Origin of the sequence: Flavobacterium bizetiae (assembly GCF_902804475.1) — a bacterium.
GTDB classification, from domain to species: Bacteria; Bacteroidota; Bacteroidia; order Flavobacteriales; family Flavobacteriaceae; genus Flavobacterium; species Flavobacterium bizetiae.
In genome coordinates this window covers 1-41,101 of the sequence record NZ_CADCSU010000140.1, presented here as the reverse complement: position 1 = coordinate 41,101, position 41,101 = coordinate 1, and the positions used below count along the sequence as shown (strand labels likewise).

The 41,101-nt window shown below is 33.2% G+C and carries 28 protein-coding genes, 1 tRNA gene and 1 pseudogene; 13 read left to right on the top strand and 17 right to left on the bottom strand.

The features are described 5' to 3' along the window. Positions 1–99 precede the first annotated feature (99 nt). Positions 100–483 (top strand): group III truncated hemoglobin, encoded by a 384-nt coding sequence (locus FLACOL7796_RS19280; RefSeq protein WP_173972429.1) that lies wholly within the window; start codon positions 100–102, stop codon positions 481–483. Between the two features lie 384 nt (positions 484–867). Beyond that, on the top strand, positions 868–2,625 hold the full coding sequence (locus tag FLACOL7796_RS19275) for an aromatic amino acid hydroxylase (RefSeq protein WP_173972428.1): 1,758 nt from the start codon (positions 868–870) through the stop codon (positions 2,623–2,625). Between the two features lie 302 nt (positions 2,626–2,927). Here FLACOL7796_RS19275 and FLACOL7796_RS19270 read toward each other — a convergent pair whose 3' ends face one another. The 6 genes from FLACOL7796_RS19270 to FLACOL7796_RS19245 form a co-directional block, all read right to left on the bottom strand. Beyond that, positions 2,928–3,557 (bottom strand): DUF4230 domain-containing protein, encoded by a 630-nt coding sequence (locus FLACOL7796_RS19270; RefSeq protein WP_173972427.1) that lies wholly within the window; start codon positions 3,555–3,557, stop codon positions 2,928–2,930. Between the two features lie 212 nt (positions 3,558–3,769). Further along, positions 3,770–6,088 (bottom strand): translocation and assembly module lipoprotein TamL, encoded by a 2,319-nt coding sequence (gene tamL / locus FLACOL7796_RS19265; RefSeq protein WP_173972426.1) that lies wholly within the window; start codon positions 6,086–6,088, stop codon positions 3,770–3,772. Continuing rightward, positions 6,072–11,162: a translocation/assembly module TamB domain-containing protein gene (locus FLACOL7796_RS19260; RefSeq protein WP_173972425.1), complete on the bottom strand. Its 5,091-nt coding sequence runs from the start codon at positions 11,160–11,162 to the stop codon at positions 6,072–6,074. The genes tamL and FLACOL7796_RS19260 overlap by 17 nt, the downstream gene beginning before the upstream one ends. Positions 11,163–11,380: 218 nt before the next feature. Then, the gene (locus FLACOL7796_RS19255; protein WP_173972424.1) at positions 11,381–12,337 is read right to left on the bottom strand and encodes a GSCFA domain-containing protein; all 957 of its coding nucleotides are present in this window, start codon (positions 12,335–12,337) and stop codon (positions 11,381–11,383) included. Positions 12,338–12,434: 97 nt separating this feature from the next. Further along, positions 12,435–13,205: a hypothetical protein gene (locus FLACOL7796_RS19250; protein WP_173972423.1), complete on the bottom strand. Its 771-nt coding sequence runs from the start codon at positions 13,203–13,205 to the stop codon at positions 12,435–12,437. A gap of 165 nt (positions 13,206–13,370) precedes the next feature. Beyond that, on the bottom strand, positions 13,371–14,165 hold the full coding sequence (locus tag FLACOL7796_RS19245; protein ID WP_173972422.1) for a hypothetical protein: 795 nt from the start codon (positions 14,163–14,165) through the stop codon (positions 13,371–13,373). Positions 14,166–14,313: 148 nt separating this feature from the next. Between FLACOL7796_RS19245 and FLACOL7796_RS19240 the strand changes: the two genes are divergently transcribed. Then, on the top strand, positions 14,314–16,059 hold the full coding sequence (locus FLACOL7796_RS19240) for an ABC transporter ATP-binding protein (protein ID WP_173972421.1): 1,746 nt from the start codon (positions 14,314–14,316) through the stop codon (positions 16,057–16,059). A gap of 183 nt (positions 16,060–16,242) precedes the next feature. On the opposite strand, the gene FLACOL7796_RS19235 is transcribed toward FLACOL7796_RS19240, so the two are convergent. After that, complete coding sequence (locus FLACOL7796_RS19235) at positions 16,243–16,620, bottom strand: GxxExxY protein (RefSeq protein ID WP_173972420.1); 378 nt, start codon at positions 16,618–16,620, stop codon at positions 16,243–16,245. Between the two features lie 133 nt (positions 16,621–16,753). Then, on the bottom strand, positions 16,754–19,390 hold the full coding sequence (alaS, locus tag FLACOL7796_RS19230; protein ID WP_173972419.1) for an alanine--tRNA ligase: 2,637 nt from the start codon (positions 19,388–19,390) through the stop codon (positions 16,754–16,756). Between the two features lie 257 nt (positions 19,391–19,647). On the opposite strand from alaS, the gene FLACOL7796_RS19225 reads away from it, so the two are divergent. From FLACOL7796_RS19225 to FLACOL7796_RS19190, 8 genes are all read left to right on the top strand, one after another. Next, a complete protein-coding gene (locus FLACOL7796_RS19225; protein WP_173972418.1) occupies positions 19,648–20,625 on the top strand; it encodes a peptidoglycan DD-metalloendopeptidase family protein in 978 nt (325 codons plus the stop codon). 47 nt (positions 20,626–20,672) lie between these two features. Beyond that, positions 20,673–21,005, top strand: coding sequence for a MerR family transcriptional regulator (locus tag FLACOL7796_RS19220; RefSeq protein ID WP_055094707.1), 333 nt, complete (start codon positions 20,673–20,675; stop codon positions 21,003–21,005). A gap of 44 nt (positions 21,006–21,049) precedes the next feature. Beyond that, positions 21,050–21,631 (top strand): LemA family protein, encoded by a 582-nt coding sequence (locus FLACOL7796_RS19215; protein ID WP_074659903.1) that lies wholly within the window; start codon positions 21,050–21,052, stop codon positions 21,629–21,631. 86 nt (positions 21,632–21,717) lie between these two features. After that, positions 21,718–22,155 (top strand): TPM domain-containing protein, encoded by a 438-nt coding sequence (locus FLACOL7796_RS19210; RefSeq protein WP_173972417.1) that lies wholly within the window; start codon positions 21,718–21,720, stop codon positions 22,153–22,155. Positions 22,156–22,158: 3 nt separating this feature from the next. Further along, positions 22,159–22,983, top strand: a complete 825-nt coding sequence (locus tag FLACOL7796_RS19205; RefSeq protein ID WP_173972416.1) for a TPM domain-containing protein — start codon at positions 22,159–22,161, stop codon at positions 22,981–22,983. 74 nt (positions 22,984–23,057) lie between these two features. Further along, the gene (locus tag FLACOL7796_RS19200) at positions 23,058–23,471 is read left to right on the top strand and encodes an RrF2 family transcriptional regulator (RefSeq protein ID WP_041517419.1); all 414 of its coding nucleotides are present in this window, start codon (positions 23,058–23,060) and stop codon (positions 23,469–23,471) included. A gap of 250 nt (positions 23,472–23,721) precedes the next feature. Further along, positions 23,722–26,268 (top strand): TonB-dependent receptor, encoded by a 2,547-nt coding sequence (locus FLACOL7796_RS19195; protein WP_173972415.1) that lies wholly within the window; start codon positions 23,722–23,724, stop codon positions 26,266–26,268. A gap of 160 nt (positions 26,269–26,428) precedes the next feature. Continuing rightward, positions 26,429–27,172: a DUF2490 domain-containing protein gene (locus tag FLACOL7796_RS19190; RefSeq protein WP_173972414.1), complete on the top strand. Its 744-nt coding sequence runs from the start codon at positions 26,429–26,431 to the stop codon at positions 27,170–27,172. 185 nt (positions 27,173–27,357) lie between these two features. Here FLACOL7796_RS19190 and FLACOL7796_RS19185 read toward each other — a convergent pair whose 3' ends face one another. The 4 genes from FLACOL7796_RS19185 to era form a co-directional block, all read right to left on the bottom strand. Further along, on the bottom strand, positions 27,358–30,111 hold the full coding sequence (locus tag FLACOL7796_RS19185) for an outer membrane beta-barrel protein (protein WP_173972413.1): 2,754 nt from the start codon (positions 30,109–30,111) through the stop codon (positions 27,358–27,360). A gap of 156 nt (positions 30,112–30,267) precedes the next feature. Beyond that, complete coding sequence (gene der / locus FLACOL7796_RS19180) at positions 30,268–31,575, bottom strand: ribosome biogenesis GTPase Der (RefSeq protein WP_173972412.1); 1,308 nt, start codon at positions 31,573–31,575, stop codon at positions 30,268–30,270. A gap of 389 nt (positions 31,576–31,964) precedes the next feature. After that, on the bottom strand, positions 31,965–32,963 hold the full coding sequence (locus tag FLACOL7796_RS19175) for a hypothetical protein (protein ID WP_173972411.1): 999 nt from the start codon (positions 32,961–32,963) through the stop codon (positions 31,965–31,967). Positions 32,964–32,991: 28 nt separating this feature from the next. Beyond that, the gene (gene era, locus FLACOL7796_RS19170) at positions 32,992–33,873 is read right to left on the bottom strand and encodes a GTPase Era (RefSeq protein ID WP_041517423.1); all 882 of its coding nucleotides are present in this window, start codon (positions 33,871–33,873) and stop codon (positions 32,992–32,994) included. Between the two features lie 116 nt (positions 33,874–33,989). Between era and FLACOL7796_RS19165 the strand changes: the two genes are divergently transcribed. Then, positions 33,990–34,062: transfer RNA gene (locus FLACOL7796_RS19165), tRNA-Met, on the top strand. A 62-nt stretch (positions 34,063–34,124) separates the two neighbouring features. Further along, positions 34,125–34,379, top strand: a complete 255-nt coding sequence (locus tag FLACOL7796_RS19160; protein WP_173972410.1) for a GIY-YIG nuclease family protein — start codon at positions 34,125–34,127, stop codon at positions 34,377–34,379. A 466-nt stretch (positions 34,380–34,845) separates the two neighbouring features. Here the strand turns inward: FLACOL7796_RS19160 and tnpC are convergent, their stop codons facing one another. The 5 genes and pseudogenes from tnpC to FLACOL7796_RS19135 form a co-directional block, all read right to left on the bottom strand. Further along, on the bottom strand, positions 34,846–37,494 hold the full coding sequence (gene tnpC, locus FLACOL7796_RS19155; protein ID WP_173972409.1) for an IS66 family transposase: 2,649 nt from the start codon (positions 37,492–37,494) through the stop codon (positions 34,846–34,848). Positions 37,495–37,823: 329 nt separating this feature from the next. After that, a pseudogene (locus FLACOL7796_RS19150) lies at positions 37,824–38,522 on the bottom strand (nucleotidyl transferase AbiEii/AbiGii toxin family protein); the annotation flags it as partial. A 79-nt stretch (positions 38,523–38,601) separates the two neighbouring features. After that, a complete protein-coding gene (locus tag FLACOL7796_RS19145; protein ID WP_173972407.1) occupies positions 38,602–38,895 on the bottom strand; it encodes a DUF6922 domain-containing protein in 294 nt (97 codons plus the stop codon). 727 nt (positions 38,896–39,622) lie between these two features. Further along, complete coding sequence (locus tag FLACOL7796_RS19140; protein WP_173972406.1) at positions 39,623–40,582, bottom strand: WD40 repeat domain-containing protein; 960 nt, start codon at positions 40,580–40,582, stop codon at positions 39,623–39,625. Positions 40,583–40,620: 38 nt separating this feature from the next. Continuing rightward, positions 40,621–41,034 carry a DoxX family protein gene (locus FLACOL7796_RS19135; protein WP_173972405.1) on the bottom strand — a complete coding sequence of 138 codons (414 nt, stop codon included), beginning with the start codon at positions 41,032–41,034 and terminating at the stop codon, positions 40,621–40,623. Between the last annotated feature and the right edge of the window lie 67 nt (positions 41,035–41,101).

Genomic DNA, 41,101 nt, shown 5'->3' with positions numbered 1-41,101 from the left:
TGCTTACTTTGTATTAAATGAAGAATTTGAAAATGATAAATATCAATAAATAAAAAGGGCTTTAAGTTGTATTTTTGTAATTGATTTAATACTTAAAAAATGGCACTTCAGGATGTTTCTAACCTCGATGATATTAAACTTTTAGTAAATACTTTTTATGATAAAGTTCAAAAAGACGATTTGATTGGTCCAATCTTCAACGAAAAAATGTTAGGAAGATGGCCGGAGCATTTAGAAAAAATGTATCGATTTTGGCAAACTCTTCTTTTAGAAGAACATACGTATTCCGGAAGTCCTTTTCCGCCACACAAACATTTACCGGTAAATCAATTGCATTTTGATCGCTGGATGGAAATTTTTACTACAGTTGTTGATAGTTTGTTTGTGGGGAAATTAGCTGAAGAAGCTAAGGTTCGCGCTGCTAATATGGCGTATATGTTTAATTATAAGATTGAATATTTTAGAAATCCTGAGAATCATTAATTTTTTTCGCCACCACCCGAGCAATAGCGAACAGGCGAAGCAATTTCACTAATTACACTAATTTTCTGGAATGAATAAATTTGAATTTATAAATTATCACGAATTGTTCTTTAACAAAAATTCGTGAATTCGTGGCTAAAAAAACTTTATTTTAAAAACTGATGCCCTAGCCCTGATAGAAGCGGCATCCTTTTTCTGGCTTCTTTAGCCAGGAAAAGTTATAGCGGATAACAGGAAACAGCTCCTAATACTTAAACAAGCCCTCAAGACAAACTTCACGAAAAACGCAATAAAAATTCATTTCGAACAAAAAAATTATAAGGAATAGCAAAAAATAGCGGTCTTAATTCGTAATTTTACATTCTAATCTACAACGTTTTCGAAATGAATACAAGTATTGAAACAAACCCGTTATTAGAGCGATTGCCTAAACATTTAAAGCATTTTATTAAACCTCAGGATTATAGCGATTACACTCCTATAAATCAAGCGGTTTGGCGTTATGTCATGCGTAAAAATGTAGATTATTTATCGAAAGTTGCTCATAGTTCATATTTAGAAGGGTTGCGCAAAACAGGAATCGAAATTGATGCTATCCCGAGCATGTACGGAATGAATCGTATTCTAACTGAAATTGGCTGGGCTGCGGTTGCGGTTGACGGGTTTATTCCGCCAAATGCGTTTATGGAATTTCAGGCGTATAATGTTTTGGTTATCGCATCAGACATTCGCCAGTTAGAACATATTGAATATACGCCTGCTCCGGATATTATCCACGAAGGTGCCGGCCACGCTCCTATTATTGCGAATCCGGAATATGCGGAATATTTGCGTCGTTTTGGAGAAATTGGCTGCAAAGCGATTTCTTCTCATAAAGATTATCAGATGTATGAAGCGATTCGTCTGCTTTCGATTTTAAAGGAAGCCGAAGATACGCCTCAGGAAAAAATAGATGAAGCCGAAAAAGCGGTTGCAGATTTACAAAATAATATGGGGGAATTGTCTGAAATGGCCCAGATTCGAAACCTGCATTGGTGGACAGTTGAATACGGCTTGATTGGAACGGTTGAAAATCCTAAAATATATGGTGCCGGATTACTTTCGTCGATTGGTGAAAGTGCGTGGTGTATGACGGATAACGTGAAGAAAATTCCTTATGATATCTCGGCTGCCAACCAAAATTTTGATATTACACAATTACAACCTCAACTCTATGTTACGCCAAATTTCTCTTATTTAAGTTTGATTCTGGAGGAGTTTGCTAATAAAATGGCTTTACGTACAGGAGGACTTTCGGGGATTCAGAAACTGATTCATTCGAATGCTTTAGGAACAATTGAGTTGAGTACAGGTTTACAAATTTCGGGCGTTTTCACGAATGTTATCGAAGAAGAAGGAAAACCTGTTTACATACAAACCACAGGAAAAACGGCTTTATCGTACCGTGAAAAAGAATTGGTGGGTCACGGAACTTTGACTCATCCGGAAGGATTTGGAAGTCCGATTGGAAAACTGAAAGGCTTTAATTTAGCGATTGAAGACATGAGTCCGAAGGATTTACAGGCTTACAGCATTGTTGAAAATGAAACTGTAAAACTGGAGTTTGAAGGCAATATTATTGTAGAAGGTGAAATTATTACGGGATCCAGAAATTTGCACGGAGAAATTATCCTGATAAGTTTTAGAAATTGTACGGTAACGCATGGCGAAACGATTTTGTTTCAGCCAGAATGGGGAAATTATGATATGGCAATTGGTAAAAAAGTAGTTTCTGCTTTTTCCGGTCCAGCCGATGTCAATAGTTTTGACCTGATTAATAATGTTCCGAAAACCACTACTATAAAAGCTAAACATACCGACGAACGTGATGATCTTGAGGTTCTTTATCAGACGGTTCGTATGATTAGAGAAAACAAAGATTCGAAAGCTGAACTAAAATCTGTATTTGAAAAACTTCAAAAAAATCATGCTAATGACTGGTTGCTTTCTGTTGAAATTGCAGAGCTTTTGAAGGATTCGAATGAGGAGCAACTTTTGCAGGAAGTTTTGGTTTATCTTGATCAATTGAAAGTAAAACGTCCTGAAGTGGCGCATTTAATTGCCGGTGGTTTGGATTTGATTTTTGATAAGAAAGCTGTTTAAAGTATTGCCCGCGGATTTTACGGATTTAAACTGGTGAACGCGGGTTTTTTTTTAATCTCGTGAAGATTCACATCATTTTTGTCATTTCGACCGAAGGGAGAAATCACATTAGAAACTCCGCAAAGAAAGTCTTCAATCTTTGTCGATTTACGAGTGTGATTTCTCCCTTCGATCGAAATGACAAGATTATGGAAATCTTTATCAGATTATTTTTCAAATCCAAATTATAAAATCTTTTTAATCCTTTAATCTGTGGCAAAAAACCTTTGAACCTTTGCCACTATGAACCTTTGAACCTTTAATTACAATTTCAAATCCTCATTAAAATCCTTATCAGATTCGATTGTTTTTCCTTCGTATTGTAATTTCCAGCCCATTGAATTGGTTAGGATTAAAATCTTAGATAATTCGCTAATTAAACGGTTTTGTGCGTTGGTTTTTAGGGTCGATTTTTCGATTTTCTTGGCCAGATTGGCTTTTACCGATTTGTTGATTTTATTGTAATCATCACCCGTAAACGGATTCAGTTTGCTTTGTTCTACATCGTAAAACTGAATATCAGGATTGATTGTGATTTCTTCTTTTGGGATATTTAGAATGGTGATGGTTTTGTTTTTTTCATCGATGTCGTATTTCATTTTGTGCAAATCGTAGGCAACGGTAACATTTGCATTTACAACAACAAGGGCTTTCTTTTCAAAAGAAACCATATCCATTAGGTATTTCTGTTGGTTTTTATACGTAATGACTTCGGAGAAATGTCCTTCGGTTACCACCAATTTCCCAACGTTAAGGATTTGTTGCTGAATTAAATTGGTGTTATATTGAATATCTGACTCGCCTTCTTTCTTAAACTCACAATATTTGAAAGCCAGAACTATCACGAGTACAAGCGCAGCTAAAACTATTATTCTCTTTATTAAATTTTGCATTCTATTATTTTATTAGACCAATTTACTTCTTTTTTCAAGAGGTTAAAAGTTTTTTCGCTACGAATTATTTTTTTTCTGCCACGAATTTCACTAATTACACTAATCTCTACTTTGTGCTTTTTAACAATTTCACGAATTAAAAATTCGAAAAATAAAATTCAGACATTTCAAAAAATTGGTGTAATTCGTGTAATTCGTGGCAAAAAAACTTTTTAAAACGGATATCCAATCGCGATATTTAATATCAGATTATCTTTTCGCCATGATCCGCTTCCGAAATTAATATCATCAATTACCCAGCGTTGTCCATCGGGAAGAGATGGATTTCTAAGCGGGAAAGCAAAATCGGTTCTTAAAACTAAAAATGACAAATCGAAACGTAAACCTGCTCCGGCGCCTATTGCAATTTCTTTCATAAAATCTTTTGAAATTTCGGCTCCGGGTTTATCAGGATCGGCATGTAAAAGCCAAATATTTCCGGCATCTACAAACACGGCTCCTCTTACAATACTAAATAGTTTTGCTCTGTATTCTGTATTAAATTCCAATTTTAAATCTGCTGATTGATCAGGCGTATAATTGTTGTTTACTGTTGGCGGAATGACATAACTTCCGGGACCTAGAGTTCGGGCTCTAAAAGCCCGGATACTATTGGTTCCTCCTACTACGAATTGTTTCGATGTTGGCAGCGTTCTTGAATTTCCGTAAGCCAATCCTGCTCCTACAATTAATCTGCTGGCCAATTCGCTTTCTTTACCGAGTTTTAAATAATGCCTGAAATCAGATCTAATTTTTACATATTGACTAAACGGAACATCGAATATCGTTTTTACATCGTCTTTCTTATAACTTGCACCTGTAACCAATCCTGTAATATTTCCCGCCAAATCTAATTCACCATTAAAATAGAAAGTATTTTTTCGGCGTTTTTGCATCGTATTCGTATAAGTATAGCTATACGTTGGACCAAAAATCAGCTGTTTTTCAATTACTTTTCCCAGCGCAGGATCTTCTTCAATGTCTGCTAAATATTCCGGCGTAACATGATTTGGACTCACATACGTAACATCAATTACATTTAACTGATGTTCTTTCCTGATATTTTCTTTCCACAAATATCCAAAAGAGGTATTAAAGGAATTAAGCGCATACAATTGTGTTCTTTTTTGATACTCGTATCGCAAAGCTACTTTGGTTCTTGGCACGTACTCGCTATTTCCTTCAATATTAAACGGCGTTACAAATCTCGGCCAGGTTAAACTTGTTTCTGCTCCTAGTTTATAAATATTTTTTCCTTTATTAACACCGCCAAGCTGGAAATCGGCACCGCCAAAAACAGACACAGTAAATAATTCTGCGCCTTTTAGTAAGTTTCGATTATTCCAATTTAAGTTCAATTCTGTTCCAGTATAACTGGCTGAATTTGTTTTTCCCAGAACCTCAACCCTAATAAACTTTTTAGGTAAAAGCGTAAGATAGTAATACGAATCTAAAGTCTTCGGAATACTATCCGACGGTTTAAATTCATTTTTCACAAAACTAAAAGTCCCCAGATTTACGAAACGATTTAAGGTTAAGTTATGGTCTTTCCTGTTATACAAATCTCCTTTCTTAAAATAGATCGTTCGATCGTAAACTCTTGGTTTAAACGTCTCTGTTGTATCTATAATCGTGAAATCTTTGTATTGTGTTATATTTTTTTGCCTGTAAACGGCACTATCATTCGAAAGAGAATAATTAGGATAAACAAAAATTTTATTAATCTTATAGGCTGTAAGCGCTTTTGGCGGTGTATCTGGTTTTATTACCAACCTGATTTTTACTTCATGATCGCCTTTACTGCTGTCTACCTGAGCCAAAAGATAATCCGGATTAAAGTAGAAATAACCTTTCTCTTTCAGTCTTGCATCAATTCGTTCTCTTTCGGCTTTTATAACATCCAGATCATACGGTTTTCCAACTTTCAATAAACTTCTTCGGCTTGATCTTCCAATGATTCTGGACATGGCCAATGAATCATCAGGAAAAGTCACGCTTTTAATGATGTATTGTTTTTTGGGTATAACGGTATATTCTGCTGTAACTCGTTTATTTCGAACAGTAGAATCAGCACTGACACGGGTTTTAAAGTAACCTCGATTTTCGGTAAAATTGCGCAGTACAGAAGCATTATAATCTAAATCGACTTTACTAAAAAGTACTGGCGGTTCACCTACTTTATTACGAAGCCAATATCTTGTTCCTTTTTGTTTTTTAGGTTCGCCGGCCAAATTGTAAATCCATAATTTAGGACGTAATCCTAAAATTTGTTTGTTGGGTTTTGGGCGTAATAAGCCTTCTAATTCTGTTTCGAGTGCTTTTCTTTCTTTTTTCTTTATCAAAGAATCTTTCACTGTTACAGAACCTCCTGTGTAAAGCAAATCGCCTTCCGGCAAGTACTTCGTATTACTGCAGCCTAAAACAAAAAACAAGCAAAACAGTACAAAATACTTTATATACCAATTTTCTATATACTTATGTTTTTTGTTCATTGCCTTCAATTTGATTCTTTTTTAATTCTTTTTCTTCTTTCTCTTTTTGCTTTCTTTTTTCTTTACGGATTTTTTCTTCTCTTATCATTTCCTTTTCCTGCTCTGAACGATGAAAAAGCTCTCTGAATTTATTGTAACTCATGGTAATAATAAAAGCAACACCCGTTTCTACCACCTGACCTTCAACTGCTACCTGATATTGATTTTTTCTGTAGGCACGAACCATATAACGGCCGTCTTTTGTAAGCTGATAATCCAGCGCTACGTCTCCGGCAATATTGGTGCTTTCTTCGTTGGCGCGTTCTGCTCCTTCAACGCCAAAGCTGCTTCCTACGGTTACTTTCAATCTGTCATCAAGCAGTTTTTTAGAAACAGCAACATTCAAATCGGTTCTGTTTTGCATGGTTCCGGAAGTGTAATCTTCTGTAGATTCTAAATCAAAATTGACTTCAAATCCGGTGATTAATTCTCCTGCAAGATTGTTTAATTGCTGCGAAAGAATTTTACTCACACTTTGTCTGGCGATAGATTCTGCATTTGTACCGCCGCTTTCACTCGCAAACGGATTCTCGCCTACAAATCGGTTTAATAATAAAAGGGCAAAAACCTGTTTGTTTAATTCTGCCGGATCTTGTTCTAATTGTTTTAGTTTCGTTTGTGTTAAAGTCACAACATCCGAAGAAACATCGTAGTTACCATCGGGAAGTACAATGCCGAACGAAATATCCGGTTTCATTAATTCTCCGTTCATTTTCAATAAAGTCTGAAACGGAAGTTTTTGTTTGTATGTATTTCGTACAGCTGAATTGTCGCTTGGAAGCTGATTCCCCAATAAATCAATTGGCGCAGCATTTACTTTATAAATTGCTGTAATATTTAAATTTGCCATTGTTGGTTCGCCATTCCAGGTAATAAAACTTCCTTTCTGGATATCGAATTTTCTTTTGATTCCGTTAAAGTTCATCTCATAAGCACCATCAGAAAACTCATATTTACCTGTTAAAGTTGTTTTTCCTGATTTATCGATTCCTCCAACCAATTCAGCTTCACCTTTTAATTTTAAATAATCACCGTTTCCTTTGTCAATAATCAAAGTCAACTCAGCTTCTTTATCAATCGAAATGGCCACATTTACATCCATTCCTTTTACTTCAGACTGATCGAGTTTATTCTGTAAATCAACAGTTTGTTTCAAATACATATTATCTTCGTCGACAAACTCTACAATACCCTCACGATCTGCAATCGAAGGATCTGACTGTGGTAATACAACCGTAAATTTGGTTTCTTTATTTATTTTAATAGTTCCGTCGACAACCGGGCTATCCAGATTTCCTTTGATATTTAGTTTTGTATCCAGGAACATATCGCCATAGAATAAGTCATTATCGACTTCTTTAGAATGTATGGCTCTAAAATCATCAGCTGTAATTACTAAACCAAAATTATAGGCTTTGAAATCCGGAGATTGAATAGTTCCGTCAACCGATAATTCGTTGTCGTTTTCGTCATGAAGCGTAAACTTATCAAATGTGATTACATCATTATTAAAAGTGATTTTTTCCTGATCTGTTTTAAAAAATGAATTCAGTTGCGTGATTCTAAATCCTGTATCATTAAAATTTAATTCGCCTGAAACTTTTGGACTTGACGCATTGCCTACAATTTTGAAATTTCCGGATAAATACCCCGTTCCGTCTGTCACGTTCCCCATTGTAAAACCTTGGATACTTTTGACATACAGCTTACTTAAATCTAAATTGAAATCAAGATTTCCATCATCAATTTTATAATTTCCGGTCAGGTTTACTTCGTTTCCTTCTCCGGTCAATGCCACATTTGCATTCAGTAAATTATCGGTTTTATTATCAACTTTTATTTCTATATCTCCTACCGCTTGTCCCTGAAAAGCAAATTGCTCTATTTTTAAATCAGAAGTAAAAGTAGGTTTCGTCATTACATTTTCTGCAACCGCATTTCCGTTAATCAAACCTTGCATCAAAAGCTGGTCTTTTTTAACGATGTTCATAATCGTCTCGATTTTGAAGTTGACAAAATCAACTCGTAATGGCGCATTATCCTGATTTCCTTGTGACTGAATTTTTAATTCGTTTCCGGAATTGGCCAAATAAAATTTATTGATGTACAATCTTTTTCCTCCAAATTCGATTGCATTTTCAGGATCAATATCCCATTTATCATAATTCAGCACAAAGTTTTCTGCATCGATTTTAAAGATGTTTTTAGAATCTTCTGTTTTAAATTCTCCGGCAATAAAATATTGTTGTTTGTCTTTTACATCTTTCACTTCAAGTGCATACGTCAAAAGATTATTCTCGACTTTTCCGGATAGACTCGTAAACGGAATTTTTAAAGAACCGCTTTCAATCGTTGCCACAGAAACACTATATTCTAAAGCATTTTCTTTTCCTTCGATATTGATTTTTCCGTCAGAAATAGTATTCTCAGCGTAAACGATTCGCGGAATTGTTCCTTTTATTTCTAAAGAATCTGCGACGTTATTGTATTTTCCGGTAATATTAATAGGCTCTAAACCGGTTAATTTTGGAACCAATTTAAAAAGTATCGGGTCATTGTCGATCTTTAATGTAAAAGCCAAACGTTGTTCGTCTGATTCTCCATTTACTTTCGTATTTTTCAGATCGATATATTTTGATAATGATTTTTTAATCGCTGCAGTTAAGGTTGTTAGTTTGTATTTTCCGTCAACTTCTGCTTTTAAAAACTGAGACGAAATTTTGATATTATTTCGGTTATTATCCGCGAAAGCGATAACTCTTACCGAATCTAAAACGATTGGTTCTGCCGCTTGCAAAACCTGAATATTCGAAAGAAATACTTTTCCATTTAAAAAATCAGGATTACTATTGGCAACATCTGCATCGATATTTCCGCGTAATTTCATTGGCCCGGCGTGAAGATTCAGTTTTTCTAAATCGGCAATATCCAGGTTTAATTTTAATTTTATAGACGGATACTTTTCTTGTGTATTCCCGCTGGCCACCAAATCAAAATTTAAATTAGGATCGTTCATTCCTGATTTGACATCGAATGAACCGTTTGCGATATTTCCTTTTAAAGCTAAATCTTTATAGGTATATCGATTAAAAACGGCTTTCTGAACCAATCCGTCAAATTGAGCGCGAGCTGTTTTTGGGTCTAAACCATTTCCTTTTACTTTCGCTTTAAGCGTAATTTTTCCGATTGAATCGTTTTTGATTAATCGACCTAAATCAAAATCAAGCAAATAAACGGTTGCATCGTATTTCTCTTTTTTCTTAACGCGCTGATCGAATAAACCATCGACTTTGGCATTTCCGAAACTACTGTTTAAAGCCAGATTAGTTTTGAAATTCTGAACAGAACCTTTAAATTTTCCTTGCAAATTTAATTGAGAAGGCAACTGAATATTTTTTGGGATTGTTCCTGTTGGTACAAACGAATATATATCTTTTGATGTGCTCGAAACTTTCTTAATATCAAGATCATAATAAGCTTTTTGAGCATCCGGCAAACCGGTAATTTTCCCCGAAAGGGAAACTTTTGTAGTTCCTATTCCGCTCATTTCGAATTGCGGAATGTTAAGATCTTTTATTTTTCCGCTCAAGCGCGTATTCACATACAAAATCGCATTTGGATTGCTTTTAAAAGGATTTGTTTTTTGTAAATCGGGAACAAAAAGCAAAATATCTTTAAAACCAATTTTTGACTGATTTAGATTTGCATCTAAAGAAAGGTTTCCTAATTCTTTAGAAATTGTTGCGATCGAATTGTAGCTTACTTTTACTTTGTTTTGCAATAAAGTTTGCGGTGTTTTTAAATACAAATCGTTCAGATAGGCATTTTTTGGTCCGTAAAAGAAATTGGTTTTTAAAGACCGAATCTCTAATCCACTTTTTTCGTTTGCGATTAATGTTTTTATGTTTCCTGAAATCGTATCGTTTCCGTAATATAGTTGCTCTGCCTTAAAATTGAATTTATCCAAATCAAGATGACTGTAATCAATTCCTTTTAAAACGGGTTTCGATTGCATATCATCAAATTTGAAAGCGACATCTTGTATATCGACATCGTTTAGTTTTACTTTCCAACCTGCTTGTTTAATTGCGGTTGAATCTAAATTAGGCGTTTTAATTTCTTTGTCTTTTGCGCCTAATCGTAAATTTCCGCTTAGATTTTTTAGTTCGAAAGAATCGAAATCCAACAACTGATTGTTCAGATCTATTTTGTTTACCGATAAATTAAGATTGCCTAATTTAATTCCTGAATCAAGTTTGGAATCTTTATTATCATAAGCAATATCAATTTTAGACAAACTGATTTTGCCTAAGTTCAAGTTGAAATCATTTCTTTTCGAAATGGTATCAACAGTTTTTACAGATACTTCGGCAATTTTCTCGACAACATCCTGATCTAAAACTAATTTCAATCCATTTAGATTGATATTTGGAATGTCGAATTTCATTTTATCCAAATCGAATTCTTTGAATTTGGTATCGAAATGCGTAAGGTTTACTTTGATGTCATTCTTAGAAAAATCGTCTTTGAAGTTGAATTTGATATTATCCAGATTTACTTTTACAACTGAAATTGTAAATGGTTTCGCATTTGGATCTTCAACTTTTGGTTCTTTTGATTCGAAGGCTTTTATGATATAATCAAAATTGAATGCGCCGTTTTTATTTCTGGAAATATTTGCCGTAACATTTTCCAGCGAAACTGAATTGATTTCTAATTCGCTGCTTACTAATTTAAACAAGTCTACATCGACTTCTAATCGTTTACCTGCCAGTAAAGTATCTTTTTTTTGATCTTCAAAATAGAAACCTTCCAGCACTACATCTTTAGGAAATTTGATCGAAATATGATCTAATGAAACTTTGGTTTTTATTTTCCCCTGCAGGTAAGTAATGGCTTTGTCCTTGGCAAAATTCTGAATAGAGGGAACCTGAATTAAAACAATTAAAAGCAATAAAAGTGCAATGATAGAAACCACGCACCATAGTAGTATACGTAGTGTTTTTTTAAGAAAATGAATGGGCTTCTTATTCATAAGTCAATAAAACACGATTAGATTAAAGTTGCGTTATTATAAAGCTGTATTTATACAGTTTACAAAATTGGGAATTTTAAACTTTAACAATTTACATAATTACGCGCAATTATTCTAGAATTTTACTGAGAAATAATTATTTTCTTACTTTTAATTTACTGTGAAGGCATAAAGACACTCAGTTTTTCAATTTCTGAACTCTGTATTAAACAATGTAACTAAAATTTAATGTGCGTCCACTTTTCTTGTATCGCACTTATTTTTTGCTGAAGTTTAGCTAAGAATTTCTGATGTTGGTCTGATTCAGGATTAAAGCTTCTATGACGCAGGCTTTTTTGAATTTCTGAAACTTCCTGAAGAGTTGAAACACTTTCTTCTGAAATATAGTTTTCACTGAATTTGTGCCAGATATAATCAATCGCTACCTGATTGGGATGCAACATATCTTCGGCATAAAAACGATAATCGCGAAGTTCGTCCATCATGATTTCATACGAAGGGAAATATTCTAATTTTAAATTGTTGATATTAGATTTTAGATTGAAATGAACCGCTGCAAATAAATGCGATTTACTCAATTGATTTTCTGCAAAACCATCTTTGATATGGCGTACGGGAGAAACGGTAAAAATAAAGTTGATGTCCGGATTTAAAACCTGAATTAACTCAATAGTATTTTGAATACTTTTCTGGATTACTTCAATGGGCAATAGTTCTTTTGAAAATTGTTTTTGAGGTACTTTATGGCAATTGGCCACGATCTCATCACTTTCTAAATTTCGGTAAATCCAGGAAGTTCCGTAAGTAATAATAATGTGTGTGGCTTCTTTTAATTTTTTATTGGTTTCTGAAATGGCTTTATTCAAAGTTTCCAGTAATTCCTGCCGATCTGAATTGCTTAAATCAGAGTGTACTTCATAACTGTGCCAACGTTCGTTATAAAAGAAAACATCTTTCTCTGTATAAAATTCCTCCCTAACTATTCGGTTAATTATTTTCTCGATAGAAACGGGATTAAAAATAATCCCAAACGGATTGGTAACATTCTGAAATTTAAAATAATCAAATTTCTCTGCCATATTTTCGGCAAAACAAGAACCAAGAGAAATCACTTTCGAATTATAATCGATCGGATTATTCGATTTAGAAATTGGTATTTGGGTTCTGAATTGCATGGCTTTTTATTTTAAATACGAATTTCACCAATTTTCACCAATAAAAAAACCAAATACAGAAGTATTTGGTTTTTGGTGAAGTTTAAACTTATAACGCTTAATAAGTGTATTCTGTTATTTCATCACTTTCAGAATCATCTGTTTGGGTTTGTTTTGTTGGGTATGCTTTATCATTGTATTCATAAACACTATTAAAAATATTAGTTGTAACATTCCCCTCGCGAGTATAAACAGTAGTTAGTTTTGTTACATTATTTAAACTAGCACTTGTTTCATGGTCAATAAGTAAATTAAATCCTAAAATATTTTTGAAAGGATTGTTTTTAGCATCATATTCATATGTTTTAGTGTAGCTATACGATTCAAAATTTTCTACTTTACTTGTAAGGTTACCATTTACATAGGTCAAAATTCCTTCAGACCTTTTTGTTTCTACTTTTGTAGTCGGATCAACAGAATAATTTATAAAAGATATTGTTCCGTTTGCATTGTACGTATAAACTCTTTTAGAAATATAGGTTACAGTAGGCGCTATTTCTGTCAATACATCTATTTTTAATTTCCCGTTTTCATAGGTAATTTCATTTCTGGAACTAATATTCCCTTCTTCTGCAAAATCTTCGATTTTTGTTATAAAATTTCCAGTATAGGTGTATATTTCTTTATCACTCTCTGTATAGGCGGCACTTACTATTTTATTTCCGTCATAGGTCATGGTTGCAAAATCATTATCTCCCGGAGAGTCAGAATATTTATAACTAACAGTTTTAGGCAGAACGGCATTTGCTTCGTTTTCAGAACTCCCTTCACTAGAACAAGAAGCAAGTGTAAAAGCAGCAACTACAAAAAGGAATAATTGTTTTTTCATTTTTTAGAGGTTAAGTATTAATAATTGAAGGCAAATATAATGGATAGTATATTTAAATTGATAAGAATTTTCAACAAAATAAATGATAGTGAATTTGATATTTTGCCCATAAAAAAAACCAAATACAGAAGCATTTGGTTTTATATTGTTATTTGAATTTTAAAACTAGTACGTATATTCTATTTCGTATTCTATTGATTTACCTCCTCCATCGAATGAAGTCCTTCTTAAAGGATAACCATTCTCATTGTAAGTATAGCTTGTTAAATACGTCGCCACTTTTGTATCCTCAGAAGATGTTACGGTTGTTTTTAAAATATTATTTTTTCCAAAATAGCTCACTTCATTGAATAGCAGATCGAAACCTAAAATACTTTTAAGGGGATTATTTTTAGTGTCATATTCAAAAACCAATGTAGTTGTTACTGATTTAAATGTTTGCTCCTCTTTTACCAGATTACCATCTTTATAAGTCAGAGTACCTACGCTGGTTTGAATTTCTAATTCCGTTTTAGCATTAATCGAATAGTTTATATATGAAATTTGTCCATTCGAATTATGTGTATAGACCGTTTTTATAATATATTCTCCATTAGGATATTCTTTACTAAAAAGTATTCTATGAATTCGGGTTTTTAATTTTCCATTTTCATAACTATATTCAACTACTTTATCCGGAGTTTTATTTCCCTTTTCATCTATATCAAACACTTCTTGTTTTGTTATGATGTTACCGTTGTAGGTAAATATTGTTTTTGAATCAGAGTCGGTTATATCTACAATTTTCTTACCATCCAACTTAAGCGTGCTGGTAGTATTGGTTCCTAAAGATGGATTAGGATACAGGTATGAAACTGTTTTAGGAAAAACAAGATTCTCCTCTGAAGGAGTATCATCATCACTCGAACAGGATATTAATAAGAAAGTAAAGGCTCCAAAAAGAAGTAAAAGTTTTTTCATGCGGGTGTTTTTTTGTGGTGGCAAATTTAGATTAAAATAAAAAACAAAAAGTTTAAAATAATTAACATTTTTAATAACATAAATCAACTTCACAAACTCAAACTATTCACTACTTTTGCATCTTCTATTTTTTTAACATTCTCTCTATATGAAATTATTATATTCTTATATAATCAAACACAAATTGCTATTGCTTTTTGCGTTGATTATGGCCTCTATAAACATTTGTTTCAGTTTATCAGACTCTATTATTACCGGTAAATTAATGCAGGATTGCGGTGTTGGCCTACACAAATACGAAGGAAATGAAATTGGTTTTATAAAATCTTTATCCTTCTGGCTTGGTCTTTCTCTTGGTGCTGCAATGATTTCCAGAATTACCAAAAACTTTCAGGATTATTTTACTAATGTGGTAATTCAGCGAACCGGAGCTCAGATGTATACTGACGGAATCAAAAAATCTCTTGATTTACCTTATGCAGAATTCGAAGATCAACGAAGTGGTGAAACTTTAAGTAAATTAACCAAAGTTCGATCTGATTCTGAAAAACTGATTACGCTTTCGATCTCTTTGATTTTTCAAACTATCATCGGATTTATATTTGTAATTGTGTACGTGGCCCGAATCGATTATCGTATTTCGATTATCTTTTTGATTACGGCTCCAATTATCGCATTAATCAGTTCGTATTTAGGAAAAAAAATAAAGATTGTTTCCCGAAAAATTGTGAATCAGACCAATGCTTTGGCAGGTTCTACAACCGAAAGTTTGAGAAATATCGAATTGGTAAAAAGTCTTGGATTAACGTATCAGGAAGAAAAACGTCTGAACTTAAATACGTTTAAAATCCTTCAACTTGAACTGGAAAAAATCCGTTTTATCAGAAGTTTGAGTTTTATTCAGGGAACAACGGTTCACTTTTTAAGAACTTGCGTGGTCTTTACTTTATACTATTTCTTGTTTGGAAATAAAATTATTGTAGGCGATCTGTTAACGATGGTTTTCTTTACTTTCTTCATTTTTGGACCTTTGCAGGAATTAGGAAATTTTATCATTGCCTTAAATGAAACTAAGGTTTCTATGGAGAATTTCAAAACTTTATTAAGTGCTCCAAAAGAATTTCGTCCGAAGAATCCAAAACATGTTGGAGCCATTCAGTCTTTATTATTTTCGAATGTGAGTTTTCAGCATAAAACGGCTAAATTTAAAGCCGTTGAAAATATTAATTTTGAAATTAAACAAGGTGAAACCGTTGCTTTTGTTGGCCCGTCAGGATCCGGAAAAACAACTTTGGTTAAATTATTAGTAGGATTATATACTCCCGCCGAAGGTCAGGTACTTTATAATGAAATTGATTCTACCGAAATTGATTTACTTGATCTAAGAAAACAATTAGGATTCGTTACTCAAGATGCTCAATTATTCTCCGGAACCATTCGTGAAAACTTATTGTTCGTGCGACCTAATGCAACCGATGAAGATTTATATGATGCATTAAAACGTGCCAGCTGTGAAAAATTGCTACAACGTGCCGAAGATGGTTTAAACACTACAATTGGTGAAGGCGGAATTAAAGTTTCGGGTGGAGAGAAACAGCGTTTATCTATCGCTCGTGCTATTTTAAGAAATCCAAATTTATTGATTTTTGATGAAGCAACTTCTGCCTTGGATTCGATTACCGAAGAAGAAATTAATGCTACAATAAGAAACATATCCGACCAAAACAGAATCACGGTTTTAATCGCACACAGATTATCTACCGTAATGCATGCTGATAAAATATTTGTACTTGAACAGGGTAAAATTATTGAATCAGGTAAACATGACGATTTGATTGTCGAGAAAGGTTTGTATTACGCTATGTGGCGTCAGCAAATTGGGGAAAGAAAGTGATTTTTTTAATCGCGCAAAGACGCAGAGCCGCAAAGTTTTTTTTTAAGCTTTGCGGCTTTTCTTTTTTTATTGAATAAACTTTTATCTCAATCTAAATGTGAAGAAAAAATTACGCAAAGCCTCAGAGTCGCAAAGTTTTTGTCTCAACTCCAAGATCTTGTGCTAGTTTTTTTATTGATTAATCTAAAGATTATTGACAATTCTTGTAATACCGAACTTAATCAAAGGAACATTAAAATTTATCAACAAACCTAATTTCATTTTTGTAATTTTCAAATATGTCATAATTTGTTTTGCATGAACTTCTGTTATTTTTTCAATTGATTTAATTTCTAAAATCAATTTATTCTCGATTATTAAATCAGTTCGAAAACCAATATCAAGTTTAATTTCATCCCAAATAACTGGAATTGCTTTTTGTCTTTCTACAAATAATCCTTTTTTAGTTAATTCGTGATATAAAATTGATTCATAAACCGATTCTAACAAGCCAGGCCCAAGTTTTACATGCATTTTGTAACAGATATCGACTACGATACCTGAAATTTCGTTTTCAGTCATACTTAAAAATAAAGTATAAACTTACAAATTTAATTTCTCTAAAATAAAAAAGTCGCAAAGTCTTTAAAAAAACTTTGCGACTCTGCGTCTTTGCGCGAAATATAAAATAACGTTTTACAAATTTCTTAAACCGTTACTTTACAAAATCAACTGCGTGTGCTAAAGCCTCAGCGATTCCAGCAGCATTTTTACCTTTTCCGGATGCGAAGAAAGGTTGCCCTCCTCCGTTTCCTTCAATATATTTTCCTAATTCTTTAATAACTGCATTTGCATTTAAGCTTTTGCTTGCTACTAATTCTTTAGCGATATAACAGTGAATATTTGGTAAACCATCTTCTACAGAAGCTAAAAACACAAACGAATCTGGTTTCGAACTTCCTAAAGCAGAAGCCAGCTCTTTTGTTGATGCCATGCTTAAATCTACTTGTTTTGCAAGGAAATTTACTCCGTTTACTTCCTGAAAATCTTTCTCTAATTCAGATTTTAAAGCGTTTACTTTTTCTTTTAGTAATTGTTCGATTTGCTTTTTCAATTTAGCATTATCATCTTGAAGTGAAGCCACAGATTTTAAAATATCCTGAGGATTTTTTAATGTTTCTTTGATTTCAGATAAAGTATTCTCCTGATTTTTATAAAAATCCTTTACTGCATCACCTGTAATTGCTTCAATACGACGAATTCCAGCTGCTACTGCACCTTCAGAAATGATTTTAAAATGCCAGATTTCTGCTGTGTTTTTCACGTGAATTCCACCACAAAGTTCTTTACTATCACCAAATTCAATCATACGAACATTATCTCCGTATTTCTCTCCAAATAAAGCCATTGCACCTTTATCTAATGCTTCTTTAATCGGGATATTTCTGTGTTCTACTAATTGTAGTTGTGCTTCGATTTGTGCATTTACACTTGCTTCAACCTGACGTAATTCTTCCTCTGAAACTTTAGAAAAATGCGAAAAGTCAAAACGTAAATAATTTGGATTTACCAATGAACCTTTTTGCTCTACGTGAGTTCCAAGAAGGTTTCTTAAAGCCAGATGCATTAAATGCGTAGCAGAGTGATTTTTTGAAGTTGCACCTCTTAAATCTGTATTTACTTTTGCTACAAAACCAGCTTCAATATTTTCCGGCAATTGTTTTGCAAAATGCAAAATCAAATTATTTTCTTTCTTTGTATCAATAATTTCGATTGTTTCGTTTGCCGAAACTAAAGTTCCTTTATCTCCAACTTGTCCTCCACCTTCCGGATAAAATGGTGTATTATCTAAAACGATTTGGTATAAGATTCCGTCTTTCTTAGAATCAACTTTACGAATTCTGGTAATTTTTACCTCATTCTCTACCTGATCGTAACCAACGAAAGTTTCTACGTTTCCAGGAATCAAAACTGACCAGTCTTCTGTTGAAACTTCTGATGCTGCACGTGAACGATTTTTTTGTTCCTGCATCGACGCATCAAATTCAGCTTCGTTAAAAGACATTCCTTTTTCTTTTAAAATTAAAGCAGTTAAATCTTTCGGGAAACCAAAAGTATCGTACAATTCGAATGCTTTTGCTCCGGAAACTTCTAAACCTTTAGTTTGTGCAATTACATTGTCTAACAATTGTAATCCCTGATCAAGAGTTCTTAAAAAAGAAGCTTCTTCTTCGCGAATTACATTCGTAACCAATTGTTGTTGCGATTTGATTTCCGGGAAAAATTCCCCCATTTGATTCGCTAAAACTTCAACCAATTTATTGATAAAAGGTTCTTTTGTACCTAAGAAAGTAAATCCGTAACGAATTGCACGACGTAAAATTCTACGAATTACATAACCAGCTCCCGTATTTGATGGTAATTGTCCGTCGGCAATTGCAAAAGCAACAGCACGTACGTGATCTACTACAACGCGAATCGCAATATTGGTTTTATTTTGTTCTTCTGAGATATTTTTTACTTCGTCAGATGTATATTTTAAACCTGTAATTTGTTCTACTTTCTCGATAAGCGGCGTAAAAACATCCGTATCATAATTAGATGTTTTTCCTTGCAAAGCCATACACAAACGCTCAAATCCCATTCCGGTATCTACGTGTTGTGCAGGAAGTTTTTCTAAAGATCCATCTGCTTTACGGTTGAATTCCATGAATACATTATTCCAGATTTCAACTACTTGCGGGTGATCATTATTTACTAAACTTTTTCCTGAAACTAATGCTTTTTCTTCTTCTGAACGTAAATCAACGTGAATTTCAGAACAAGGTCCGCATGGTCCCTGATCTCCCATTTCCCAGAAATTATCTTTTTTATTTCCAAGAATAATTCGGTCTTCATCGATTAATGTTTTCCAGATATCCCAAGCTTCCTGATCAAAAGGAACATTATCTTCTTTGCTTCCTTCAAAAACAGAAACATATAGATTTTCTTTTGGAATTTTATAAACTTCTGTCAATAAAGTCCAAGCCCAGTTGATAGCTTCTTTTTTGAAATAATCGCCAAAAGACCAGTTACCTAACATTTCGAACATGGTATGGTGATACGTATCAAAACCTACATCTTCAAGATCATTATGTTTTCCTGAAACACGAAGACATTTTTGCGTATCGGCTATTCTTTTGCTTTTTGGTGTTCCGTTTCCTAAAAAATATTCTTTAAACTGGGCCATTCCCGAGTTGTTGAACATTAAGGTTGGATCATCTTTAAGTACAATAGGAGCCGACGGAACGATTAAGTGCCCGTTGCTTTTAAAAAAATCTAAAAATTGTTTACGTACGTCTTGTGATTTCATGTTTATTAATGAGATAATTTGAAAATGTGTCAATAAATAAATGTGCCAATTTGATAATGTGACAATTAGATAATTTTAAACTCAAAATTCATAGCTCAAAACAATAAACTACCCAATTAATACATTATCTAATTATCAAATTGACTCAATTATCTAATTATTTTATTCTTGAAAAAAAGCTTCGAACAACTGAAACATTTATTAAATTTGTTCGACTAACTTATTTTACAAGCTGCAAAAATAGGGTATTTTAAAATATGGCGAAAGTAAAATATTATTACGACTCAGAAAATCTGGCTTATACGAAAATAAAAACCAGAAAAAGAATCAAAATCGGTTACGCATTACTGTTTTTGCTGGCTTCGGCATTATTTGTTTTTTTAGTTTTTGTACTATTAATTAACACTCCTTATTTCGAAACCCCAAAAGATCGCTTACAAGCACGTGAGATTGAAAATTTGAAATTGCAATATGCCATTTTAAACAAAAAAATGGATGAAATTGATGATGTAACCGAGGCATTAGAAAACAGGGACAACAATATATACAGGGTTTATTTTAATAAAACTGAAATTCCGGATTCGATCAGAAAAGCAGGTTTTAGAGATCCTAAACGCTATAAAGATTTAGAAGGTTACAACAATTCGCAATTGGTATTAAACACCACAAAACGAATTGACAGATTATCGAAAGAATTGGCTATTCAGTCTAAATCATTAGATGAAATTTTGAAACTGGCGAGTACAAAAGGAAATTTGTTACTGGCAATTCCTGCCATTCAGCCTGTCAGGAATGAAAATTTAAAACGAATGGCTTCGGGTTTCGGATATAGAACTGACCCTTTCACGAAAGTGCGAAAAATGCATAACGGAATGGATTTCACGGCCAATACAGGTTCTCCGGTTTATGCCACAGGCGATGGTGTTGTAGAAAGAGCTGATGCCTCTGCCTCGGGATTTGGAAATCATGTTGTGATCAGGCATGGTTTTGGATACGAAAGTTTGTATGCGCATTTAAGCAAATACAATTGCAGAGCCGGACAACACGTAAAACGAGGAGATGTTATTGGATACGTAGGAAGCACAGGAAGATCTGAAGGGCCACATTGTCATTATGAAGTACATAAAGACGGAAAAGTCGTGAATCCTTTGAATTTTTATTACGGGAATATTTCGGCTGCAGAATACGTTGCTATTTCGCAAATGGCCAACCAGGAAAACCAGTCATTAGATTAATCCTCCAAAAAGTAGTATTTTTGGATAAAATAGAAAATTAAAAAAACATGCATATTGAGCTTTCAAAAGATAAAAGGTATTATAGCATTGGCGAAGTTGCCAAAGCTTTTAATGTCAATGCATCATTGATTCGGTTTTGGGATAGCGAATTTGACATTTTGAAACCTAAAAAAAATGCCAAGGGCAACAGAATGTTTACGCCCGAGGATATCACCAATCTGCAATTAATATATCATTTAGTTAAAGAAAGAGGTTTTACTCTTGATGGCGCAAGAACCCATTTGAAAGAGGGTCAGAAGAAAACATTAGATAAATTCGAAATAATACGTAAATTAGAGACCATAAAAACGCAATTGAACGAAATTAAAAACGAATTATAGTATATTTATTAAAAAATTAGAAACAAACTTAAATTAAAACGGATATGAAAAAATGGTTAATCCCTGTAGGAATCATAGTAGTATTAATCGCTATTATTGCTTTTTGGTCAATTGGAATTAAAAATACTGGTTTGCAAAAAAATCAGGCTGTTAATAAAGAATGGGGAAATGTGAGTACTACTTACCAAAGAAGAAATGACCTTATTGGAAACTTAGTAAATACTGTAAAAGGTGCTGCAGATTTCGAAAAATCAACATTAACCGCTGTAATTGAAGCTCGTGCAAAAGCTACTTCAGTAACTATTGATCCAAGTAATGTAACTCCTGAGCAATTAGCGCAATACAACCAGGCACAAAGTGGTGTATCTTCATCTTTGTCTAGATTGTTAGTTTCTGTTGAACAATATCCAACATTAAAAGCAAACGAAAATTTCTTGAAATTACAAGACGAACTGGCTAGTACAGAAAACCAAATTTTAACAGCAAGAACTCGTTTTAACGAAGCTGTACAAGATTATAATGGTTACGTTCTTGCAATTCCAAATAGCTGGTTTTTAAGCTACAAAGAAAAACCATATTTTGAAGCTGTTGCAGGTGCCGATAAACCAGTTGAAGTAAAATTCTAAAGATTTAATATTTTTGATTAACGATTTTAGATTTCAGATTTAATCTGCAATCTAAAATCTACAATCTAAACTCTAAAATAATTTCGATGTCAAAAGTAGAAGAATTTTTATCCAAAGAAGAAGAACAAGATATTGTTGAAGCTATTCGCGTGGCCGAAAAAAATACTTCTGGCGAAATTAGAGTACATATAGAACAAACTACTTCTAAAGTTCCTTTTGACAGGGCTTTAGAAGTTTTTCATGAATTAAAAATGAATGAAACCCAGCAAAAAAACGGGGTTTTATTTTACTTCGCCGTAGCAGACAAAACTTTTGCAATTTGCGGAGACAAGGGTATCAATGATCTTGTTGCATCAGATTTTTGGGATTGTACCAAAGAGGCCATGATTACCCAATTTAAGTCAGGAAACTTTAAACAAGGTATTGTTGACGGCATTTTGAATGCGGGTGAACAATTAAAAAAATACTTTCCGTGGTTTGAAGGTGACACTAACGAATTATCAAACGAAATCTCAAAAGGATAAACAATGAAAATTTCCAAAAACAAAACATCTTATTCAAAAGGACTTTTTCAGTTTACCTTTTTACTAATCGCTTTTTTTACCACCAATTGTATTTTTGCACAATTTACAATTCCGGAAAAACCAAGTTTGCAAACTTCAGTATACGATTATGCCAATATTTTAAGCGCATCTGAAAAAGCTCAGCTTGAGGAAAAACTAATTCGTTACTCAGATTCGACCACAACTCAAATTGTTGTCATTACTATCGAAAGCTTAAAAGGCGAAGATGTTAGCCAGCTGGCGACAAAATGGGGACAAACCTGGGGAATTGGAGGAACTGCAAAAGATGACAATGGTGTTGTTATTTTATTGGCCAAAAACGAAAGAAAGATAGCAATCAATCCCGGATATGGAGTTGAAGACCGTTTGACAGCAGGAATTGGCGGAACAATAATTAGAAATATTATCATTCCTGAATTTAAAGCCGGAAGTTTTTACAACGGACTTGATAAAGGTACGGATGCGATAATCGATGTTTTTAAAGGCAAATTTAAAGGCGAACGCAAACAAGCTAAAGGAAATGATTTTCCTATATTGCCCTTTATTGTTATTGTCGTAATTGTGTTAATTTTACTGTCTCGAAATAAAGGCGGAGGAGGAAATTCAGGCAATAATAACGGCGGTGGCGGACCAAGCCTGCTCGATGTTATTATTCTAAGTAATCTTGGAAGAAGCAGCGGTGGCGGATTTGGAGGTTTTGGCGGCGGATCATCCGGAGGCGCCGGAGGCTTCGGTGGAGGTTTTGGCGGAGGAGGATTCTCTGGTGGAGGTTCTAGCGGAGGCTGGTAAAACAAAGTCACAGTTTTTAGTGGCAGTTTTCAGTTTTAAAAAATTTATAATTTACAATTAATAATTCAAGATAGATGTTATCACATAAAGCAAAATACGCCCTTAAGGCCTTACTTTATTTAGCAGAACAAGACGAAAATCACATTTCAAGAACGATAGAAATTGCTGATGGCGCCAATATTCCTAAAAAGTTTTTAGAGCAAATTTTATTAGATCTAAAACGAGGACGTTTTGTGAGCAGTAAGCAGGGAAAATTTGGCGGATATTATCTGATACGCTCCAAAAATGACATTACTTTAGCAGAAATTCACCGTTTATTTGATGGTGCAATTGCGCTTTTACCATGTGCTTCGTTAAACTTTTACGAGCCATGTTCTGATTGTAAAACCGAGGAAGAATGCAGTCTGAGACATGGTCTAATGATCATTCGCGACGAGACTCTTAAAGCAATGCAAGGCATCACAATAGCCTCACTTGTAAAGAAATAAAAAAATATTTCTTAATTCCTAGTAAATCTATAGAATTTACATATATTTGCAAAAAAATCAACAAACCAATTTACAAAATTTAACCAATATGAAAGTAAATTACAATCGATCAGGTGGGTCAAAAAATCTTTTGCAAAGAAACCAAAATCTTCAATTCACTACGGTGAAAAACAATTCTTCTATGATGTGTATGTGCTGGTAAAAAAATTTTTAATTTAAATTCTACTAATCACATATACTTAATATAAAAATGAAAAATTCTATAAAAAATATACTTACAGTACTATCTATTTTAACTTTCTCTGTATCATTTGCACAAAACATTGAAGGTGTAGTTAAAACGAGTGAAAACACACCTCTTGAAGCTGTTAACGTTGTTGTTAAAGGAACTACCACTAACACTACTACTGATAGCGAAGGGAGATTTACAATCAATAGTAAAGGAAAACTTCCTTTAACAATCTTGGTTCAGTATGTAGGCTATAAAACTACAGAAATCGAACTTGCTGATTTGCCAACTGCGCCATTACAAGTAACTCTTAGAGAAGAAAATGAACTTATTGAAGTTGTTGTTTCTTCACGACGCCGAATAGAAAAAGTACAGGATGTGCCAATTGCAATATCTGTTATTACGGGTAAACAAGCAGAACAAACAGGAGCTTTTAACGTAAATCGTATTAAAGAATTAGTTCCATCAGTACAATTGTATTCTTCTAACCCTAGAAATACCGGAATCAATATTCGTAGTCTTGGTTCTCCTTTTGGACTTACGAATGACGGAATCGATCCCGGAGTTGGTTTTTATGTAGACGGCGTTTATTATGCACGTCCGGCTGCTACTACTTTAGACTTTATTGATGTTGAACAAATAGAAGTTTTACGTGGACCACAAGGATCTTTGTTTGGAAAAAACACAACATCGGGTGCATTTAACATTACAACCCGTAAACCAAGTTTTACTTCTGGAGCTGATTTTGAAGTAAGCTACGGAAACTACAATTTTCTACAAGCTAAAGCATCTGTAACAGGAGCTTTAGGTAAAAAAGTTGCTGGTCGTTTATCTTTCTCCGGAACACAACGTGACGGTCTTATTGACAACGTTGCTACAGGAAGACCTACGAATACTTTAAACAATCAGGGAATTAGAGGTCAATTGCTTTGGACTCCATCAGTAAATACTAATATTATATTAGCAGCAGATATTACAACACAACGTCCTGACGGATATGCTCAGGTTGTTGCAGGTGTTGCACCTACGCAAAGAGCTGCTTATCGTCAGTTTGATGCTATTATTAAGGACTTAAACTATCAATTGCCAAGCTTAAATGCTTTTGACCGTAAAATAGATCATGATACTCCATGGCGTTCAGGACAAGATATGGGTGGTATCTCTCTTAATATTGATACCAAAATTGGTACAGGAACTCTTACTTCGACTACAGCTTGGAGATTCTGGAACTGGGATCCATCAAATGACAGGGATTTTACAGGATTACAAGTTTTGGCTAAATCTCAAAACCCAACAAGACAAACACAATTTACACAAGAAGTTCGTTACGCTGGTCAGCTTACAGAAAAAATTAGTGGTGTTGTAGGTGTATTCTTTATTGATCAGACTTCTCAAACAGACGGTACAGAAGAATCTGGTAATGCACAATGGAGATTTGCTCAAAGTACGACTAGTCCTTTATGGAAAACTCCGGGACTTTTTGAAGGATACGGAATTAAAACTGACGCTAACATCAGATCTTCGAGTGCGGCAGTATTTGGTCAGATTGACTGGGCGATTACAGATCGTCTTCACATTTTACCAGGTTTAAGATATAATTTTGATAAAAAAGACGCGCATTATGCCCGTACAACATACGGAGGTCTTCAAACTACAGATCCTGCATTATTAGCGTTGAAAAAACTAGTATATTCTGATCAGGCATTTGATTCTAGTACTGACAATACTGACTTTTCAGGAAACTTAACGTTGACTTATAAAGCTTCGGATAAAATTAATGCTTATGCTACTTATGCAAAAAGCTACAAACCGGTTGGTGTAAACGTAGCGGGACTTCCTACTGATGCAAAAGGTGCTCCGTTATTAGATCTTGCTGTAATTAAACCAGAGAAAGTAAATCACTACGAGGTGGGAGTTAAAACTTCTCCGTTTAGAAATTCAGTATTCAACCTTGCTTTCTTTAATACAGAAATAAAAGATTTTCAAACGAACGTTCAGGCAGCTGAATTGGGTGTAAACCGTGGATATCTAGCCAATGCTGATAAAGTACGTGTAAGAGGTGCTGAACTTGATGCCAGCTTTGTTATCAGCCAGAACTTAACTATAAATGGTGCTGCAACCTATACAGAAGGTACATACGTTAAATTTACAAATGCACCACTGCCATTAGAAGAAACCGGAGCTCCGGTAGCATTCAAGGATGTTTCAGGAACTGATTTACCAGGTGCTTCAAGATGGGCAGGATCTTTAGGAGGTGAATATTCTAACAGTGCAAAATTCTTCGGAAACACAGGAAAAGCTTTTATTGCATTAGATTCTTACGCTCGTTCTGAATTTTCATCAAGTCCATCAGCTTCAAAATATTTAGTTGTTCCGGGTTATGCTATTTTTAATGCTCGTATAGGTTTCCGCGCTTCGCAAGGTTTATCTGTTCACTTCTGGGGACGTAACCTTTTAAACAAAGATTACTATGAGCAATTATTACCGGCAGGTGGAAACACAGGACAATACGCTGGAGTAATTGGTGATCAAAGAACTTACGGAGTTACTCTTAAGTATTCGCTATAATCACAATTAGTTAGTTTCAATACATGAAACGAGATAGGTTTTTAAAATCTATCTCGTTTTTTTATGCAATGAAATAACAAAATAGCATTTAAAACAAGTTTTAATACGGGATAGATCTCTCCTGATTTGTATATATTCGCAGCTTGAATTTATATAAAGAATGAAAGTTCTCCAATTATTAGTTTTTTTAGTTTTCATCACTCCTTTTTTATCTGCACAAAGTATAAAAAATACTGACCAGCAAACCTTAATCTGGATAAGATATTACAATATTTTACCTGTCACCGAAAAATGGGCCATTCATTCTGAGATTGACAACAGAAGTTTTTTGAATCCCGTTAATGAAAATTTATTTGCTCTAAGAATTCAGGGAAGATACCGGGTTCATAAAAACATTGATCTGGGCAGCGGTTTCGCTTATTTTAATGTGAATACACAAGATCCTCACATTGATCCTGATTATTCTATTCCTGAGTATCGTGCTCAGCAAGATGTTACCTTTATTAATGATATTGCTAAAGTTACTTTTCATAACCGTTTTCAGCTCGAAGAACGTTTCATTCAAAAAGCAAATAAAACAGCATTATTGGATGATTTTTCTTTTGCGTATCGATTTAGATACAGATTACAAGCAACATTTGATCTTTGGAAAAAAGAAAGACAAAGCCTAAAGGGAACAATTTCTGACGAAGTGATGTTCAATTTCGGAAAAGACAATAAAAAAAATACTTTCGATCAAAATCGAATTTATGCTGCATTACGTTATCATTTCAACCCCAATATTGGACTTGAATTAGGTTATCTAAAAAGTTTTCAAAGACGTTCCAGCGGAATTGATTTTTATGATCGTGATATTATTCGTTTTACGGTCTATCACAGAATTAATCGGAAACCAAGGATTTAGAAAGAAAAATCAATATAAAAATTCCAAATTCCATTACAAAAAACTCAGGCAAAACCAGTTCCATCCGTAAGCCAGGCAATAGCAAACAAGCGAAGCAAATCTGCAGCTATAAAAAAAGACGCACTGCTGTGCGTCTCTACGTAAAATTCTTTGTCCCTTTGAACCTCTGCCACTTTGAACCTTAATTAATCCATCCTCTGCCTTCTCTTCCCTCCTTTTTCGGCACCTGCAAAATTTCCTATTTTATAACTTACAGAAAACATTACGTAACGCTTCAGTACGGTATTTTCTTCATCACGAATAGACGTTGCAGAGATCGTTCTGGTAGCGCTTTGATTTTGATTTAAAACATCATACACTTTTACTTTGGCGTAGACTTTTTTATCGAAAAATCCATAAGACAAACTGGTATTCCATAAATAAAAATCTTTTTTGAAATTGCTCGAAATACTGGAATTATAAGTATATCCAAAATCATTTCCGAAAATTAAATTCTCCGGCCAATAACTAGTGGTTTGCAAATTGATTCGGTGCACTACATTCGAACTGGCAGCTCTTGACGAATTTTCATAATTGGTCTGATTGTACGATAAACTATAAGATGGCGAAATAATAAGAAGTTCCCCGTATTCGTAAGTCAAATTTACTTTTGGCGTTACAGCGGTAGATTTTGCATTGTACAAAACTGCATTTGTAAAACCTTTATCGAAGGCATAACTACCGTTTAACCCAAAACCATAGCGTAAAACATGGGCATCTCTCTTTATTGACTGATTCCAATTTCCTCCAATTGTCGCGATATAAGTTCCTGAAATATTCACATAAGTTGTAGTTCTTTTTCCGCTATCATCATAAATCGAAGTAGAAACTACGTCGTTATTATAATAATCTCCTTTTACAAACAAATTATAACCGGAACGTGTGCGGAAATCATAATTTCTAAAACTAAAATTAGCGCTATTTTTTTCGATAGGATTCAAATTAGGATTTCCTGTTATGGTATTTAACGGATTGGTTAAATTGAGAACCGGCAGTAACTGAACCGCTGTAGGAAGCGTATTTGAATAATTGTATTTGAATGATAAATTCTTAGAACGGCTAAACTTATATCGTATCTGAAAATCTCCGTACGGCAATGCATATCGTTTGTTTAAATCAGTTGCTTTATCAAGATATAATGAATGATTATCAAACTCTACAATGGCTGTGCTCGAATTCAGGTTGACTGTATATTTACTCTTTTGCCAGGTTATTCCAATTTTCGGACTGAACGAATTTTGTTTTGATGTTGTATAATTGGTCAACGATTCATTAAGATCTGAATACGATTGTGTTCCTCCATCAAAATCGAATGTTTTTGCATCTTTTATTTCTTTGCTCCAATCAAAATTAGATCCAAATCTTATTCTTAAAGAATCTGTTACCGGTTCTGTATATTCAAGCGCAAGCGAATAAGTGTCGTTGCTATTATTGTTTATACTTTTCTGATTTCTATCATCATTGGGTTTGCTATCCTGATAAAAAATAGTTTGAGAGAGATTTTGTGCTTCAGAGTCTGTATTGGTACTATTACCATCAAAGAAAAGATTAAAATTACGAGCCTCTTTCTTAAAAGATTTATTGAAGTTTATCGTGTTTCCTAAACTCGTATTTGTACTTTCTGAATAGGATTTAGCAGTGCTTTCATTCAGAGAGTTTCCGTTTTCATCTTCAGAGAAACTTGACGAAGACGTATTAGTATCCGATCGGGATTGATTCACTTTTGGAGAAATCACCAATCGAGTTGACGGATTAATTTTATATTCTAATTCAAAATTTGCGTTATTTCCTGTACTTTCATTTCTTGTCTTAGAATCAGATGAAGTGGCAATATTTCCGGTTGGCAAAAAACTAACCTGATCAGATTTACTATCGTTATTATTAATGGAATTCGAAAAATTATAACTTCCCATTGCCATCAATTTTTCGGTCCAGTCATCAGAATAATTAAGCCCTACCAAATTAGATTGCGTAATACCTTTACCACCGCCGGAGCCGCCACTATTCCCTTTTGCGTTTCGGCCGCCTCCCATATTATCAAATACCTCATCCATCGCAAAACCGGTAGAATTAATATTATTAGATGATGCCAAAACACTTATTTTTTGTTTGTTATTGAAAAAATTCAAAAGCAAACTGCTTTCATATCGATCATCAGATCCATATCCTCCCAGAATTTTCCCAAAATACCCCTTGTTTTTCTTTTCGTCAATGGTGATATTGATGCTCGAATAATCCGAAGTCGATTCCTGCTTAGAAAGTTCTTCTTTTTTGGTTTTAAAATCAGAAACCTGAATTTTTTTGATAATTTCTGCCGGAAGATTCTTTAAAGCAATGGCACCTTCTTTATCAAAAAAAGTTTTTCCGTTTACCAAAACCTGGTTTACTTCCCGCCCGTTTACAGTTACTTTTCCATCAGTACCTACATCAAAACCAGGCAATTGTTTCAGCAACGTTTCTACATTCGAATCTGGCCGTACTTTATACGAAGCGGCATTAAACTCCAGAGTATCTTTTTTGATGGTAATAGGCGGAGCTTCACTTTTTATAACCACGTTATCTAAAGCATTTGCAGCCTCTAGCAAATACAATTTGCCAAAATCTTTGCTTTCAAGAAGTCCTTTTTCTTCTTCAAAATAAGGCTGATAGCCCATATAGTTTACTTTTAGAAAAACAGGCTTATCGTATTTTTTGGTTTTAATGCTAAAAGATCCGTTTTTATCGGTTGTAGCATATTCAATTACAGTCGAATCCTTTACGGTTGTAAAATAAACTGTTGCCAGTTCCAGCGGTAATTGCGTATTAATATCGACAACGGTTCCTTTAATAACAATGTCGTTCTGGGCACTTGCCGAATAACAAAAGAGAGAAAAAAGTATAAAATAATAAATTTTGGTCATAAAATGGTTGGTTAGAAATAGTTAGACCCCAATAGCGTCAAATGGTTTAATGGCAAGTTCAACATTTGTTCAAACAGTGTGCCATTAAAGCCAACAAAAACTTTTTCGAATGATAAAATGCATAAAAAAAGTCCCCATTTCTGAGGACTTTTACTTTTATTTTTCTCTGATATAAATATCAATCGGCACTCCTGAAAAGTCCCAATTTTCTCTAATTTTATTTTCAAGATATCTCTTATATGGTTCCTTAACATATTGTGGCATATTGGCAAAAAACACAAACTGAGGCGTTTGAGTTGGCAACTGCATACAATATTTAATTTTTACATATTTACCTTTTGTTGCTGGCGGCGGATAAGCTTCGATCACCTTCAACATAAATTCGTTGAATTTAGAAGTTGGGATTCTTTGTTTTCTGTTTTCAAAAACAGTAACCGTAGCTTCTAATGCTTTTAATAAACGTTGTTTCGTTAAAGCCGAAACGAACAAAATTGGCACATCAGTAAAAGGCATTAATTCTTTTTTGATTTTCTCTTCGTAATCACGAGTCGACATGGTATCTTTTTCTACCAAATCCCATTTGTTTACCAGAATTACAACACCTTTACGGTTTTTCTCTGCCAGCCAGAAAATACTTTGATCCTGACCTTCAAATCCACGGGTTGCATCGATAACCAAGATACAAATATCTGCGTGTTCAATTGCACGAACAGAACGCATTACTGAGTAAAACTCTAAATCTTCCTTAACTTTTGCTTTACGACGGATTCCCGCAGTATCTACTAAATTAAATTCAAAACCAAAACGGTCAAATTTAGTATCAATTGCATCACGAGTTGTACCCGCGATATCCGTTACAATATATCTGTCTTTACCAATAAGTGCGTTAATAAAACTAGATTTACCAGCATTTGGACGTCCTACAACTGCAAAACGAGGCAATTCAGCCACTTCTTCAACTGGTTCTTTTTCAGGAAAAGCATCGATTAATGCATCTAATAAATCTCCTGTTCCGCTACCCGAAATACTTGCAAAGGTAAAATAATCTCCTAAACCAAGATTATAAAATTCAATTGCATCTTTCTCACGCATTGCGTTATCTACTTTATTTACAGCCAATAAAACAGGCTTAGTTACTTTACGCAACAATTTCGCCACCGTTTCATCCATTGGTGTAATACCTTCTTCTACATCAACTACAAAAATAATAACATCAGCCTCATCGATAGCAAGCTCTACTTGTTTACGAATTTCACCTTCAAATACGTCATCAGAACCGCGAACATATCCACCGGTATCAATTACAGAAAACTCTTTTCCGTTCCACTCGCTTTTACCGTAGTTTCTATCCCTGGTAACTCCAGAAACCGAATCTACAATAGCTTCTCTTCTTTGTATCAGCCTATTAAAAAGGGTTGATTTCCCTACATTAGGTCTTCCTACTATCGCAACAATGTTATTCATTTTTTTGAATTTTAGATTTTAGATTCCAAATTTTAGATTTAAAAACCTAATCACTTGTTATCCAAAATGCTTTATTTTAATTTTTTGCAAAGGTAGTTAAAAAAGTGACTAAGTCGCTAAGTTTCTAAGTACCTAAGTTTTTTATTATTTTTCTTATTATTTCAGCCTGTTTTTCAGGAGCTGTTTCCTGTTTCCTGCTATCCGTTACAATCTCTTGTGTCGCTAAAGAAGCGCCACAAAAGGATTTCCACTTCTATCAGGGCTAGGGCTTCAGACTTACAAGAACTTCAGTCAATATCAAAAATTATAATTTTGTATTATCTAAAAATCCTTTTATCAACCTGATTACAAACCTTTAACCTTCTTGATTTTTAATAATTGTTTTTCAATTATTTACACTTTTCATAAATATATTGAGGTCTCGCTCCCATTCTGTAAGAACTAAAATCACCTTTATTAGACAACTTCAAAGTAAATCCTTCCTCTTCCTCTGAATTAAAAAACTTAATATCCCGAATTTTAATTTTTCCCGAAATAACATTTACAGGACCTATTTTATAATTACTAAATGGAAAAGGTTTATCGCCAAAATCCCAGTAAATCAGTTCTTTTTTATCAAAATCAACGTATGCCTTATTCTCTGCATCACAAAACCTTCTGTTATGCGATAAAAATTCTTCGACTTGCGCTTCTGTATCTATTGGCACAAACTCTTTTTCCGGGTCTGTGTACAAAACATCATCTACAACATCCTGAGTAATACCCACCAAATGTTTGTTGTTTTTATAAATACCAAAGTACAATGTCAAAACCCTGCTTTTATCTTTAGACATTACATCGGCTCTGTAATTGCATATTTTTTCAAGCTTTCGAAAAGGCTTTTTATCTTCATCTGACCGATTACTATACGTATCATCAAAATCATCCAGACGGAATTTATTTTGATAATTCACATAATAAAAACCCGTCTTTTTAAATTCTCCATCACCCAGATATTCAGGAAATTTTCCAAATTCTACATTATCATAGATTTTAAAATCAAACCATTCAATCCAGTCATCAATTTTATTCGGAAAACTTAAAATAGGATAATAACCATCTTTTACAAATATGGCCAATCCATCGTTTTTATCAATAAACTTATTAATATTCGCAGCTTTATTGGTATTGAATTGCTTTATGAATTCACTTAAAAACAATCTTACCTCTTTATCAGAACACGCCGTTGTATCAAAAACTACAGAGTCTTTTTGCACAATAGCTTGCGTTTTTTTGATTTCAGGTTGAGCTGGAAGCGCTTTTTCCTTCGAACCAAAAAAGTAATTTATACCCACAATCAATATAAGTCCGCAACATATTGGTATTGAATACTTCGTTGAAACCTGCATAAATTACTATTTTGAAGTTTTGGAAAATTTATTGGTTATAACCAAAACGTTTCAACATATTGGCGTTGCTTCTCCAGTTTTTATTCACTTTTACAACCAACTCAATATGAATTTGTTTTCCAAAGAATTTCTCAAGATCAGCACGAGCCTCAGTTCCTACTTTTTTCAGAGCTGCACCTTTATGTCCAATAATGATTCCTTTTTGCGTTTCGCGCTCTACCATAATGATCGAACGGATTCTGATAATGTTTTCGTCTTCAAAAAATTCCTCCGTTACGATTTCAACCGCATATGGAATCTCTTTACTGTAATTCAATAAGATTTTTTCACGAATCGTTTCGTTTACGAAAAAACGTTCCGGTTTGTCAGTTAACTGATCTTTTGGATAATAGGCAGGAGATTCTGGCAACAATTCGATAATTCTTCCAAAAACTTCCGGTACATTAAAATTCTGTAAAGCCGAGATTGGGAAAATTTCAGCATTTGGCACTTTTGCAGTCCAGAATGCTACTTGCTCTTCTAATTGTTCCTGATTTGAGTTGTCGATTTTATTCAACAATAATAAAACCGGAATTTTTGCATGGATGATTTTATTAAAGAAAGCTTCATCTTTTAAATCCTGCTCTCCTATTTCGACCATATAAACTAGTATATCAGCATCTTCAAAAGCTGACTTTACAAAGTTCATCATCGATTCCTGCATCTCATAGGCTGGTTTGATGATTCCGGGAGTATCCGATAATATAAGTTGAAAATCCTCACCATTCACGATTCCAAGAATACGATGACGAGTTGTTTGTGCTTTTGATGTAATGATGGATAATCTTTCTCCAACAAAGGCGTTCATCAATGTTGATTTTCCAACGTTTGGATTCCCGATGATGTTTACAAAACCTGCTTTATGTGACATTTGTGTATTATTTAATTTGCAAAGGTAGTCATATCAACTCAATACAGAAAATAAAACATTTTTTAAAGTTTTCGTTGGATTTCTTAAAAATCGGCGTATCTTTGCACCCGAAACATCGCGGGATAGAGCAGTAGGCAGCTCGTCGGGCTCATAACCCGAAGGTCACAGGTTCGAGTCCTGTTCCCGCTACTAAGAGAAAAACACCACCTGAAAAAGATGGTGTTTTTTTTTGTTTATATCACCTTGCATTTATGGATGAATTTATTGTCTATATTCTTTATTCAGAAAAATTCAAGAAAACTTATACTGGCTTTACTTCCAATTTAATTGAACGATTTAAATCTCATAATTTTCTCGAAACAAAAGGCTATACTCCAAAATATAGACCTTGGCAAGTAATTTATATTGAATTTTTTAATTCAAAATCCGAAGCTATGAAAAGAGAAAAATATTTAAAAACCGGAGTTGGAAGAGAATTCATTAAAAATCTTATTTCTAAAATTTAGCTCGTCGGGCTCATATCCGCCACGGCGGACACAGGTTCGAGTCCTGTTCCCGCTACTAAGAGAAAACACCACTTAAAAAAGATGTTGTTTTTTTTTATTTTAAAATCTAAAATGTTGGACTCATATCCGCCTCGGCGGACACAGGTTCGAGTCCTGTTCCCGCTACTAAGACAAAGTAAAAGCCTGATAAATCTTGATTTACCAGGCTTTTTTGTGGTTCGATAAATTTTGTTTAATTTTAAAAAGAACACAAAACTATCAGTGTTTTCAAGGAAAATTGGTTCGAGTCCCGTTAAGTTAAAAAACGAGATGACAATACTAATTTAACTTTAATACTTCTGCAATCTAAACTTGATTTCTTTGACGAGATAATACAATATATGATTATTTTTCTTTCACTAAAATCATAGATTTTCTATTAAACCACAAATTTTATACGATACATTGTCTAAAAAATTTTATTTTTTCACATATCATAAATACTTATTTTTCCCGAACTTAGAAATTCAAAAAAATTCACCCCTTGATATTTACACGTTTGCTGAATACTTAAAAGAGTGAGATAATCTTGAATCCCTTTTTTTGTCGGCAAACCATCATACTCCCTACGATACAATGCAACGGCTTTTATAGCTGCTTCTGCATTGTTATTATTCCAAGGTACTCCATCATAATTTAAAAAAGTAAAAAGTTCGTTTCTAGTTGAGTTAAATCTTTTTTTCCATTTTAAACAAATATTTGTTTCAAAATCAGTTTTATTCAACATTTTGAAAAAAAAATCAACTTCCTTTTTATGCTTATTTAAATTTCTTTTCTTCAACCCAAATTTGTTAATTGTAGTTGTAATATTGGTTAATAATTTGGAAAAATTCATCACTATAACTCTAAAACTAACGTCAAATTGATTCTTAACCAAATCGTCATTTAGATCCCGTATTAAATGAATTAAACATCTTTGTTTTGCACATTTCATTGCGTCATAACCCGCATAAAAATCACTAATCAGAACGCCATTAAAATCACATAAAAATTCTTTTAAAAAGTCCGCTTCTCGAGTTGGTCTAAATAAATAAAAAACAGCATCAATATTTGTGAATACCCATACGTAACAAGATTCATTCCTGATATGAAAAACTGTTTCGTCAATATGAATAACAGAACTACTCTTAACTATATTGATAATTTCATTGAATGTTGTTTTATACTTGTTTGCAAATTGCACTTTAGTGCGCATTATATTGCTATGGATAAAATCAATATCAAAACTTTCTTTTAATTGTTCAGAAATCTTATTGTAACTAATTCGGTATTGAATCATTTGATTGATAATCCAATTCTGTAATTGAAGTCCATATTTGCTTCTGATGTTAAACTCATCTGTGGGCCTTACTATTTTCTTACAATTATCACATTTGTATCTTGCATTTTTATAGAGAATAATAATTCTGCTAATTCCTGTTTTCGTTATTTTTAAATCTACAACTGTCCTATCTTCAATGCTGTGTCTATACATTTTTTCACAATTACACGATTCACATTTTTTAGGACGTTGAGAAGTAATAATCTTATTTGGTCGCAGTGAAATTATTGACTTAGTTCTAGTGGTCTTTTGCAATCCAATTTTAGGATAAGTCTTTATTAGAACTTTTTCCCTTTGGTAATTAAAATAAGCATAACTATTAATAATTTGAAAATCTGGAACTAGAAAATTTGCTCTCTCCCACTTATACACAGATTTTTTTTTAAAATTTTTAACATCTTCAAAATTTTCATTATCGAGTTCAGGAATACTACAAATCCAATCTTTTATAACTTTTAGGGCTGTACAATCTTCAATATTATATCTAATTAATTTATCCTTATAGCTAGCTTGATTATCAAGCTCCCAACTATATCTCCAAAAAATACTTTGTAAACCTGATGCATTTTTATCTGACCATTCAAAATTTAAAAAATGAGCAATATCTTTAAGGCTATTGGTATAAGTTGGTGGATAAATGCAATTAGTAAAAATAGTTAAAAGATTAAATGAATTGTCAATTAAGGTGTTAATGTAATTCTGGTCTTCAGGACTCATCTTTTTTAAAATCCTTTTTAATCCCTGAATTTCATAAGTGCCATAATGGTACAACACAAAGTTTTTGAAAGGTTTTAGTACCTTAATTAATTCGATAAAAATATTAGTTTCTTCTTCTTCAGTATTAGCCCAAAATGAATATTTATTTTCTATATCACCATTTCTTATAATTAAACCAATTAGATAATTTATACTTCTGTCGGGAATACCTTCAAAATCTATAAACACCTCAATATCATGTTTTTCCAAATCAACACTCTCAAGGATATACGTTTTTTGTTCCCGAATCGCTAATGCTTTTAATTCTGGTAAAAATTTTCTCTTGATATATGGATTTTTTTTAGCCCTAAATATATATGATAATTGTTTCACAGAAAAAATACCCCTATTATTTTTCAGTTGTATCTCTTTTTCTTTCAAATTACCTAAAAGACTCAAGTCATCTCTCTCACGAAGCTTATCAAGACAATCTTTACTGAATTCACAAACTTGACAATGCGTATTTTTATAAAAAACTGGTGGATTAACTGCATTTTCAAGATTTCTTAGTAAAGAGATAATTTTGCTTATTTCCTTTTGAAAATTGGAGAGTTTTAATTTTGCTTCTTTAAATTGTTTTCCAAACACTATTTTAACGAAATCAATCTTCAGTTTAAATTCAGACTCAATGAAATATGATTGAAGTGCAACAGTTAACTTATCTAGTTTAGTTACTTTTTCTAACGGACTAATTAGAATAACATACATCTTCTTTTCGTCAAAATACAATCCATCCACCTTAATGTTTATTTTGTTTTTGCTAAATACTGTATCTATGTAAATTTGGTTTACCTCATAATGATTTTTATCCTTGAATAATTGTCCCTTAAACTCTTGCTTTATCGAATTTTTATCAATGTAATTTTGTTTTTTAATATTCCGTAGTTCATCTATAACATTTTCAAAATCAGTTTTTAAGGACTGAGAATTCAAACCTTTTAAATAGGCTTTATAATTGCAGTGAATTAATGCGGTTAATATTTCATTGTTGATAATCATCGAAATTCTCGATTTACAAAAAATAGTGCTTTAATTTTTCCAAAATAGCACTTCTTCGAATCTTCTAAGAACAAAAAACATTTCTAAAAGTTCAATACTGTCCGAAGTATCCCGGCTACGTGCACGCTTCAATATTCGTCGAAATCATACCCGTCGCCGAAAACACAGGTTCTTGGCTTAACCACGGGAAACTACAAAAAAACAATATAATAGATATAAGAAAAACACCTCTCCAACTTCTCTACTTTAGCTAATAATTTTATTTTCATTTGAAATCAACATATGAGATTGTAAGCTCCCGGACTTCATAAAATTTATCCCCTAAACTTTTATCTGATTCTCATTCCCCTAGGCCTTGGAAAAGTCAAGCCTAAATGTGAATATAATCCCCTTACCTTACTTCTCCATTCAATTTTTGATACTACCCATTGTTTATTTTCTCCTACGATATGTAGATTATCATGCGAATGAGAGGGCATTTTCATTGAATCTTGAACATCATCAAATTTTAAAAGAAGTTGAGGATTATCAATTGGAGACTGGTTTTTATCTAAATCAAAAATAGTCCTGTCTTTTTCGTTACTGTATCTGGATATTTTTATTTTTAATTCATCATAGAGTTTTACCAAAGGAATTTCATTTGTTATAAAATCAAGATCGTAAATATCTTTTTTTGTCGCACGATTTGCTGCACTGACCAATTTGAACAATCCAATATCCAGCTTTGACAATAACCGAATACCTTCTTTAATTTCAATTGGATAAAGGTTCTTCATATTTTGAAGAAGTTCAACTTTTAAAACTGTTTCTTTGGAAATCACAATAAAAAATCTCATAAAAACAAACTGGTCGTCAATATCACAGGGATTATCAAATCGAATAGCTTTATCACCATAAAACATTGACACTTCATCTTTTATTCTATTAAAACCTCTTCTTCCAATTATATCGGGACAAAATAAATCAATATCATCAGATACTCTATGATTATACTGCATAGCAAGATTGGTCCCTCCTCCCAAGGCAAATTCTGAGTGAAGGCAAACTCTGCAATTCCAAAATAGTTTTTAATATTTCCGAAGACACAGCATTCATTTATAAAGGATATTAAATTGGCAGTACAAAACGCTGAAAAGGCTTCACGTGATATCGATCAGCAACACTCAGACATACCTTATTACTTATATTCTCTTTTGTCTGTTTTAGATATTTTACAATATCAGAAGAAGTATAGAGCCTTTCTAGAAGCTGAATATCTGCTTCGAAAGTTTCCGAAGTAGTGGCATACAATGCCCTTGGAATTATAACAGCTTTATCTTTTTCAATATCAAGCTCACTATAATCCATATCCCAAAATAAATATTTAGGAAAAACGTCCACTATGTTGACTTTTGGTCTCATTTTACAAATATACAACTATTGTATTATATTTAATATTCTCCTTGCTTCTTTCTTATTTTTAACACTTTAAGAATCAGTATCATTTTCCCCATTTCAATATTTTTAAATCATCCAGAAAATGGTTCGAAAATTGTCCCTTTAGGGCTACTAGTAAAAATTAAAAGCCTGAGAAATCTAGATTTCTCAGGCTTTTTTGTGATTCGAAGAATGTTGTTTAATTTTAAATAGAGCACAACTGTCAGTATTTTCAAGGAAAATTGGTTCGAGTCCCGTTAGGTTCTTTTGGAATGCTATCGTACATCCAACGTCACTGTACAATGCCATTGCCCAAATCCGATGTATTCCTTACTGATTGTTGCTCAATCCGTTTTCTATTGTAAAATATTGAAGCTCCCCATTATGAAGCAAACATACACCTTCATTAAAACTACCAAACCAAGTATTACTTTTACTATCTTCCAAACTTGAACGAACTCCTATTGTGTATTTTAACTTTACGGTGTTGATTTCTATATCAAGGTGTTGAATACTTTTTTAAGAGTTTACTATATTATTCCCCTCATATGGTTGACTTTTATTATTACAAGAGATTATTACAATGATCAAAAAGGTGTAATAAAGAATAAATGAGTCTTGACAATGTAATTTTACTCTCATTGTGTTGTTTTTATAATTTAAAAATACATCAAACTTATAAATTGCTTGAAATATGTGTCGGCAACTACTTTTATTCTATTAATAATATTTTTTCGGCTTTATCATTCCAAAGTATTATATTTTGTTCCAGACTTGATGTAATAATTCTGTTTCCTTGTTTATTCCAAGAAACACCCCATAAATAGTCTTTCGAGTTTCCTTCTGAAATAAGTTTGCCCTTACTATTCCAAACTCTCAATGCATCACTAGCTGTTGCTAATCTGTTTCCTTTTGTATTCCATGTTAAATTTCTGTATTCACCTTTGCTAATATCAATTGACCTTAAGAGTTCTGCTTGTTCATTCCAATATTGAAGTAATGATTTATCTTGTTTGTCACCATAGTCACCTGTAACAAAAAAAGAACCCGATTTGTGCCAAGCAACACTCAACAACATCACTTCTTCAGGTCTATGTTTAATTGATTTTAACAAATTTCCTTCAAAGTCAAATAACCGTATTTTATCTGAAACAGTAATTAATATATTCTTTTTGGGGTGCCAATCAGCCGCAGTAACACCTTTGCTATTTTCATTCTTAAAACTCCTTATTAAAGTACCTTTCATATTGTAAATTAATATTTGTCCATCATTGTCAGCGACAACTAAATATTCACCTGTATAATTCCAATCTATTCCTCTTGCTCCCCCTGGTGAAATTCCGTTCAATTCAATTCTCTCATCAGTATCCAAATTTATGATGCATGATTTATCCTCCGATAGTTGTGTTGCAACTGCAATACTGTTTTTTAATGGATGCCATTTTATGCGAGTTATTGTACTTTTTATTGGAAATGATTTGTATGATTTTAAATTCTTTTCGCTATAAATTTTCAACGTGTCTAAGTTTCCACCGATAGCCATGAATTTACCATCAGAACTCCAATCAGTAGTCCAAAGAATTTTTTTATTAATAGTATCTTGTGAAAAAAGTTGATTATTGAATGCTGTTAATAGAATTATATATTTCAGGAGCTTATTTTTTATTTTCATAAATACCTATTTTGTTTCAATTCGTCTTTTAAAAAATATTATAACTTTTTGTTATTTCCTTTATCAAATAGTAAATAATCTAAACTCCATTTTCCCGGTCCAATAAAAAAGAATAAAGCAAAATGTAAAGCAAATAAAAAAGGAAGTTCTCCATTAAAAATATCTCCCTGACTCATGGTATAAATAACACCAACCATTATAGTAATTAATAATGGTGTAATAAATTTAGTAAAAAGACCTACAGCAAGTAATATTGAGCCTGCAAACTCAATGATTTTGGCAGCGTATCCAGAAAAAACTGGAAACGGAAAATTTATTTCCGTCAGAAACTTAATGAGTATATGTATATCAAATAATTCTAGAGAATGTCTGAATATATAAAAAGCCACCGCTATGCGGATAATAAAAACACCATTATTCCAAGTTCCATTTGAAGTAAATACTTTTGCCATGTTTATTTATTTTATTCCAGCAAACCTACTGTCATTTTATAAATATAGGACAATGTATAATGTAAAA

Coding starts and splice junctions, on each gene's coding strand:
- FLACOL7796_RS19185 (WP_173972413.1), bottom strand. CDS start 30,111: ATGACCAAAATTTATTATTTTATACTTTTTTCTCTCTTTTGTTATTCG.
- FLACOL7796_RS19205 (WP_173972416.1), top strand. CDS start 22,159: ATGAAAATTTCCAAAAACAAAACATCTTATTCAAAAGGACTTTTTCAG.
- FLACOL7796_RS19190 (WP_173972414.1), top strand. CDS start 26,429: ATGAAAGTTCTCCAATTATTAGTTTTTTTAGTTTTCATCACTCCTTTT.
- FLACOL7796_RS19250 (WP_173972423.1), bottom strand. CDS start 13,205: ATGAAAAAACAATTATTCCTTTTTGTAGTTGCTGCTTTTACACTTGCT.
- FLACOL7796_RS19210 (WP_173972417.1), top strand. CDS start 21,718: ATGTCAAAAGTAGAAGAATTTTTATCCAAAGAAGAAGAACAAGATATT.
- FLACOL7796_RS19200 (WP_041517419.1), top strand. CDS start 23,058: ATGTTATCACATAAAGCAAAATACGCCCTTAAGGCCTTACTTTATTTA.
- tamL (WP_173972426.1), bottom strand. CDS start 6,088: ATGAACAAAAAACATAAGTATATAGAAAATTGGTATATAAAGTATTTT.
- FLACOL7796_RS19135 (WP_173972405.1), bottom strand. CDS start 41,034: ATGGCAAAAGTATTTACTTCAAATGGAACTTGGAATAATGGTGTTTTT.
- FLACOL7796_RS19215 (WP_074659903.1), top strand. CDS start 21,050: ATGAAAAAATGGTTAATCCCTGTAGGAATCATAGTAGTATTAATCGCT.
- FLACOL7796_RS19275 (WP_173972428.1), top strand. CDS start 868: ATGAATACAAGTATTGAAACAAACCCGTTATTAGAGCGATTGCCTAAA.
- FLACOL7796_RS19270 (WP_173972427.1), bottom strand. CDS start 3,557: ATGCAAAATTTAATAAAGAGAATAATAGTTTTAGCTGCGCTTGTACTC.
- der (WP_173972412.1), bottom strand. CDS start 31,575: ATGAATAACATTGTTGCGATAGTAGGAAGACCTAATGTAGGGAAATCA.
- FLACOL7796_RS19280 (WP_173972429.1), top strand. CDS start 100: ATGGCACTTCAGGATGTTTCTAACCTCGATGATATTAAACTTTTAGTA.
- FLACOL7796_RS19240 (WP_173972421.1), top strand. CDS start 14,314: ATGAAATTATTATATTCTTATATAATCAAACACAAATTGCTATTGCTT.
- tnpC (WP_173972409.1), bottom strand. CDS start 37,494: ATGATTATCAACAATGAAATATTAACCGCATTAATTCACTGCAATTAT.
- FLACOL7796_RS19160 (WP_173972410.1), top strand. CDS start 34,125: ATGGATGAATTTATTGTCTATATTCTTTATTCAGAAAAATTCAAGAAA.
- FLACOL7796_RS19175 (WP_173972411.1), bottom strand. CDS start 32,963: ATGCAGGTTTCAACGAAGTATTCAATACCAATATGTTGCGGACTTATA.
- alaS (WP_173972419.1), bottom strand. CDS start 19,390: ATGAAATCACAAGACGTACGTAAACAATTTTTAGATTTTTTTAAAAGC.
- FLACOL7796_RS19245 (WP_173972422.1), bottom strand. CDS start 14,165: ATGAAAAAACTTTTACTTCTTTTTGGAGCCTTTACTTTCTTATTAATA.
- FLACOL7796_RS19220 (WP_055094707.1), top strand. CDS start 20,673: ATGCATATTGAGCTTTCAAAAGATAAAAGGTATTATAGCATTGGCGAA.
- FLACOL7796_RS19255 (WP_173972424.1), bottom strand. CDS start 12,337: ATGCAATTCAGAACCCAAATACCAATTTCTAAATCGAATAATCCGATC.
- era (WP_041517423.1), bottom strand. CDS start 33,873: ATGTCACATAAAGCAGGTTTTGTAAACATCATCGGGAATCCAAACGTT.
- FLACOL7796_RS19260 (WP_173972425.1), bottom strand. CDS start 11,162: ATGAATAAGAAGCCCATTCATTTTCTTAAAAAAACACTACGTATACTA.
- FLACOL7796_RS19195 (WP_173972415.1), top strand. CDS start 23,722: ATGAAAAATTCTATAAAAAATATACTTACAGTACTATCTATTTTAACT.
- FLACOL7796_RS19145 (WP_173972407.1), bottom strand. CDS start 38,895: ATGAGACCAAAAGTCAACATAGTGGACGTTTTTCCTAAATATTTATTT.
- FLACOL7796_RS19225 (WP_173972418.1), top strand. CDS start 19,648: ATGGCGAAAGTAAAATATTATTACGACTCAGAAAATCTGGCTTATACG.
- FLACOL7796_RS19235 (WP_173972420.1), bottom strand. CDS start 16,620: ATGACTGAAAACGAAATTTCAGGTATCGTAGTCGATATCTGTTACAAA.
- FLACOL7796_RS19140 (WP_173972406.1), bottom strand. CDS start 40,582: ATGAAAATAAAAAATAAGCTCCTGAAATATATAATTCTATTAACAGCA.